General features: G+C 64.5%; 74 protein-coding genes, 4 tRNA genes and 2 pseudogenes (2 of these 80 only partly in view). 55 read left to right on the top strand and 25 right to left on the bottom strand.

Annotated elements, in window-relative coordinates:
* The 3 genes from AC1PLS_RS18675 to ribA all read right to left on the bottom strand — a co-directional run.
* Positions 1-1,206: the 5' portion of a PH domain-containing protein gene (locus tag AC1PLS_RS18675; RefSeq protein ID WP_184433173.1), read on the bottom strand. Its footprint begins 300 nt before the window's first position; only the first 1,206 of its 1,506 coding nucleotides appear in the window; the start codon lies at positions 1,204-1,206; its stop codon lies off the left edge, out of view.
* Positions 1,203-1,679, bottom strand: a complete 477-nt coding sequence (locus AC1PLS_RS18670) for a PH domain-containing protein (protein WP_184434329.1) — start codon at positions 1,677-1,679, stop codon at positions 1,203-1,205. Before AC1PLS_RS18670 ends, AC1PLS_RS18675 begins: the two co-directional genes overlap by 4 nt.
* A gap of 138 nt (positions 1,680-1,817) precedes the next feature.
* A complete protein-coding gene (gene ribA, locus AC1PLS_RS18665; protein WP_054591098.1) occupies positions 1,818-2,951 on the bottom strand; it encodes a GTP cyclohydrolase II RibA in 1,134 nt (377 codons plus the stop codon).
* A 244-nt stretch (positions 2,952-3,195) separates the two neighbouring features.
* On the opposite strand from ribA, the gene AC1PLS_RS18660 reads away from it, so the two are divergent.
* Complete coding sequence (locus AC1PLS_RS18660; RefSeq protein ID WP_016902496.1) at positions 3,196-3,717, top strand: GNAT family N-acetyltransferase; 522 nt, start codon at positions 3,196-3,198, stop codon at positions 3,715-3,717.
* A 54-nt stretch (positions 3,718-3,771) separates the two neighbouring features.
* Here the strand turns inward: AC1PLS_RS18660 and AC1PLS_RS18655 are convergent, their stop codons facing one another.
* Positions 3,772-4,788 carry a lauroyl acyltransferase gene (locus AC1PLS_RS18655; RefSeq protein ID WP_184433176.1) on the bottom strand — a complete coding sequence of 339 codons (1,017 nt, stop codon included), beginning with the start codon at positions 4,786-4,788 and terminating at the stop codon, positions 3,772-3,774.
* On the opposite strand from AC1PLS_RS18655, the gene dtd reads away from it, so the two are divergent.
* The 4 genes and pseudogenes from dtd (at position 4,787) to AC1PLS_RS18635 (ending at position 8,074) form a co-directional block, all read left to right on the top strand.
* Positions 4,787-5,227: a D-aminoacyl-tRNA deacylase gene (dtd, locus tag AC1PLS_RS18650; RefSeq protein ID WP_184433178.1), complete on the top strand. Its 441-nt coding sequence runs from the start codon at positions 4,787-4,789 to the stop codon at positions 5,225-5,227. The genes AC1PLS_RS18655 and dtd overlap by 2 nt on opposite strands.
* A gap of 107 nt (positions 5,228-5,334) precedes the next feature.
* A complete protein-coding gene (gene rpoD, locus AC1PLS_RS18645; protein ID WP_016902493.1) occupies positions 5,335-7,209 on the top strand; it encodes an RNA polymerase sigma factor RpoD in 1,875 nt (624 codons plus the stop codon).
* Positions 7,210-7,395: 186 nt separating this feature from the next.
* Positions 7,396-7,709, top strand: a pseudogene (locus AC1PLS_RS18640) (hypothetical protein).
* Positions 7,710-7,998: 289 nt separating this feature from the next.
* Positions 7,999-8,074 (top strand) — tRNA-Ile (locus AC1PLS_RS18635).
* A gap of 51 nt (positions 8,075-8,125) precedes the next feature.
* On the opposite strand, the gene AC1PLS_RS18630 is transcribed toward AC1PLS_RS18635, so the two are convergent.
* The 12 genes from AC1PLS_RS18630 to AC1PLS_RS18575 all read right to left on the bottom strand — a co-directional run bounded on the left by AC1PLS_RS18630 (position 8,126) and on the right by AC1PLS_RS18575 (position 12,407).
* Positions 8,126-8,374, bottom strand: coding sequence for a helix-turn-helix transcriptional regulator (locus AC1PLS_RS18630; RefSeq protein ID WP_481103977.1), 249 nt, complete (start codon positions 8,372-8,374; stop codon positions 8,126-8,128).
* Positions 8,375-8,520: 146 nt separating this feature from the next.
* Complete coding sequence (locus AC1PLS_RS18625; protein ID WP_481103976.1) at positions 8,521-8,895, bottom strand: hypothetical protein; 375 nt, start codon at positions 8,893-8,895, stop codon at positions 8,521-8,523.
* Positions 8,892-9,254 carry a hypothetical protein gene (locus tag AC1PLS_RS18620; protein WP_481103975.1) on the bottom strand — a complete coding sequence of 121 codons (363 nt, stop codon included), beginning with the start codon at positions 9,252-9,254 and terminating at the stop codon, positions 8,892-8,894. Before AC1PLS_RS18620 ends, AC1PLS_RS18625 begins: the two co-directional genes overlap by 4 nt.
* Positions 9,244-9,435, bottom strand: a complete 192-nt coding sequence (locus tag AC1PLS_RS18615; protein ID WP_481103974.1) for a hypothetical protein — start codon at positions 9,433-9,435, stop codon at positions 9,244-9,246. The genes AC1PLS_RS18620 and AC1PLS_RS18615 overlap by 11 nt, the downstream gene beginning before the upstream one ends.
* A complete protein-coding gene (locus AC1PLS_RS18610) occupies positions 9,432-9,863 on the bottom strand; it encodes a hypothetical protein (protein WP_481103973.1) in 432 nt (143 codons plus the stop codon). Before AC1PLS_RS18610 ends, AC1PLS_RS18615 begins: the two co-directional genes overlap by 4 nt.
* Positions 9,860-10,276, bottom strand: coding sequence for a hypothetical protein (locus AC1PLS_RS18605; RefSeq protein ID WP_481103972.1), 417 nt, complete (start codon positions 10,274-10,276; stop codon positions 9,860-9,862). Before AC1PLS_RS18605 ends, AC1PLS_RS18610 begins: the two co-directional genes overlap by 4 nt.
* Positions 10,273-10,650, bottom strand: coding sequence for a hypothetical protein (locus AC1PLS_RS18600; RefSeq protein ID WP_481103971.1), 378 nt, complete (start codon positions 10,648-10,650; stop codon positions 10,273-10,275). Before AC1PLS_RS18600 ends, AC1PLS_RS18605 begins: the two co-directional genes overlap by 4 nt.
* Entirely contained in the window at positions 10,647-11,048 is a 402-nt protein-coding gene (locus AC1PLS_RS18595) for a hypothetical protein (protein ID WP_481103970.1), read from the bottom strand. The genes AC1PLS_RS18600 and AC1PLS_RS18595 overlap by 4 nt, the downstream gene beginning before the upstream one ends.
* A gap of 10 nt (positions 11,049-11,058) precedes the next feature.
* On the bottom strand, positions 11,059-11,331 hold the full coding sequence (locus AC1PLS_RS18590; RefSeq protein WP_481103969.1) for a hypothetical protein: 273 nt from the start codon (positions 11,329-11,331) through the stop codon (positions 11,059-11,061).
* Positions 11,324-11,506 (bottom strand): hypothetical protein, encoded by a 183-nt coding sequence (locus AC1PLS_RS18585; protein ID WP_481103968.1) that lies wholly within the window; start codon positions 11,504-11,506, stop codon positions 11,324-11,326. The genes AC1PLS_RS18590 and AC1PLS_RS18585 overlap by 8 nt, the downstream gene beginning before the upstream one ends.
* Entirely contained in the window at positions 11,503-12,261 is a 759-nt protein-coding gene (locus AC1PLS_RS18580) for a phage antirepressor KilAC domain-containing protein (protein ID WP_481103967.1), read from the bottom strand. The genes AC1PLS_RS18585 and AC1PLS_RS18580 overlap by 4 nt, the downstream gene beginning before the upstream one ends.
* Positions 12,258-12,407 carry an Arc family DNA-binding protein gene (locus AC1PLS_RS18575; protein ID WP_481104520.1) on the bottom strand — a complete coding sequence of 50 codons (150 nt, stop codon included), beginning with the start codon at positions 12,405-12,407 and terminating at the stop codon, positions 12,258-12,260. The genes AC1PLS_RS18580 and AC1PLS_RS18575 overlap by 4 nt, the downstream gene beginning before the upstream one ends.
* 404 nt (positions 12,408-12,811) lie before the next feature.
* Here AC1PLS_RS18575 and AC1PLS_RS18570 point away from each other — a divergent pair, with 404 nt between their 5' ends.
* Together AC1PLS_RS18570 and AC1PLS_RS18565 are read left to right on the top strand one after the other, a co-directional pair.
* On the top strand, positions 12,812-13,204 hold the full coding sequence (locus AC1PLS_RS18570) for an Arc family DNA-binding protein (protein WP_481103966.1): 393 nt from the start codon (positions 12,812-12,814) through the stop codon (positions 13,202-13,204).
* Positions 13,205-13,302: 98 nt separating this feature from the next.
* Positions 13,303-13,701: a hypothetical protein gene (locus tag AC1PLS_RS18565; protein ID WP_481103965.1), complete on the top strand. Its 399-nt coding sequence runs from the start codon at positions 13,303-13,305 to the stop codon at positions 13,699-13,701.
* Between the two features lie 17 nt (positions 13,702-13,718).
* Here AC1PLS_RS18565 and AC1PLS_RS18560 read toward each other — a convergent pair whose 3' ends face one another.
* From AC1PLS_RS18560 to AC1PLS_RS18550, 3 genes are all read right to left on the bottom strand, one after another.
* On the bottom strand, positions 13,719-13,940 hold the full coding sequence (locus AC1PLS_RS18560; RefSeq protein WP_481103964.1) for a hypothetical protein: 222 nt from the start codon (positions 13,938-13,940) through the stop codon (positions 13,719-13,721).
* Positions 13,937-14,146, bottom strand: a complete 210-nt coding sequence (locus AC1PLS_RS18555; protein WP_481103963.1) for a hypothetical protein — start codon at positions 14,144-14,146, stop codon at positions 13,937-13,939. Before AC1PLS_RS18555 ends, AC1PLS_RS18560 begins: the two co-directional genes overlap by 4 nt.
* 247 nt (positions 14,147-14,393) lie before the next feature.
* Entirely contained in the window at positions 14,394-15,068 is a 675-nt protein-coding gene (locus AC1PLS_RS18550) for a S24 family peptidase (protein WP_481103962.1), read from the bottom strand.
* 659 nt (positions 15,069-15,727) lie between these two features.
* Between AC1PLS_RS18550 and AC1PLS_RS18545 the strand changes: the two genes are divergently transcribed.
* From AC1PLS_RS18545 to AC1PLS_RS18515, 7 genes are read left to right on the top strand one after another with little or no spacing between them, the layout of a single operon-like run.
* A complete protein-coding gene (locus tag AC1PLS_RS18545; RefSeq protein ID WP_481103961.1) occupies positions 15,728-15,988 on the top strand; it encodes a hypothetical protein in 261 nt (86 codons plus the stop codon).
* Complete coding sequence (locus tag AC1PLS_RS18540; protein WP_481103960.1) at positions 15,985-16,818, top strand: helix-turn-helix domain-containing protein; 834 nt, start codon at positions 15,985-15,987, stop codon at positions 16,816-16,818. Before AC1PLS_RS18545 ends, AC1PLS_RS18540 begins: the two co-directional genes overlap by 4 nt.
* Positions 16,815-18,167 carry a replicative DNA helicase gene (locus AC1PLS_RS18535; RefSeq protein WP_481103959.1) on the top strand — a complete coding sequence of 451 codons (1,353 nt, stop codon included), beginning with the start codon at positions 16,815-16,817 and terminating at the stop codon, positions 18,165-18,167. The genes AC1PLS_RS18540 and AC1PLS_RS18535 overlap by 4 nt, the downstream gene beginning before the upstream one ends.
* Positions 18,157-18,588 (top strand): hypothetical protein, encoded by a 432-nt coding sequence (locus tag AC1PLS_RS18530; RefSeq protein WP_481103958.1) that lies wholly within the window; start codon positions 18,157-18,159, stop codon positions 18,586-18,588. Before AC1PLS_RS18535 ends, AC1PLS_RS18530 begins: the two co-directional genes overlap by 11 nt.
* The gene (locus AC1PLS_RS18525; protein WP_481103957.1) at positions 18,585-19,397 is read left to right on the top strand and encodes a hypothetical protein; all 813 of its coding nucleotides are present in this window, start codon (positions 18,585-18,587) and stop codon (positions 19,395-19,397) included. The genes AC1PLS_RS18530 and AC1PLS_RS18525 overlap by 4 nt, the downstream gene beginning before the upstream one ends.
* A gap of 8 nt (positions 19,398-19,405) precedes the next feature.
* Positions 19,406-19,630: a hypothetical protein gene (locus tag AC1PLS_RS18520; RefSeq protein WP_481103956.1), complete on the top strand. Its 225-nt coding sequence runs from the start codon at positions 19,406-19,408 to the stop codon at positions 19,628-19,630.
* Positions 19,627-20,145, top strand: coding sequence for a hypothetical protein (locus tag AC1PLS_RS18515; protein ID WP_481103955.1), 519 nt, complete (start codon positions 19,627-19,629; stop codon positions 20,143-20,145). The genes AC1PLS_RS18520 and AC1PLS_RS18515 overlap by 4 nt, the downstream gene beginning before the upstream one ends.
* A gap of 82 nt (positions 20,146-20,227) precedes the next feature.
* Here the strand turns inward: AC1PLS_RS18515 and AC1PLS_RS18510 are convergent, their stop codons facing one another.
* Both AC1PLS_RS18510 and AC1PLS_RS18505 read right to left on the bottom strand, forming a co-directional pair.
* Entirely contained in the window at positions 20,228-20,530 is a 303-nt protein-coding gene (locus AC1PLS_RS18510; protein ID WP_481103954.1) for an addiction module antidote protein, read from the bottom strand.
* A gap of 53 nt (positions 20,531-20,583) precedes the next feature.
* Entirely contained in the window at positions 20,584-20,874 is a 291-nt protein-coding gene (locus AC1PLS_RS18505; RefSeq protein WP_481103953.1) for a type II toxin-antitoxin system RelE/ParE family toxin, read from the bottom strand.
* 83 nt (positions 20,875-20,957) lie between these two features.
* On the opposite strand from AC1PLS_RS18505, the gene AC1PLS_RS18500 reads away from it, so the two are divergent.
* The 39 genes from AC1PLS_RS18500 (at position 20,958) to AC1PLS_RS18310 (ending at position 46,468) form a co-directional block, all read left to right on the top strand.
* A tRNA-Tyr gene (locus AC1PLS_RS18500) sits at positions 20,958-21,042 on the top strand.
* Between the two features lie 88 nt (positions 21,043-21,130).
* A tRNA-Ser gene (locus tag AC1PLS_RS18495) sits at positions 21,131-21,218 on the top strand.
* Positions 21,219-21,223: 5 nt separating this feature from the next.
* A tRNA-Ser gene (locus AC1PLS_RS18490) sits at positions 21,224-21,310 on the top strand.
* Positions 21,311-21,364: 54 nt separating this feature from the next.
* Positions 21,365-22,021, top strand: a complete 657-nt coding sequence (locus tag AC1PLS_RS18485; RefSeq protein WP_481103952.1) for a glycoside hydrolase family 19 protein — start codon at positions 21,365-21,367, stop codon at positions 22,019-22,021.
* On the top strand, positions 22,018-22,521 hold the full coding sequence (locus AC1PLS_RS18480) for a hypothetical protein (protein WP_481103951.1): 504 nt from the start codon (positions 22,018-22,020) through the stop codon (positions 22,519-22,521). Before AC1PLS_RS18485 ends, AC1PLS_RS18480 begins: the two co-directional genes overlap by 4 nt.
* Entirely contained in the window at positions 22,518-22,736 is a 219-nt protein-coding gene (locus tag AC1PLS_RS18475) for a hypothetical protein (protein WP_078564776.1), read from the top strand. The genes AC1PLS_RS18480 and AC1PLS_RS18475 overlap by 4 nt, the downstream gene beginning before the upstream one ends.
* A complete protein-coding gene (locus AC1PLS_RS18470) occupies positions 22,729-22,860 on the top strand; it encodes a hypothetical protein (RefSeq protein WP_481103950.1) in 132 nt (43 codons plus the stop codon). The genes AC1PLS_RS18475 and AC1PLS_RS18470 overlap by 8 nt, the downstream gene beginning before the upstream one ends.
* A gap of 1 nt (position 22,861) precedes the next feature.
* Positions 22,862-23,368 carry a Gp49 family protein gene (locus AC1PLS_RS18465; RefSeq protein ID WP_481103949.1) on the top strand — a complete coding sequence of 169 codons (507 nt, stop codon included), beginning with the start codon at positions 22,862-22,864 and terminating at the stop codon, positions 23,366-23,368.
* Positions 23,369-23,370: 2 nt separating this feature from the next.
* The gene (locus AC1PLS_RS18460) at positions 23,371-23,586 is read left to right on the top strand and encodes a hypothetical protein (protein WP_481103948.1); all 216 of its coding nucleotides are present in this window, start codon (positions 23,371-23,373) and stop codon (positions 23,584-23,586) included.
* Positions 23,583-24,068 carry a lysis system i-spanin subunit Rz gene (locus AC1PLS_RS18455; protein ID WP_481103947.1) on the top strand — a complete coding sequence of 162 codons (486 nt, stop codon included), beginning with the start codon at positions 23,583-23,585 and terminating at the stop codon, positions 24,066-24,068. Before AC1PLS_RS18460 ends, AC1PLS_RS18455 begins: the two co-directional genes overlap by 4 nt.
* 98 nt (positions 24,069-24,166) lie before the next feature.
* The gene (locus AC1PLS_RS18450) at positions 24,167-25,405 is read left to right on the top strand and encodes an SGNH/GDSL hydrolase family protein (RefSeq protein WP_481103946.1); all 1,239 of its coding nucleotides are present in this window, start codon (positions 24,167-24,169) and stop codon (positions 25,403-25,405) included.
* 17 nt (positions 25,406-25,422) lie between these two features.
* Positions 25,423-25,716, top strand: coding sequence for a hypothetical protein (locus AC1PLS_RS18445; RefSeq protein WP_440585049.1), 294 nt, complete (start codon positions 25,423-25,425; stop codon positions 25,714-25,716).
* Positions 25,713-25,883 (top strand): hypothetical protein, encoded by a 171-nt coding sequence (locus AC1PLS_RS18440; RefSeq protein ID WP_481103945.1) that lies wholly within the window; start codon positions 25,713-25,715, stop codon positions 25,881-25,883. Before AC1PLS_RS18445 ends, AC1PLS_RS18440 begins: the two co-directional genes overlap by 4 nt.
* Positions 25,880-26,086, top strand: coding sequence for a hypothetical protein (locus tag AC1PLS_RS18435; RefSeq protein ID WP_440585051.1), 207 nt, complete (start codon positions 25,880-25,882; stop codon positions 26,084-26,086). The genes AC1PLS_RS18440 and AC1PLS_RS18435 overlap by 4 nt, the downstream gene beginning before the upstream one ends.
* The gene (locus AC1PLS_RS18430) at positions 26,083-26,256 is read left to right on the top strand and encodes a hypothetical protein (protein ID WP_481103944.1); all 174 of its coding nucleotides are present in this window, start codon (positions 26,083-26,085) and stop codon (positions 26,254-26,256) included. Before AC1PLS_RS18435 ends, AC1PLS_RS18430 begins: the two co-directional genes overlap by 4 nt.
* On the top strand, positions 26,256-26,684 hold the full coding sequence (locus AC1PLS_RS18425) for an HNH endonuclease signature motif containing protein (RefSeq protein WP_440585053.1): 429 nt from the start codon (positions 26,256-26,258) through the stop codon (positions 26,682-26,684). The genes AC1PLS_RS18430 and AC1PLS_RS18425 overlap by 1 nt, the downstream gene beginning before the upstream one ends.
* Positions 26,685-26,782: 98 nt before the next feature.
* Positions 26,783-27,163: a hypothetical protein gene (locus AC1PLS_RS18420; RefSeq protein WP_481103943.1), complete on the top strand. Its 381-nt coding sequence runs from the start codon at positions 26,783-26,785 to the stop codon at positions 27,161-27,163.
* A gap of 2 nt (positions 27,164-27,165) precedes the next feature.
* Entirely contained in the window at positions 27,166-28,842 is a 1,677-nt protein-coding gene (locus AC1PLS_RS18415) for a terminase large subunit (protein ID WP_481103942.1), read from the top strand.
* A complete protein-coding gene (locus AC1PLS_RS18410) occupies positions 28,842-30,164 on the top strand; it encodes a phage portal protein (protein ID WP_481103941.1) in 1,323 nt (440 codons plus the stop codon). The genes AC1PLS_RS18415 and AC1PLS_RS18410 overlap by 1 nt, the downstream gene beginning before the upstream one ends.
* Positions 30,130-30,867, top strand: a complete 738-nt coding sequence (locus AC1PLS_RS18405; RefSeq protein ID WP_481103940.1) for a head maturation protease, ClpP-related — start codon at positions 30,130-30,132, stop codon at positions 30,865-30,867. The genes AC1PLS_RS18410 and AC1PLS_RS18405 overlap by 35 nt, the downstream gene beginning before the upstream one ends.
* 67 nt (positions 30,868-30,934) lie before the next feature.
* Positions 30,935-32,179 carry a phage major capsid protein gene (locus AC1PLS_RS18400; RefSeq protein WP_440585058.1) on the top strand — a complete coding sequence of 415 codons (1,245 nt, stop codon included), beginning with the start codon at positions 30,935-30,937 and terminating at the stop codon, positions 32,177-32,179.
* 60 nt (positions 32,180-32,239) lie between these two features.
* A complete protein-coding gene (locus AC1PLS_RS18395) occupies positions 32,240-32,746 on the top strand; it encodes a hypothetical protein (RefSeq protein WP_481103939.1) in 507 nt (168 codons plus the stop codon).
* 3 nt (positions 32,747-32,749) lie between these two features.
* Positions 32,750-33,169, top strand: coding sequence for a head-tail connector protein (locus AC1PLS_RS18390; protein ID WP_481103938.1), 420 nt, complete (start codon positions 32,750-32,752; stop codon positions 33,167-33,169).
* Positions 33,166-33,516 (top strand): head-tail adaptor protein, encoded by a 351-nt coding sequence (locus AC1PLS_RS18385; RefSeq protein WP_481103937.1) that lies wholly within the window; start codon positions 33,166-33,168, stop codon positions 33,514-33,516. The genes AC1PLS_RS18390 and AC1PLS_RS18385 overlap by 4 nt, the downstream gene beginning before the upstream one ends.
* Positions 33,517-33,520: 4 nt before the next feature.
* Entirely contained in the window at positions 33,521-33,970 is a 450-nt protein-coding gene (locus AC1PLS_RS18380; protein ID WP_481103936.1) for an HK97-gp10 family putative phage morphogenesis protein, read from the top strand.
* Complete coding sequence (gene gp17 / locus AC1PLS_RS18375) at positions 33,967-34,323, top strand: tail completion protein gp17 (protein WP_481103935.1); 357 nt, start codon at positions 33,967-33,969, stop codon at positions 34,321-34,323. The genes AC1PLS_RS18380 and gp17 overlap by 4 nt, the downstream gene beginning before the upstream one ends.
* A gap of 72 nt (positions 34,324-34,395) precedes the next feature.
* The gene (locus AC1PLS_RS18370) at positions 34,396-35,040 is read left to right on the top strand and encodes a phage tail protein (protein ID WP_481103934.1); all 645 of its coding nucleotides are present in this window, start codon (positions 34,396-34,398) and stop codon (positions 35,038-35,040) included.
* The gene (locus AC1PLS_RS18365) at positions 35,037-35,339 is read left to right on the top strand and encodes a hypothetical protein (protein ID WP_481103933.1); all 303 of its coding nucleotides are present in this window, start codon (positions 35,037-35,039) and stop codon (positions 35,337-35,339) included. The genes AC1PLS_RS18370 and AC1PLS_RS18365 overlap by 4 nt, the downstream gene beginning before the upstream one ends.
* Positions 35,279-35,647: a DUF1799 domain-containing protein gene (locus tag AC1PLS_RS18360; protein ID WP_481103932.1), complete on the top strand. Its 369-nt coding sequence runs from the start codon at positions 35,279-35,281 to the stop codon at positions 35,645-35,647. Before AC1PLS_RS18365 ends, AC1PLS_RS18360 begins: the two co-directional genes overlap by 61 nt.
* Positions 35,644-38,541, top strand: a complete 2,898-nt coding sequence (locus AC1PLS_RS18355) for a phage tail tape measure protein (protein ID WP_481103931.1) — start codon at positions 35,644-35,646, stop codon at positions 38,539-38,541. The genes AC1PLS_RS18360 and AC1PLS_RS18355 overlap by 4 nt, the downstream gene beginning before the upstream one ends.
* Positions 38,541-38,897, top strand: a complete 357-nt coding sequence (locus AC1PLS_RS18350) for a hypothetical protein (protein ID WP_481103930.1) — start codon at positions 38,541-38,543, stop codon at positions 38,895-38,897. Before AC1PLS_RS18355 ends, AC1PLS_RS18350 begins: the two co-directional genes overlap by 1 nt.
* The gene (locus AC1PLS_RS18345; RefSeq protein ID WP_440585068.1) at positions 38,894-39,361 is read left to right on the top strand and encodes a DUF1833 family protein; all 468 of its coding nucleotides are present in this window, start codon (positions 38,894-38,896) and stop codon (positions 39,359-39,361) included. The genes AC1PLS_RS18350 and AC1PLS_RS18345 overlap by 4 nt, the downstream gene beginning before the upstream one ends.
* Positions 39,361-39,753 carry an NlpC/P60 family protein gene (locus AC1PLS_RS18340; protein WP_440585069.1) on the top strand — a complete coding sequence of 131 codons (393 nt, stop codon included), beginning with the start codon at positions 39,361-39,363 and terminating at the stop codon, positions 39,751-39,753. Before AC1PLS_RS18345 ends, AC1PLS_RS18340 begins: the two co-directional genes overlap by 1 nt.
* Positions 39,744-44,108 carry a TipJ family phage tail tip protein gene (gpJ, locus tag AC1PLS_RS18335; RefSeq protein ID WP_481103929.1) on the top strand — a complete coding sequence of 1,455 codons (4,365 nt, stop codon included), beginning with the start codon at positions 39,744-39,746 and terminating at the stop codon, positions 44,106-44,108. Before AC1PLS_RS18340 ends, gpJ begins: the two co-directional genes overlap by 10 nt.
* Entirely contained in the window at positions 44,105-44,416 is a 312-nt protein-coding gene (locus tag AC1PLS_RS18330; protein WP_440585071.1) for a hypothetical protein, read from the top strand. Before gpJ ends, AC1PLS_RS18330 begins: the two co-directional genes overlap by 4 nt.
* The gene (locus AC1PLS_RS18325; RefSeq protein ID WP_481103928.1) at positions 44,416-45,093 is read left to right on the top strand and encodes a hypothetical protein; all 678 of its coding nucleotides are present in this window, start codon (positions 44,416-44,418) and stop codon (positions 45,091-45,093) included. Before AC1PLS_RS18330 ends, AC1PLS_RS18325 begins: the two co-directional genes overlap by 1 nt.
* Positions 45,094-45,122: 29 nt before the next feature.
* Complete coding sequence (locus AC1PLS_RS18320; RefSeq protein ID WP_481103927.1) at positions 45,123-45,389, top strand: hypothetical protein; 267 nt, start codon at positions 45,123-45,125, stop codon at positions 45,387-45,389.
* Positions 45,386-46,036 (top strand): hypothetical protein, encoded by a 651-nt coding sequence (locus tag AC1PLS_RS18315; protein WP_481103926.1) that lies wholly within the window; start codon positions 45,386-45,388, stop codon positions 46,034-46,036. Before AC1PLS_RS18320 ends, AC1PLS_RS18315 begins: the two co-directional genes overlap by 4 nt.
* A 75-nt stretch (positions 46,037-46,111) precedes the next feature.
* Positions 46,112-46,468 (top strand): hypothetical protein, encoded by a 357-nt coding sequence (locus AC1PLS_RS18310; RefSeq protein ID WP_481103925.1) that lies wholly within the window; start codon positions 46,112-46,114, stop codon positions 46,466-46,468.
* A 74-nt stretch (positions 46,469-46,542) separates the two neighbouring features.
* Here the strand turns inward: AC1PLS_RS18310 and AC1PLS_RS18305 are convergent, their stop codons facing one another.
* The 4 genes from AC1PLS_RS18305 to AC1PLS_RS18290 form a co-directional block, all read right to left on the bottom strand.
* Positions 46,543-46,929: a hypothetical protein gene (locus AC1PLS_RS18305; RefSeq protein WP_481103924.1), complete on the bottom strand. Its 387-nt coding sequence runs from the start codon at positions 46,927-46,929 to the stop codon at positions 46,543-46,545.
* Positions 46,930-46,993: 64 nt separating this feature from the next.
* Positions 46,994-48,322, bottom strand: coding sequence for a site-specific integrase (locus AC1PLS_RS18300; RefSeq protein WP_481103923.1), 1,329 nt, complete (start codon positions 48,320-48,322; stop codon positions 46,994-46,996).
* 315 nt (positions 48,323-48,637) lie between these two features.
* Positions 48,638-48,862: a hypothetical protein gene (locus AC1PLS_RS18295; protein WP_104644521.1), complete on the bottom strand. Its 225-nt coding sequence runs from the start codon at positions 48,860-48,862 to the stop codon at positions 48,638-48,640.
* A gap of 50 nt (positions 48,863-48,912) precedes the next feature.
* Entirely contained in the window at positions 48,913-49,131 is a 219-nt protein-coding gene (locus AC1PLS_RS18290; protein WP_154832725.1) for a hypothetical protein, read from the bottom strand.
* A gap of 236 nt (positions 49,132-49,367) precedes the next feature.
* Between AC1PLS_RS18290 and AC1PLS_RS18285 the strand changes: the two genes are divergently transcribed.
* Both AC1PLS_RS18285 and AC1PLS_RS18280 read left to right on the top strand, forming a co-directional pair.
* A complete protein-coding gene (locus tag AC1PLS_RS18285; protein ID WP_481104519.1) occupies positions 49,368-49,793 on the top strand; it encodes a Com family DNA-binding transcriptional regulator in 426 nt (141 codons plus the stop codon).
* A gap of 115 nt (positions 49,794-49,908) precedes the next feature.
* A pseudogene (locus AC1PLS_RS18280) lies at positions 49,909-50,068 on the top strand (beta-barrel domain-containing protein); its annotated part runs 293 nt beyond the window's last position; the annotation flags it as partial.

Below are 50,068 nucleotides of genomic sequence, written 5' to 3'. Positions count from 1 at the left end.
TGCGCTCCACGGCAACCACAGCAGCAACCACGCCGCCTGGTTGCCGAACTGCCAGGCCAGGCCGATCACCAGCGGCAGCAGCAACAGCAGCGTGGGCAGACTCAATCGCCACCAGCAATGCGTGGCGATCGCCTGCCACTGTGCCGGCGGCCAGGCGATCCCCGGCAGCAGGCGTTGCAACAAGGCATCGCAGCGCTGCGGGTCGGCAATCGGCGCAAGCTCCTTCAATGCGCTGCCTTCGCGGTCGGCGCTGCCGGCCACTGCAGTCTCCACCCGCAACTGGCGACGGCCGAACAGGCGATGCAGGCGGCTTTCGTACAGCGTCCACGACTGGATGCGCCGCAGCGCCACGCTGCTGCGGATGCGCGTCAGCAGGCCGCGCTCCACGGTGAGGCGGCGCTCGGATTGGCTAAGATGAAAGCCGTGGTACTGCGCCACCGCCAGCGCCACCGATAGCGCGCGCATTGCGACCAATACGGCCAGGGCGCCGAGCACCACCAACGCGGCGGTCACTGCCGCCCCCGGATGGATCTGGCTGACGTAGCGGTAGGCCAGCTCGCCGTTGTGTTCGACGAAGTTGGACACGGTGCGGCGCGGAATCATCTGGTAGATCACGCCGAAGCTGGCAGCCACCACCACCATGCCGCGATTGGAGATCAGCCCCAGCCGGATCACTTCGCCCAGCGGCAGACGCAGTAGCGTGTTGCTGTCGGTCTCGATCTGCGGCGTGCTGGCATCGGCGTCATGCGTGCGGCGACGGATCAGGTCTTCCAGCGCCAGTGCCTGGTCCAGCCGCAGCACGCGCATTTCCGCTTCGGGCTTGTGGCCGCCGGCCGATTCCAGGCGCACCTCGGCCACGCCGGCCAGCCGGTGCAGCAGCGATTGATGCACCACCACGTTATGGATGCGCGCGAACGGGATATCGCGCCGGCTGCGTTCCAGCAGCCCGCTGCGGATCGCCACCCCATCGGTGCCGATGCGGTAGCGATAGGTGAAATAGCGCAGCACCGAGATTGCCACCAGCACTGCCATCACCACGCCGGTGGCGATGTGGTCGGCCGAGTCGCGGCTGCCATCGCGGCTGCCGAACAGCACCAAGGCCGCCAGCGGAATCAGGAACTGGCGGATCTGCTGCAACAACACGAACACCCACGACAGCGGATGCAGGCGCTGCTCGTCTTGGCCGGGGTGTTCGATGGCGCTCACAGCGCGTCGTCGTCGTGATCGAGCTGGCGGGCGAGGCGGTCGCGCAGGCGTTCGGCATCGCCCTGATCCAGGCCGGACAAGGCCACCGCGTTGAGCCGGCTGCCGGCGGTATGCACCACCAGCGTGGTCAGCCGGGTGGCGCGTTCGATCGGGCCGCGGCGCAGGTCCACGTGCTGCACGCGCGAAATCGGGATGCGCGTGTCGCTCTGCCAGAGATGGCCGCGTTGCAGCGCCAGGCCGTGCTGGTCGAGTTTCCAGTGGGTGAGCCGATGCCGTTTGACCGCGAACCACGCACCCAGCAGCGCGGCCACCACGGTCACGCCCAGCACCACCGGCCAGTCATGCCAGGCGTGCAGCACGGTGACGGTCACGCCGGCGGCGATCAGCCCGACACATCCGCCGCCCAGCGCGCCGTTGACGCCGGCCACATACGCACCGCGTTGCGGTAGCGGTTGCCACTGGGTGTGGTCCACCGCCGGAGCCTGTTCCGGCGCGGCAGCGACGATGACCTCGGGGTGCGGCGGTGGAGCGTCGTGCACAAGGTTGGCCTGCAGGAGCGGTGCGCAAGCATAGCCGGGCGCCGCGGGCGGGCGCATCCGGCGCAGCGGCGCTTACTGCGCGGCCAGAATCAGCGCATCCACATCCAGCGCATGCCCGGCACGCGCGGCCTTGGTGCGCAGGTACTGCTCGTTCTCCGGAGTGATGTCGCCGGTCACCGGGATGCGGTCTTCCACCGCGATGCCGGCCGCACGCAGGCGCTCGGCCTTGGCGGGATTGTTGGTCAGCAGCCGGATCCGGCCGATGCCCAGACCGCGCAGCATCGCCACCGCACTGCCGTAGCGGCGCTCGTCCGGGCCGAAGCCCAGTTGCGCGTCGGCATCGATGGTATCCAGGCCGGCATGCTGGTAGCCGTACGCGCGCATCTTGGCGGCGATGCCGGTGCCGCGGCCTTCCTGATCCAGATACAGCAGCACGCCGCCGCCGAGTTCCTTCAGCTTGGCCAGGCCATGCCGCAGCTGGTCGCCGCAATCGCATTTGAGCGAACCGAACAGATCGCCGGTCAGGCAGGAGGAATGCACGCGTACCGGCACTGCCGCCGACAGGTCGGGCTGGCCGACCACGATCGCCACCTGGTCGCGCTGCGCCACCCCGCCGCGAAACACCACGAACTCGCTCATCCCCAGCCCGCGCAACGGCACCGGCGTGCGGGTGACCAACTCGTAGCCGGCCGCGGCGGATTTGGCGCAGCCGCTGCCCAGATCGTCCAGTGCCAGCGACTGGCAACCGGCAAAGGCGGCGTGGTCATCCGCGCCGTGCAGTTCCACGGCCAGCATCGCCGGCAGCAGCAGGCCCAGCCGCGCGATTTCCACCGCGCCGGCATCCAGCGCATCGCCCGGGGTCCATTGCGTCGGTACCGGGGTGTCGCGCAGGTAGGCCAGGGCAGCGAGCTGGTCGTAGTCGTGTTCGACCAGCGCCACGCGTGCGCCCTGCGGCGCGCTCAGGCCCAGCACCTGGGCGCGGGTCGGGGTGACGAACAGATAGTGCCGCCCCTGCGCCGCACGCGCGAAGGCCGCGTACGACTGCGCGGTGCTGCTGTCCAGCGCCAGCACCGCGCGCGCCTGCCCGTTGGCCGCCGTCAGCAGCACCGGGCGGCCGGCGCGCAGCTCGGAGGCGGCGCGCTCGCAACGGATCGCCGCCGGATCACCGAAGGCCTGTGCGCTGGGGGAGGGGACGGGGCTGCTCATGCACGACTCCAGATGGGGATTGCCACGGCCGCTTCAAGGCGGACGCCGCCGCGGCTGTTGCCTGCCGCGTGCGGCCATTGTCGCGTGGTTCGCAAGCGCCAGTCGCCACGGCCGGGTGGAACGCTGCATCCAGCGCCCGCCGTTTGAGTTGCGCGGCAGGCGTGGATTGGTTGCATGCCAGCTGCGTTGTTCATCGCCCGGCAATGGCTTTTAATCCCAAGACCCTCTGCCCGCACCGGACCCCATGTCTCTCATCGACTGCAGCGAAGACCGCCACGCCAGCGCCATCCTGGAGATCTTCAACGACGCCATCGCCAACTCGACCGCGTTGTACGACTACAAGCCGCGGCCACCGGAGAGCATGGTCGGCTGGTTTGCGACCAAGCGCGCGGGCGGCTTTCCGGTGATCGGGGTGGAAGCTGCCGACGGCAGCCTGATGGGGTTCGCCAGTTACGGCACCTTCCGCGCCTGGCCGGCGTTCAAGTACAGCGTGGAGCATTCGATCTACGTGCACCGCGACCATCGCGGCAAGGGGCTTGGACGCCTGCTGTTGCAGGGCGTGATCGCGGCGGCGGAACAGCGCGGCGTGCATGTGCTGGTCGGCGGCATCGATGCCAGCAATCAGGCCAGCATCGCCCTGCACGAACAGTTCGGCTTCACCCATGCCGGCACCGTGCGCGAGGCCGGTTTCAAGTTCGGCCGTTGGCTGGACCTGGCGTTCTATCAGCGCATCCTCGCCACGCCGGCCGATCCGCACGACGATTGAGCCGCTGCCGCCGCCGCGCTGTGTGCGAGCGGCTCCGTCTTCAGCCAGCCGGCGTCAGTGCGGATGCCGCTCGGTCGCATACGGATTGGGCTCGCCGCTGCCCGGCGGGCGCAGCGTGTAGCGCTTGTAGGTCCACTGGTATTGCGCCGGGTCGCGCCGGGCGATTTGTTCGATGCCCGCGTTGAGCGCGCTGGCCGCGCGCACCGGGTCGGCGTCGGCCACTGCCGGGTCGGCCGGCTGCACATGCAACGCGAATTGCAGGTCGCCGCCGGCCCGTTCGCACCAGCCATACAGCACGATCGCGCCGGTGCGCTCGGCCAGTCGGTTGACCAAGGTCATGGTCAGGGCGGGGATGCCGAAGAACGGCGCAAACACGCCGTCGCCCATTTTCGGCTGCTGGTCGGGCAGGATGCCGACCGCGCCACCGTCCTTGAGCACCTTGAACAACTGCCGCACCGCCGGGCCTTCGGCACGCACCTGGCGCACGTTGTCGCCGCCGCGTGCCAGTTGCAGGAAACCGTCCACCGCGTCCGATTCCGGCGGGCGATACACGATGGCGATCGGCCCGCGTTCGGACAGCCACTGGTTGAGCAGCTCCCAGTTGCCGAAGTGCGGCGCGGCCACGATGACACCACGCCCGGAAGCCAGCGCGGCGTCGTAGAGCGCCTGGCCATTGCGTTGCAGCCGCGCCAGGTTCTCGGCTGGCGGGCGGGTCCAGGTGCGCAAGACCTCCAGCGTCTGCCGCGCGGTCGACTGCAGCACCTGCGCATGCAGCTGCGCGCGCTGGCCGGCATCCAGTTCCGGGTACGCCAGTTCCAGGTTGCGGCGTGCCACGCGCGCCTCGCGCGCATTGAGCTTGCGCCAGCTCCAGGCCAGCGCGTCGGCCACACGTTTGAGCAACGGCCACGGCAGGCGGCCCACGGTGGCGGCGGTGGCGTAGAGCAGGCGAGCGCGAACATCGGGTTTCATCCGCGCAATTCTAAACAGCGCGGCCGGCGATGACCCGCGCGTGACAGTGCCAACCGTGCTGGGCATGCTGCGCGGCACAGTTTGCTGCCGGAGAGTGCTCATGCTTGCGCTGATCCAACGTGTCACCCGCGCCGCCGTCACGGTCAATGCGCAGACCATCGGGCAGATCGGTCCCGGGCTGCTGGCTCTGGTCGGGGTCGAACCCGGCGACAGCGACGCGCAGATCCGGCGCCTGGCCGAGCGCCTGCTCGGCTACCGCGTGTTTGCCGACGACGCCGGCAAGATGAACCGCTCACTCACCGACACCGGCGGCGGCCTGCTGCTGGTCAGCCAGTTCACCCTGGCCGCAGACACCAGTTCCGGCAATCGCCCCGGCTTCAGCACGGCCGCGCCGCCGTTGGAGGCTGAACGGGCGTTCAATCAATTGGTGGCGATCTGCCGGCAAAAACATCGCGGCGGGGTGGAAACCGGGCGCTTTGGTGCCCATATGGTTGTCGACCTGGTCAACGATGGCCCGGTGACCTTCCTTCTCAGACCCTAGAAACCCACGTCCACCAGCGGTCCTGTCTTGAATCCGGCAGACCGGGCTTCACGCTGGTATAATGCTAGGTCCTCTTTCCAATCTCAAAGCCGGTGGCGCGAGCACTCATGGCCAACGAACGTCCTGCCCAGCAATCCGACATCAAGCTACTGATCAGCAAGGGCCTGGAACAGGGCTATCTGACCTACGCCGAAGTCAATGACCACCTGCCCGACGACCTGGTCGACCCGGAGCAGATCGAAGACATCATCAGCATGATCAACGGCATGGGCATCGATGTCCATGAAGTTGCCCCCGATGCTGAAACCCTGTTGCTCAACGATGGCAACACCGGCAACCGCGAGGTTGACGACACCGCAGCCGAAGAAGCTGCCGCCGCGCTGACCGCGCTCGACACCGAAGGTGGCCGCACCACCGACCCGGTGCGCATGTACATGCGCGAAATGGGTACGGTCGAGCTGCTGACCCGCGAAGGCGAAATCGCCATCGCCAAGCGTATCGAAGAAGGCCTGAGCCAGGTCCAGGCAGCGCTGGGCGTGTTCCCGCTGTCGACCGAAATGCTGTTGGCCGATTACGAAGCGCACAAGGAAGGCAAGAAGCGTCTGGCCGAGATCGTGGTCGGTTTCAACGACCTGATCGAAGAAGCCGACGCCGCCGCTGCTGCGCTGGCCGCCGCCGGCCCGGTCGCCGTGGACGAAGACGCGGTCGATGAAGACGACGACGAAGACGGCGATGACGACGCTGCCGAGGAAGAGGCCGGCCCGACCGGTCCGGACCCGGTGGAAGTGGCCACGCGCATGGAGAACCTGGCCAACGAATACGCCAAGTTCAAGAAGATCTATGCCAAGAACGGCGCCGAGCACAAGCTGGTGGTCAAGGCGCGCGAAGACATGGCCGCCATCTTCACCACGCTCAAGCTGCCGCTGCCGCTGACCGATGCGCTGGTCACCCAGCTGCGTGGCGTGGTCAACGGCATCAAGGATCACGAGCGCAAGGTGCTGCACCTGGCCACCACCGTGGCACGCATGCCGCGCAAGGATTTCATCCGCTCCTGGGAAGGCAACCAGACCAACCTGGAATGGGTGGAAGACGCACTCAAGCGCAAGCAGAAGTGGTCGTCGGCGCTGCGCGACGTCAAGGACCAGATCGTCTCCGAGCAGCAGGGCTCGATCGAGATGGAGAAGGCCAACTACCTGACCCTGGGCGAGATCAAGGAGATCAGCCGCGCGATGGCCTATGGCGAAGCCAAGGCACGCAAGGCCAAGAAGGAAATGGTCGAGGCCAACCTGCGCCTGGTCATCTCCATCGCCAAGAAGTACACCAACCGCGGCCTGCAGTTCCTCGACCTGATCCAGGAAGGCAACATCGGCCTGATGAAGGCCGTGGACAAGTTCGAATACCGCCGCGGTTACAAGTTCTCGACGTATGCGACGTGGTGGATCCGTCAGGCCATCACCCGTTCGATCGCCGATCAGGCGCGCACCATCCGTATTCCGGTGCACATGATCGAAACGATCAACAAGTTGAACCGCATTTCCCGCCAGATGCTCCAGCAGTTCGGCCGCGAGGCTACGCCGGAGGAGCTGGCCAAGGAAATGGACATGCCCGAGGACAAGATCCGCAAGGTAATGAAGATCGCCAAGGAGCCGATCTCGATGGAAACCCCGATCGGCGACGACGAGGATTCGCATCTGGGCGACTTCATCGAGGACACCAACGTGGAGTCCCCGATCGACAACACCACCAACATCAATCTCTCCGAGACGGTGCGGGACGTGTTGGCAGGGCTGACCCCGCGCGAGGCCAAGGTGCTGCGGATGCGCTTCGGTATCGACATGAATACCGATCACACGCTGGAAGAAGTGGGCAAGCAGTTCGACGTCACCCGCGAGCGGATTCGTCAGATAGAGGCCAAGGCGTTGCGCAAACTGCGTCACCCGAGCCGTTCGGAACAGCTGCGCTCGTTCCTGGACATCGACTGATCCGGTAGCCGTATCGGTGCAGTGATCACACAACAGCCCCGCACATGCGGGGCTGTTGCGTTGTGGGGCATGCCGCGAGCTATGCTTGCCCGGGTGGACGTCGCCGAAGCACCAACGCGCCGGGGATGGCGCAGGCGACATTCACGCCCCGGCGACGAAGCCAGACAGCGGCGCAACATAAAGCCCGTGTTTCTGCCTGACTCACGTGACGTTCTAGCCGTGGCTTCTAAGTTGATGGACGAATGGAACGAGGCCGTCGTATGAGCAGGCAAAGCCGCTTTGAAACCACCACATACCGCGAGCACGAGATTCGCGTACGCACCGAGCAGGCGTCCCCGGGCGCCAGGTGGACGCTGTGGGTCGACGTGTATGCACTGGGCGGCAAACGCCAGCCACGCATCGGTGGCCGGGAACAGGGATGGGAGACCTACCAGGAAGCCATCGCGCAGGGATTCCGTGCAGGCCGGCAATTGGTCGATGCGCAGCTTGAGGTGGCTTAGTAGCCGGGATTGGGGAGTGGGGATTCGGGATTGCTGAGGTGATGATTGCTGAGGTGCTTGTAGCACCGGATCACCTACCGCAAATGGTGCGCAAGGCGCGGTCATCGCCTACAAATTTAGAAGCCCGGCTTGCGCCGGGCTTTTTTGTGGGCATGCACGGGCACGGGTGGGTGCGGGCGCTTCTCCTCATCGATGCCTGATGTCAGCAGACAGCGACGCGCGCGGACAGGTAAACTTTCGCCTCAGCTGGACGGTCCGACATGCCCCGCATCTCGCCACCCACCCTGCCGGGCCTATAGCTCAACGGTTAGAGCAGAGGACTCATAATCCTTTGGTTCCAGGTTCGAATCCTGGTGGGCCCACCATAAAAACAGGGGGTTGCGGCTCCGCATTCCCCCTCCAACACACTCCGGTGCCTACTCCGTGCCTACTTCCGGCGCGCTGGATGCGGCATCGCTCCGTTCGATCGTTCGCCTGACCCAGGCGTGCAGGCGCGACACCGGCCACAGGCTCTTGCGGCCGACTTTCACCGGCGCCGGGAACCACTTTTCGCGCACGCCGCGGTAAATGGTGCTCTTGCCCAGGCCGGAGATTTTTATCGCCCGCGCGAGCGGCGCGAACTCGTCGCGGTCGGCTGCATCAACGTCCATCGGAACCACCCACATTTGAACTCCCCAGATAAGGCAGTCGGCCATCGACCCACTTGCCGGTTTCGTTGTAGCGAACGTGCTGATACTTGCCGGTCAGCCGGTGCTGCCGCTCAGTCGGGCAGCCCGTCCAGTTGCGCGAGGTAACGCGCCAGATCATCCAATCAGTGCACACGCTTCCCCTCCCTGAGTCCGATAGGTGGGGCGAACTCCTTGGGCGGGAGGTGCAAGTCGCTGATCGCATCGCTCAGCCTGGTGGCCGGCCAGGCTGACACGTCAACTGGCCACTTGGTGAACAGCGCTACGTGGCCGGGCAGAGCGTCACCATCGGCGGCCACGCTCTCCAGCGTGGAAGCCAGCTGCTTCGCCGTCGTTTCGCATAGCGTCCAGCCACAGAGGTGCCACAAACCATCGCCTACCACCTCCCAAGCTCCGCCACGGAACTGCGGGTTTGCAAGGAGAATGCGCGCGCGCTGGAGGCGCAGTTGACGCTTCGATCCGACGACCAGCAGCTTTGCAACGTAGTAGGTGTTGCTCATGAAGACCCCCCGAAAATGCGACCCAAAAACGAGCGTGTGCGCTGGTGGAGCCCACCTACACTCGTCGGAATAAGGACTGGCAGCGCCGGCTGCTGTGGTCGACCCATAGTCATCTGATGGGATTGGAAACCGTCGCCCAACGCTTGGTGCACCAGAGCGGGAATCTGCTGGCGTAGCGCTTCGGGCATCTCGTTCCAGTGAACGCAGTGCAATGCGCGCAGCTGATTGTAAGCGTGCCGCTCGGGATGGATTTCCAGCATCCTCGCGACGTGGTCGATTTCGCAGATGCTGAAGAACGGGGAGCGGAACATGCGGTTGAGCGCGGTCTGCGCCACCAGTGCCTGAGTATCAGTTGCCATGCCCGGCTCCTTCGCTCATCCGCTGGCAGGTATATGCCTGCTTACCCAACATCGTCCGCCCCAGGGCATCGCACTCACGCGCGCGCCCGGCTTCCAGCGCTTCGGCAATTGCGCCCACGGCTAGAACAGCTGCACCCGCACCGAATAGAGCGCCCAGCGTCCAAGGCAGCAAACCCTTCATCGCACCTCCTCCCAGTGCACCTGCGTGAGCTTTCGGTGCATCGCGGTTACCGTCTCCGTTCCCACGCCGGCAGCACTGGCGACCAGCACGCCCGCCTCATTGCGGCGGACGTGCACAACCAGCGAGCGGTAGCCAGTCTCAGCACAGGACAGGCGGTACGTGCCTGGCTCGGACGGTACTGCGTTGCGGCTCAAGTTCGGCTCGCTATTGGCGTGGTCGGCAAGCACGCGCGCCGCGCGCTCCAGCAGCTCGGCTGTGATCTCTTGCTCGTGCGCGGAGGCCGGGTGCGGCGTACGCAGCGTTGCTGCAGCAGACCGTAGCTCGGCGATCAATTCATTGGACACAAGGCACCTCAAGTTGTTCTGTAGCATCGCCGATGCGATGCGCATTCGCGGCTGAGCGCAGTTCGGTGTCGTTTGGGTGGTCATGCGGGATTTCCCCGGATGTTGCTTGTCGCAGCGTTGGCCTTCCTGATGCGCCGGCGCACCTCGCGGTCGACCTGCTGCACGGTGAAGTCAATCATCTGGTCTTCCACCTGCTCGCTCGGCGGCCTCTCAATGGCCCGCGCTGCCAGCTGTTCCAGGTTCTTGCCCCGACTCAGGGCGCGGTCCACGATCAGCACTGCCAGGCGCATCGAATGGCGACGCCACTCCCCGCTGCCTGTAGCCGTCTCATTGCCTGAGGCCGCTCTAAGCTCTTGCCTGCGTTGCTCCAGCCGCTGCAGAAGGTCCGGGCGTTGCTCCAGTGCCGCCACCAACTGCAATACGCGCGGGGACTGCTCGCGCTCTTCTGGCGAGCGCACGATGCGTGAGCTTGGGAATGCGATCACCTGAGCCATCATGCTTCCTCCTCCGGAGCCGACGACAGCACGCGGCCTGTCACAACGCCGAACCACTCGTATTCGCAGAGCCGAAAACCATGAAGAGTTTCCTGATCAGCATCCAGTACCGCGATCGTCCATCGGCCACGGGGGAGTGCAGATGCAGCCCCGACATGGCACAACCTGCCGAATGGTTTGCGACCCGCTCGGCACATGATGACGACCTGGCCAGGCTGCGGACAGGCTGTGAGATCGACGATTAGCAGCTCACCTGCAGCGAACGTCGTTTCGGGAGTGCCGTAGCTATATGCCCAATCGTTCGGCACCACCATGCAGTTGTCACTAGTGAGCAAGCTCTTGGGGACGCGGTGGGCTACTGCTTGGGTCGAGTTCATGCGACCCTCCTGGCTTGCGCGTGCGCTTCGATCGACGCCAGCACGACCAACTGCTCCCGGCTCACAAAAAACCCCGAGTCCGGCATGCTCATGCAGAAGATGCGGAAAGAGCCTCTTCTGCAATCGGCGGTATCAGGCACCCACTGGACCCAGCGGACCAGCTGCTGATCGCCGATCTGCACCACGTACGTGCCATCCCACCTACACGAAGTGTTGCTGAGGTTGGCGAGCAGCACATCGCCTACCATGAAGTTCGGCGCGTTAAGGTTGTCGCGAACCAGCACGTGCGCGTAGTTGCCCTCCGGCAACGGGAACAGCACAGACGCATGGGTAGCTAGGCCGGCCGGCGGCGCGGCCTCGCTACGTCTATCAATCGGGGCTACACTGCTGCTCGCCATTGTTGTTCTCCTAAATCTTCGCGGATGCTGGGGACTGATTGGCGGACGGCTCGGGCGTTGGCGCGCTCGGGTCGTCGTTGTTTTCGGTCTTCGGAAGATGCTCCGGCTTGAAATTCACGACGCGATCGATATCCACGCCTTCCGGCGCGTAGATGTGCAGCTTCGTGCGACCGCGGTAGGCCGCTCGAACTTGGACCTGCACCCCGTCACCAATGAAGATCGTGGTGCCGGCGGGCGCGTACATTTCCACCGGTCTGAACGCCGGGGTCTGGGGGTTACTCATGCTTGATGTCTCCTTGCGCCAGACGGAAGGTCGGCTCGGGTGGGATGGGGCGGTCGGGCCCGGCTTGCGCCTCACGTGCGACCCGCGCGGTGTGGATCTCGATGCAGCGCATCGGGAGCACCCAGGCGCTAATCACGGCCAGCGCCAACCAGGCGATGCGAAGGCGGGTGCTCATGCCAGCACCGGCCCGGTGAACATGTCCGGCGTAGCCGCAGATAGCAGCCGCTGCAGCTTGGCCAGGCCCTTTCCGGTGACCATCGTGGTCACTGAGCGCATTTGCCCTTTCTCCGGATGCGTCCAGGGCCTGCTGTATTTGAGGTCGAGCAAACCGGCTTCGATCTTGTCCTGATAGGGCTCACCGTGACGGTTGATCCATCGGTGTTCGCGCATCCAGCGCGCCAGTCGCGTGCGGCCGGTGCCGATCAGCTTTGCCGCCTCGCCCAACTCGTGGTTGTGATCGCTCTGCACGACCTGATCGTGAAAAGCAGCCTTCGGCGCCTGCTCCTCGACGGTGTGTTGCAGCTCTATCACCTTCTCGGTGTATGTCAGCAGCAGGCCGCGCATCGCCGCTGGGTCTGAGAGGACGGCCATGGCATCCGTGGGCCAGCCATAGCCGCCGGTCTTACGGATCGTCGGCAGCACGTCCTCGAACACCCAGCGTTCGAACTTCTCGGCTTCCGGCAATCTGCTGCCGGCAACCAGTCTGTACATGTCCGGCTCACTGATGATGCGGACCTGCTGCGTTCGGCCGAGGGCATCGAGGATGGGGTGGTGTTTCGCCACCCCCTTGGCATGCTGCTTAAGTGCGTTGACGGTATCGGCATAGCCCAACGCCTCGGCAATGTCCTTGCCTACGAACCACGGGGCGCCGTCAATCTGCACAGCGCGAATGGTGATGCTCTGGAACTGAAACGGGATGATTTGTGTCACGGGGTGGGTTCCTGTCGTTGGGCAGCAGCCAGCCGCTCCTGTCGCTCACGAAGCGCTCGGACGACCTCGCTGTTCTGACTGCTGGCGTTGCGCTGCGCTTCCGCGGCGACCCAATCTTTAAGGTCCTTCGGGAGGCGGAGTGCCATCTGTGGGTCGAGGCGTGCCATGACGGTTTGTCCTATCAAGTACGGTGCTTAACGCACGGGAGGATGAAAGCCCAACGGCTCGAACGAGGCGTGGTGGTGACGGCTCTGTCGACGTCGATGGTCACCAGGTCTGTTACGGGCCGAGTTCCTTTCGGGTGAGTGCCTGCTTCAATAGGTGGTTGATAGTCCAGTTAAGACTGCGCTCCAGCTCATCTGCTTTCGCCTGGACCCCCGCGCGGACAGCGGGCTCCATACGAAGGCCAAATGGGTTGGTGTCCTTGGTCCTGACCGGGGTGCTGGCGTTGCTGTGCATTTCGTCTCCAAGTCGGTTGGCGACTACATGATGTAATTAGTTACATCATGTGCCTATGGTGTCAAGTGTTTTTTAGCTTCATCATGTAGCTATGGCAAAGAAGACAGAAACCAGGCCGTCGACAGCTGCGATCAACCCGTTCGGCCTGCGCATGCAGCCCGAGCTTCGGGAGCGACTGGAATCTGCCGCGAGCGGGTCGGGTCGATCGATGAATGCAGAAATCGTCGCGCGCCTCGAACGCAGCTTCGGCATCAATGACTTGGGCATCTCCGGTGACGCGCTCGACCTTGCGGGGTTCTTGGCGCTATCGCTGTCGCGCGTCTTGAACGAAGACACGACCGCGGAGCAGAAACAGGAGATCAAGGCGCTGACCAGCGAAGTGATGAAGCTGATGGGCAGCCGACTGCTGATAGCGAAGCAGGGCGAGCATGCCTTCGTCACAGAGCCGCCTAACGACCAGCCTTCACCCAAGGGCGAGCGCTGATCGGGCGATGGGCCACTTCGCGTATGCTCACAGCTCGCTGATTCGCAATTGCCGAGTTGTGCCAAAATCCGGGCGATAGAAACCACAGGGGACGTGCGATGGCGCTGATGCCATGTAGCGAGTGCGGTAAGCAGATCAGCAGCCTGGCGGTTGCCTGTCCGCAATGTGGTGCACCGGTTAGCGAACGGGATGAAGCTCCGAGCACGCAGCAAAGCGAGAGCGGCGCATCGCAAGACGGCAATCGTGGATGCTTGCAGGTAGCTCTCGTCATTGCGGCGCTGATTGCTGCATCTTCTATCGTGCTTGTCGTTGTAACGGCCAACGATGCCAAAAGCGATCCGCGAAGCGCTGAGCAACGCCGCGACGAGAAAGCAATTGAGCTTTGCTGGGAATCGCATGACCGTAGGTCGCTTGAACCCAGCTCGAAGCGGTTTATCGCCTCGGCATGCGAGAAAATGGAAAGCGATTTTAGGACGCAGTACGGGCGAGAACCTTAGTTCAATCATCGGAAGGCTCACGCGTTGGGCTCCTGCCGCGAATAGCAGAGCACTTCCCAGCCACCATCCGCGCGCCGGATAAAGCAGTCGTAGCCGGATTCGTCCTGCTGCTGGGCGTAGGTGTGGGCGTCGTCGACCGAGCGAAATTGGGCTGAGTGATCAGCGACGTTTTTGCTGCGAAACGCCAAGACGATCGCCGCCGCCAGCGCGCCGATTAGGATGCATTCGCCGGCGATCATGCGGGCAGCCTCGATCGGCGGCGAAGATGGGTCATCCGCACCTCGTGCAAATTGAGGATACCGAGAGACACGCAGAATTCGAGCAGGTCGGGGGAAAGCCTTGTCGGGCAGTACCCTGGACAGGCGTTTGCAGCGTCGAGGAAGAAGCGCGGCATCATGTCGACTGCCGCGAGCCGCGCGCGGTAGCTGTTGTACAGCCGGTACATTGCGCGCGCTGCACGATAACGGCTGCGCCACTCGTTGCGCGGGGACTTAGCCTCTAGCCGCCCCTGGCCCCCGCAGGGGCCGGTCTGTCTTCTGTGGTGCTGCTTGCTCACTTCTTCTCCCATCGAGCGGCGGGACATCCGTCGCGATGGGGGAAGTCTAATTAACTAGACAGTGAAGTCAAGAGGGCTAGACTGTAGCGACGGCCCATTTGTCCAGTTTGCTAGACTTTGTTCATTCTTCGTTTAATTAAATGGTCCACCCGGCTATCCAGCAGACCCTTCCGATAATCGCGATTGGACTGCGCGGTGAGTCCTGCCGCTTAGGCTTCCTCCAGTCATGGTCCCCGGCGGGGTTGTCACTCTGGAAGTAGGTTGCGCCATCCAACAGAAGCGCGCGTTTCACGTAGTACTCGGGGTTGGCTGCCCCGTGTACCTGGACCATGTAGAGCGCGCCGTCGACCACTCGAGTGTCTGAGGTGTCGAACATGATGGCATCACCGTCTTCGATAATCGGCTCCATGGAATCGCCCTTGCCGTAGTAGATGGCGAGGTTTCGAGCGTTTAGCCCCTTGCGGCGCAGGCTGTTGGCCTTGAACTTTAGGCTATGGGTCTCGGCATACTCGACAGCTTCCATTCCATTGCCAAGCCCGGCAGCCTGGCTGTATCCGACGACATCTGCCCAGTCAGCAGAGTCTGGAGCGTCCGCAGTTCCTTCGATCGGGCCTCGCCCGTACTGGAGCCATTCGGCGTTGACCTGTAGAGCCTTTGCGAGCTTCGTGAGCGTACCGGCCCTGATTAAATCAGGCTTGGTTGTGCCGTCCAGTATGAAATAGATGCCGGCTTTGCTTAGAACCCGCTGATCAGTTAGATCGCGGGGCGTCATGTTGCGCAAATTGAGCGCGCGGCGCAGGCGCTCAGCCATGGTATCCATAGAGCAAGACAGGTGTAATTTTTAAAGTACAGAGAGCTTGACAGCCAACTGGTCTAGAGCGCTAGACTTGCACCCATGGAGATCACTAAGCAAGTTCTCAGAGACCGGTTGAACCTATCCACGGATGCCGCTATCGCGCGGTGGTTCGGGATAGGGCGCTGGGCGGTGGGTCAGTGGCCCGAGGGACAACCTATCCCGCGCAGTCGGCAGATTGAGCTGGTGGCGCGAGCGCCTGACAAGTTCGCACTTGGTGCGGATAACCGCGTGGTCGCACAGCCAATAGCGGGGACGATTTCTGTGTATCGAGAAGACTCTTCGGCCTAACAGTCGAACGGTTTGATAGTGGGACAAACGCGAGCGCGCAATGCGCTGACGGCGTTAGGGAGGCCCAGGACAGGCAACCCGAATTGGTGCAGGGACGGCGACCACGCGGTGCACGGTTATTCCGGGGGTGCATTGGCGTCTGGCGCGAAACGGGATCGCTCCGGCGATCGAAACCATTCGTCCAGATACGACGAAGCCCCCGCTGTCGGCCAGACAGTTGCGGAGGCTTCGTTGAGACCGAGGCCACTATGCCATTGCACCATGAAGACACGCAAGTCCCCGTCCCCGGCGGGCTACGTCCCATAGCCCATGTGCTCGATGAGGTCATGCAGCGCATCGAGCGCGACAGAGCCCGCCCACTCGCCAAGCTACAGGAGCGGCTGCCCGACGGTCGAATCGCTGTGGAGATCTTTGACCGCGAGCGCGGCGACCAGCCGCAATACGACTTCTACTGCCGCGACCCGCGCCAGGCCCTGGAGTTCGTGCGCCAGCTGGCGAGCAAACAGTGGGTTACGAAGCGGCACCTGGAGGTTTTCGCCTCGCTGATGCTCCATGCGTTCCCGGAAGGGCAGGAGGCCCGTTCGTGAGCGTACAGACGATGACATGGGCGCTCAAACAGCAGCACGTCACCGATGCGACTGCACGCTATGTGCTGCTGTGTTTGGCGAACTATGCCGGCCCCGATGGACGGGGCGCCTTTCCATCCGCCGGCACGCTTGCGAACGACACGGGTCTATCGGAGCGAACGATTCGCGCCAAGCTGGATCTGCTGGAGCAACAGGGAGTGATCGTGCGAGGCAATCAGGCTATCGCAGCCGCCTACATTGACCGCGCCGACCGCCGGCCAGTTTGCTACGACATCGTGATCCCACGGGGTGAAGCAGATGCACCCCGGCCCGAACGGGGTGCAAATGGCGCACCGAACGGGGTGCAGCTGACGCAGGAACGGGGTGCAGGAGCTGCACCCAATCCGTCAATAAACCATCAAGAAGAAAACCGATCCCCTGTAGTCCCCGCTGGGGACGCTGGTGCTGGCGAGCTCGAACTAACCAACGGCCTGCAGGGCGAGCAGCTGCGCCCGAACCCGATCGAGGTGATCCGCGCAACGTACAACCGCATGCTTGGTTCCCGGCCTGGATGCGTCGCCAGCATGGCTACCACGCCGACGCTCGATCGCAAGCTGCGGAAAGCCGACGCCAACGCGCGCAAGACCTGCAAGGCAGCAGGGGTGATCTTCGAGCCGGCGGAGTTCTGGGAAATCTACTTCGGGGTGTGCCTGGACGATCCGTGGCTGCGCGGCGACCGCCCCAACCCCAACAACCTGCGGTGGAAGCAGTCGCTGCCCACGCTGATCGACGATGAGCGCTTTGAGCAGGTCGTGAACACCGCGCTGGCGGCCATGGAGGTGTCGGCATGATGCGCGACGACTTCGACGCCGAGTCGGCGGTGCTGGCCTGCCTGTTCCGTGATTCGAGCTGCTACTGGCTTGCGGCGGACGTGCTGGAGCCTGAGGACTTCAAGGGCCATAGCAATCGCGCGCTGTTCGAGCTGATCGTGAGCGAGGTCAAGGCTGGGCGCCCCTCTGACGCTGTAACGATCGGGGAGTGCGACCCGGCTCTGGCCGAGCTGGCGTTGCACATCAACATCACCTCGATGGGCAACCCCAAGAACATCCGGCGCTACGCGCAGCTGATGAGTCAGCGCCAGATCCAGCGGCGCGTCCGCCAGGCTGGGCAGCACATTGCCAACCTGACGGGGGAGGATGACTTCTTCGGCGCGGCTCAGCGGATTCTCGCCGCGTGTGCGCCGCGCCTCACCGATGGCGGGCCCAAGCACATTAGCGAGTTCGTCAGATCCACGATGGCCGGTCTGGTCGATCGCTTCAACTCGAACGACGTGCTGACAGGCGTGCCGACCGGCTACGAGCCGCTGGACGACCTGACCGGCGGCTGGCAGCCCACCGACCTGGTGATCGTTGCCGCGCGCCCCAGCGTGGGTAAGTCGGCGTTCTCCCTGCAGTCGATCCTGCACGCCGCTGGCCCGAAGGCGAACGTCACCACCTTCATGGCATCGCTGGAGATGTCAGGCGAGCAGCTGGCCGACCGCGCGATCGCGAACATCGGCCGCATCAACTCCGTGCACTTGCGCCGCCCCAAGCTCATGGAGGACCACGAGTGGACGCATGCGCCACTGGCCGCCAAGGAGTTGGCGGCGTATCGGCTGTACGTGGATGAGGCGTCTTCGGTGACCGTGGAGACCATCTCGGCACGCGCCCGCCAGATTGCGTCAGAGGCAGCCGAAACCGGGCATCCACTCGGGCTTGTCGTCGTCGATTACCTGACCTACATCGATCTACCGCGCAAGGAGACCCAGGAGCAGGGCATCCAGCACATCACGCGAAGCCTCAAGGGCCTCGCCAAGGAGTTGCGTGTGCCAGTGATCCTGCTGTCGCAGCTCAACCGTGATGGCGACGATGAGCCATCGCTGAAACACCTTCGCGGCTCGGGCGCGATCGAGCAGGACGCCGACATGGTGATTTTCCTGCACCGGCCGGACAAGGCGAACCGTAACGTCGTCAAGGTCAGCATCGCCAAGCAGCGAAACGGCGCGCTGGGCGAATTCTTCCTGGCTGCAGACATGAGCCAGCAGCGATTTACCCCAACAGAGTGGGCGCCACCGGAGTCTCCAGTCGAGGCCAAGCCTAAGCCCAGGTTCCGTAGCTCAGCGCCGCGCACCGGCAACGCAGGAGCACGGTATGGCGATTGATCGCGATGCAACTGTGGCCGCCTCTGCGCTGTACGCGTTCGCCCAGCAGCTGGAAGCGGAGGGCGCGGTGTACCAGCGCGTTCTGCGGCGCGGTCCGGAGCGTTCAACCACCGCCGAAGCGATGCGGCAGGCGGCATCCATGGCGCGGCAGATCGCCTACCAGGTAGAGCGCAAAGGGCTGGAGTACGCCATGCGCAGCGTGCCGCAGCTGCAGGAGGGAGATGGACTCGCTCGCGCGGTGGAGGCAGCGCGCGTCTCTTGGTTCCGATCGATCACCGGCCGCGACCCGCAGCCCCACGAGTTCCAGCACCAGCAGGCCCTGGCGATGCGCAAAGCGGTCATGGCCGCCTGGCCGCACTTGCGTGGCGCAGTCCTGACAGCGTCCAACACCGCAGCAACAACATTGGAGAGCGACAAGTGAACGAACATGATTGCCAGGCCGCGCAGCAGCCCAGCGAGCAGCAGATTGCGCAATTTATTGCGCCTGCGCGCGAGATGCTGGCCGCAGAGTTGGATGCGGATGGTCAGTGGGAAGCAGCGCATGCGGTCAGGTTCGGGCAGAAACACCTGCACCGCTCCGCGTCGCGCGCTATCGCAAGAGCGCTGCACGAAGTCGCAGAGTTGAGGCGACGTCTACACGAACAATCCGGCAATTCCAGACAGTTGCCGCGGCCTGATGCAACCACCGGCCTGAACGAAACATTCGGAGATTCCGAACGGTTGCAGACTGGCGCTACGGAGGGATTGACCAAGAGGTTGAGGAAGTCGTCGGCCGTGCTGCTGGACACCAGCATGATGGCAACGCAGTTCCCAGCCTGGCTGTGCGATGAGCTGGAAAAGGCGGCATCCCTGCACGATGAGTGCGCAACTGCTCTCGCTGCGCGCCTGCCTGTGGTCGAAAATCCGGGGATAGCCATCATCGTCTCTGGGCAATGGCCGAACTCCAATGAGAAGGGCAGCAACTGGTACATGGTGGCCGACCTGATTCCGGATTGTAGGGGGCCAGGCGGCCAACCGTTGTTCAAGACTCGCGACCGGGTAGTGCCGGAATTCGCTGCGCCTGCGCGGCAGGTGCCGGAGGGCTGGGTGCTGGTGCCAGTTGAGCTCACAGACGACATGGCAATTGCGTTTGCCGAGGTGTGGTTTACGAAGCGCAGGCCAATCGATGACCCGGAAATGGAGGATTGCTACGCAGCAATGCTCGCCGCCAAGCCGGAGCCGCAGGCATGAGGACACACATGCACATCGTCGTCGACTGGCTCGGGATCACCACTGCGATGGTGGCGAAGGACCGTCTGCGGCACATCATCAAGCAGGATAGGCAGTCAGCACCGGCCCACCGCTGGATACGGCAGCCGAAGGTAAAAGTATGCGAATTCGGTTTGTCGAGGATCGGTTCTGCGGAAGTTCGAGGGGGGTGGTTTGCCCGTAAGCCGGTGTACCGCTGGGAGCCGCGCCGATGACTCGGGAGGAATTCGACAACCTGCTGCGGCTGTGGGGCTGGGCATTCGGGCCTCGCCGGCAGGAGAAAGAGGCAGGGGCAGGGCTATACGGCACGTCAGCACTTGCGAGCATGGGCCGTCCCACGACAATCCGACAGTCAGTCACCATGGACCGCGGCGGAAAGGAGCGGCGCCGGCTGCTCGGCGCCAGCGCTGGGCTGATCGATGACGACGGCTGCGCGCGCGCTGTTCCGCCATGGGCGGTAGAGCCGGTGCGCGCGTCTCCTACGCGTAGCGCCGGCGCGCGTGCCCTGGACTCAGATGCGGATATTCCGCCGGACGCGGGGCGGGTGGAGGTCTCGGTCTTGAAGCTGCACCGAATCGACTTCGATCTTGCAACGGCGCTACGCACGCAGTTCTGCACCCTGCTGGGCGGCCAACGGGACAAGGCGGACTATCTGGGCCTACGCGTGGGCGTCTACCGGGAACGCCTGGCCGAGGCTCGCGGATGGGTCAGGCGCGACCTGACCACTTGACGCGTTCCGAACGCTAGTGTAATTTTTTCAGTATGTGTCATACGTGCGACAGAAGCCCGGCCAAGTGCCGGGCTTTTGCGTTTCAGGCCGCTTTGACGGTATCGGCAGGGCCGATGCTCAGACGGACGCCGAGCGCAGTCAGCACGCGCTGGATGGTGTCGAAGCGTGGATTCGCACCAGGCTTGAGCGCCTTGTAAAGGCTCTCCCGGCCAAGCCCCGCCGCCTCTGCAATCTGCGTCATGCCGCGCGCGCGCGCCACGACCTGCAAGGCGTCTTGGAAGTGGTCGGAATCGCCCGATGCAAGCGCTTCGGAGAGGTAGGTCGCCATTGCCTCGCCATCGTCGAGGTATTCGGCCGGATCAAACGGTGTGGTGTGGGTGGGCATGTCGGCTTCTCAGATTCTCGGCTTTCGATTTGTCGGATTTGGCCCCGGCCGCCTTATAGGTCAGCGGCAAGGGCGTGGGCTTTTCTAATGTCCTTGGCTTGGCTGGTTTTATCGCCACCGCAGAGGAGGATGACGACCTCCTCACCACGGCGGGTGAAGTAGACCCTGTAGCCGGGTCCGTAGTGGATGCGCAGCTCACTAACTGGCCCGCCCACCGGCTCGACATCGCCGAGCAAGCCGCGAGCTACGCGCTGCACACGTTCAACGATCACCGCCTTGGCCTTGGTGTCGCGCAGTCCGCGCAGCCAGGTGGAGAACGCTTCGGTTTGGGTGATCGTTGCCATGCGTCTAGTGTATCCAAAAGGATACAAAATGCAAGGGGTATATCGAACGCCGGTTGTGCGCCGGGAGTCCGCGCATCAATTTCGGGGCGAGTTGCCAGATGGGCGCTGGGCCGGACTGTAAATCCGGCGTCTGAGACTCGCGTGGTTCGACTCCACGTCGCCCCACCAAAACTTGAGGGGCGTCGCCAAGCGGCCCAAGGCACCGGGCTTTGATCCCGGCACCCGCAGGTTCGAATCCTGCCGCCCCCACCAAACAGGAAGCGTGGCCGAGAGGTCGAAGGCAGCGGCTTGCTAAGCCGTAGACCCGCGAGGGTCCGCTGGTTCGAATCCAGCCGCTTCCGCCAGTCTTGGGTTGTTCCGCTGCGTTGGGCGGCGAGCGGTCTTGAAAACCGTGGTGGCCGAAAGGCCAGGGGTTCGACTCCTCAACAACCCGCCAGATCCACTATCCATGCCTGCCGGCGACGGCGGGCTATCTGTTTTCGGAGATCGCATGCAGCTGACCGCCCAACAATTGAAGCAGGCGGTGGGTTGCAACGACCGAACTGCAGAGCGCTGGATCGAGCCGATCGGCGAAGCCTGCCGCCTGTACGCAATCAGCACGCCGCGCCGGATGGCGGCATACCTGGCGCAGGTCGGCCACGAATCGACCGGCCTGACCGCGGTGGTGGAAGGGTTGAACTACAGCCTCGACAACCTGATTGACGTGTGCAAGCGCGCCAAGCCGAACAGCCGGTGGCGATCGCTGCTGCCACGAGCGAAGGAGCTGGCACGCAACTCGGTCGCCCTGGGCAATGCGGCATACGCCAACCGCTTGGGCAATGGCGACGAGGCGAGCGGGGACGGCTATCGCTACCGCGGCCGCGGTCCGATCCAGAACACCGGCCGCGCCAATTACGCCGGCATGCGCGACACGCTGCGCGCCAAGGGCGTGCGGGACGTGCCGGACTTCGAGAAGCAGCCGGAGGCGCTGGAGCAGCCCAAGTGGGGCGCACTGGCTGCCGCGGCCTTCTGGGACACGCGCAACCTCAACCCGCTGGCCGACGCTGGCCGGTTCGACGACATCACCGAGCGCGTTAACGGTGGGCAGAACGGCGCCGCCGATCGGCGTGCGCGCTACGCGAAAGCGCTGAAGGCGCTCGGAGCATGATGGTGCCGGATCTCGACGACGCCACCCTGCTGGCTGCGGAGCGTCAATCGCTCGACGAGGCAGTGTTGCTGCTGCAGGAGTGCTGGGGTCGCACGTCTCGCCCGCGCCGCGATGCGCGCAATGTGCTGCGCCTGGGCTATGGGCGCGCCATCGAAACGCGCGAACAGAGTGAGCGGGTAGCCACCATGGAGCTGACCGAGGACGTGATGGAGGCGCAGGAGACACTGCGCGGCCGCTTCTTCGAACTGCTCGCCGTGCATCCGGAGATGCGCCCGTCGCTGCCGTACATCATCGCAATCGCCGACATCATCGGCGCCGAGCTGGTGCGCGACGCCACGGACCTGTGGGCGGCTGCGCGCCGCGGCGACTGGCTGGAGTTCGGCTCAGTAATCCAGGAGTTCCGGTGGGAGCTTTTCAGCGACGCGACGGAGCGCGACAAGCGCGCGGTATCGCGGCTCGTAATGCGGTTGGCCATGGGCGCCGCGAGCCTGCCGGCATGACCTTCGCGCGCTACACGCTGGCGCAGGCGCGCGGTGGTCTGGCGGTGCTGGTGATCGCCACCAATCTGATCATCCTCGCCGCGATGCTGGGCATCTCAATCCCGCCCGGCAACAAGGACATCGTGCTGCTGTTGGTCGGCGGATTGGTCAACCTGACCGGCATCGTCGGCGGGTACTACTTCGGTTCCAACAGCGCGAGGAAAGCAGGTGGCTGACCGCTGGGACCGCGGCCTGCCGCCGCCACGCGATCCGCCCGGCTGGCTCATCACCGCGCTGTGCGGCCTGCTGCAGGCCGCGCTGGGCTGGATCTGGATTGCCTACGCCAACACGAGAGTTTGAGATGGACGACAAGAGCATCGAGCAGGAAATCCAGGACAAGGGCCTGACCGCGCCGCGTGTGCTGCTGGCGGACATCGAGGCATCAATCGCCAGCGAGCACTTTTTCACCGCGCAGGAAGGCGTGTGGGGTGCGCATCCTGGCTTCGATCCGCAGCCGGCCCCGTGCGAGGAGCTTGGGCTGGTGACGATCTGCGTCCTGGTGCTGACCAACGGTCACCGCATCGTGGGCGTGAATGGAGGCCCGGTGGTTGCCGCCAACTTCGACGCCGATATCGGCCGCAAGCTGGCGCGGCAGAACGCGTTCGATCAGGTGTGGCCGCTGCTTGGCTTCCGCCTGCGCGACACGCTGGCGGTGCAGGACGTGCAGAAACGAAATCGTGCGAGCCATGACCTGCAGCGGATCGGTCAGGGCGGAATCATGTGCGTGCGCTGCGGAGAAAGCGAGCAGATGGCCCACAAGCGATCCTGCGAGCAGCGCACTGCTGTGCTCGATCAGTTGGCCCGCTGACCATGAACTGCGCCCTGCTGCTGACGATCGCTGTGCTGGTGCTCTCTGGCTGCGTCGACCGCGGCGACTGCCTGGCTGCGCACGAGGAGACCTACAGCGTGCCGCAATACATGTACATCCCGCAGAGCAATGGGACCATCACCATGATCTACACCGGACAGATCGACCAGCAATCGATGGTGTGCGACCAATGGCAGTATCCGGAGGGTAAGCCGTGAACCGCGTAGCGATCGCCATCATCGCCGCGCTGCTGTGGTCGGCCGCCATGGTCGGTGCCGGCTGGGCCTGGCGCGGTGATCGTGCCGAAACAGCGGTCGCCACCGGCGAGGCCGCAACTGGTAAGCAAGCCTTACAAGTTGAGCAGGCAGCGCGCGCTGCCGAACACCAGCAGGCAGCAGCGACCCAAGGTGCTGCCGATAGCGCCACCACCCGAGAGGACAAGATCGATGCGGACTACGACGCGCGCATTGCGGCTGCTGTTGCTGGCCGTGATTCTGAGCTTGGCCGCCTGCGCAACGAATGGGCAGCTTGCGAAACCTCCCGCCTGTCCGATCCCGCCGCGGCTGCCGCAGAAGCTTCTCGACAAGACGGATTACGCCGGGCAAGTGCAGCGCGAGTTGTACGAGCCTGCGAACTCGCCCAGTCCGAACGCGACGAAGCCATCGACCGTTACCAAGCCGTCTCCACGGTGAGTCCTTGAACGCAGCACTTCTGCGGCCACTGCAGCCGACGATTCGCCGTGCAACTCGGTCGGCGCTTCAGCGCGATGGGCTGCAATGGGGCCGCCCCCCGATCCCGGTGCCGCTGCGTTTCGCGTCCTCGGGCAACGTGGTGCACAACGGTGGCGAGACGCAGAACCGGCGCGGCGTGCAGATCCGCTGGCCGTATGTGCTGGGTTCGGGCGACCTCAACGAACTGCGGCTGCTGCTGGACAACTGGCGCCTGGCCTACACGACGAACCAACTAATCAACGCCGGCAATACCATGCCGATCCAGGGCGCGTCTCTGGAAGTCGGCGGGGTGGTGCGGCCCTTTACGTTCGGCGGTCAGCAGGCGGTGACACTCGCCGACGGCGCCAATGATGTGCTCAGCGATGCGGTGGTGCCCGGCGATTTTGGCCTCACCGCGTTTGTACGAGGCACGATCGTCTATGTGAAGTTGCTGGTGATGTTCGACTCGGCGTCGGCGTCGTTCCTCTGCAACAGCGCCGCGCGCGCTGTCTCTCAGTCGGGCGCACGTGTGGCATGGTTCGACCCAACCGTGACGACCAGCAGCGATGTCTACGCCGCTGGGCAATGGACCGCCACCGGCACCGCAGTGACGAGCCGAAGCAATGGCTACGTGCCCAAGCTGGTCGGAGGGCATGCCGCCGCGGACGCCAAGGTTTGGGTCAGCATCGGCGATTCCATTTCGCAGGGCACGGGCGACACCGGCAGCACCAGCCGCGTCGCCGGCTTGGGCTGGATGTCGCGCGCCACCCGCGCGGCCAACGACGCGGACGCCAGCCAGGTTGCCTACATGAGCATGGCGGTGCACGGGAGCGCGAGCACGCTGCCGGTCGCCGACGCGCGTTACGCGACGCTGCTCAAGTACGCGACGCATGCGGTGGTCATGTACGGCACCAACGACCTGGGCAACAACGGCACGGGCACGGCTCTGGCCACGTTGCAGTCGCGTCTGACCGCGGTGTATTCGCTGCTGCGTGCAAACGGTATTTCCAAGATCCTCGCCGGCCACCTGCTGCCGCGCACCACCTCAACGGACAGCTGGGCGACCGAGGCCAACCAGACCTACAGCGGCGGTGCCGGCGGCTGGGACTCCGCCGGGATCCCGGCGCAGGCCAGTGCGTGGCTGACGGGACAGGTGGGCGCGCTGATCGATGGGGTGCAGCACTGGCCATCGATCCGCGGTGCCGATGACCTCAAGTTCCTGGTGAGCGGCGCGAACAACTACGCCACCGCCGACGGCACCCATCCCACCACCGTGGCCTATCAGCTGATGGCCGGCGATGTGCGTGCGCAGATGGCCGCCCTCTAACCCATTCGGAGACAGCAATGCCGCAGACCTCAATCCTCGCGCCAACGGCCGCAACGCCCAGCACCAGCACGGCGGTTACGCCGGCCTCTGGCTCCACGTCCAAGGTGGGTCTGTACGTTGCGGCGGGCGCCCTGCCGGCGGGCGTCCTTGCCGAGGTGGTGATGGGCACGCCGGGTGCGGATATCGTCATCGGGCAGCTGACTGCTCAGGCTCCCACCGTGCTGGTGCCTGGCCCGGTGTCCGGGACCGGTGTGCGGGTGCGGCTCGCCAGCACGGGCGGCGTCGCAGTCGGCGTGTTCAAAGACGAATGACGATGGGTGCTGCTCAGTTGATCTACCTCGCGCTCACTATGCTGGGGCTCGGCATGGGGATTGCCCAGCACGGTGAGCCCAAAACGGGCCGGCACAACGCCGTATCCACCATCGTGGCAACCGTTCTGATCCTGGCGCTGCTGTGGTGGGGAGGCTTCTTCAGATGAGCGGCCCGCATATCCACACTCCCGACGATGGCCGCGGCAGGCGCCAGGTGCTGGTTGATGGCCGCCCGGTGAAGCGGGTGGTGTATGCCGACACGCGCCGCGGGTTGGTGCGTTACCACAACGATCCGCCTAAGCCGGACAAGCATGGCAAGCGGTTCATCGTGAGGACGCGCCGCGGAACGGTCGAGGTGCTGCCGCTATGAGCCTGCACGTGCGCATCCGTGTGCGCTGGTGGCTGCGGTACTACCTGTCCGCCGTGTGCCTGGCCTGCATCCTCACTGGCATGGAGCCGAACCAGGAGCGCGTAGGCTGGTGGGTCAGGCGTGGTGTGCGGACCGAGATGGTGCGCGTGCGCGCCGTTGTGGAGGCCTGATGCCTACTCGCCCGCCACAGCACCGGCCCACCTGGTGGAAGCCCTACAAGGAGGACGCCAAGCAGGTGAAGCGCAGGCACGCTCGGCGCGCGCTGGCGACCAACTCGACGGCCTGGCGCAAGTTGCGGGCGGTGCACCTGGCAGGCGAGCCGCTATGCAGGTCGTGCGCCCAAGATGGCAGGGTGACGGCTGCGACTGACGTGGACCACATCGACGGCGACGACAGCAACAACGCGTCATCGAACCTGCAGTCGCTGTGCCATGCATGCCATAGCAGCAAGACGGCGAAGGAGAACGGCGGCTTCGGCAGGGCGGCGGCGCAGGATGACCCGTTCGGCGGGCTGCTCCTCGACCCTGGCCCCGAACCTGAACGGGACGGCGCGAAACTGAACGGCAATCCCAACCTGAACGGACGGGGCCGAAACTGAACGGGGGGGGAGGGTCAAAGTCGGGGGTCGTCCGGACCCGGCCCGTTCGTCCCCCTTTCTTCGCGTTTCCACAGAATTTGAATTTCAGTTGGTGACCAATGGCGAGGCACAAACAGCCCGATGAGCTGGCCCGCCTCAAGGGGGCCGACAAGCAAAACCCGCAGCGGTACAAGCGCCAGGCGCCCAAGTCCAAGGTCGCCCTGGGCCGGCCTCCTGACAATTTGCCCGAGGATGCAGCCGCCGCTTGGCGGGAGCTGGAGAAGTTCGCGCTACCGGGCGTCCTGACCGGCGCCGATCGGTTCGTGATGGAGGTAACGGCCTCGCTGGTGGCCGAGTTTCGCGCCAACCGCGCTGACTTCAAGGCGGCCAAGTACTCGCATCTGATCGGCTGCCTTGCGCGGCTCGGCCTGACGCCGGCTGATCGGCAGAAGCTGGGGACCGAAAAGACCCCGGAGGAAAACCACTTCAACGAGTTCTAGGCATGGCCGTCAAATCACCTAGCGATATGGGCAAGGACTACGCCCGCAGGGTGGTGGCCGGCAAGATCCCCGCCGGCGAGTTCGTGCGGCTGGCCTGCCAGCGGTTTTTGGGCGACCTCAAGCGGACCGGCAAGGACTGGCCGTACAAGTTCGACGCAGCCAAAGCCGACCGCGCGCTCAAATTCATGCAACTGATGCCCCACACCAAGGGCAAATGGGCCGCCAGGAAACAACGGCTGGTGTTCGAGCCCTGGCAGTGCTTCATCGAATGCAACCTGTTCGGATGGGTGCATAAGACCAGCGGCCTGCGGCGGTTCCGCGAGGCATACGAGGAGGAGCCGCGAAAGAACGGCAAGTCGCTGCGGTTGGCCGCGCGGGGCCTGTATCTGTTCGCCGCCGATGGCGAGGCCGGCGCGGAGGTCTACTCCGGCGCCACCAGTGAAAAACAGGCCTACGAGATTTACCGGCCGGCTTGGCAGATGGTCAGCAGGCTGCCGCAGCTGCGTGAGCGCTTCGGCATCGAGCAGGCAGGCAACCCCAAGAATCCGGGGGCGATGTTCACCATGGAGGACATGTCCAAGTTCGAGCCGATGATCGGCAAGCCCGGCGACGGCTCCAGCCCGCACGCGGCGCTGATCGACGAATACCACGAGCACGACACCGACCACATGGTGGACGCGATGCAGACGGGTATGGGCGCGCGCGAGCAGCCGCTGCTGTCGATCATCACCACCGCCGGCACCAACCTGGGCGGGCCGTGCTACGAGAAGCGGCGCGATGTGATTCGCATCCTGCGCGGTGAGGTGGTGGACGAGACGGTGTTCGGGATCATCTACGCGCTGGACGAGGGCGATCGCTGGGATGACCCGGCCAACCTGGTCAAGGCGAATCCGAACTATGGCGTGTCGGTGAAAGAGTCGTTCCTGCTAAACCAGCTGGCGCAGGCCAAGCGTTCCGCCTCCAAACAGAACGCTTTCCGCACCAAGCATTTGAACGACTGGGTGGGTGCGAAAACGGCATGGATGAACATGCTGGCGTGGCAGCGCCAGAAGCGCGCGTTCACGATTGAGGACTTCGCCGGCTGCAAGTGCTACGTGGGCGTCGACCTGGCATCGAAGCTGGACGTGGCCGCCGCGGTTTTGCTGTTCGAGAAGGGCGACAGCTACTACGCCATTCCGCGCTTCTATGTGCCGGAGGCCGCGCTTGAGGACAACGAGAAATACGGCAACTTCATTCTGGACGAGGCCATGGTGGCCACGCCCGGCAACATGACCGACTACGCGTTCATCGAGGAGGACTTGAAGGAGTTTGCCGCGCAGACGGAGATGATCAACATGGCGTTCGACCCGGCGCAGGCCGCCTACCTGATGACGCGCCTCGGCCAAGCTGGCTTGCCGGTGATCGAAATGGCGCAGACGGTGCGCAACCTGTCTGAGCCGATGAAGGAGGTGGAGGCGCTGACCCTGGCCCGCCGCCTATGGCACGACGGCAACCCGGCGATGACGTGGATGGTCGGGAACGTGGTGGCGCGCCTGGACGCGAAAGAGCACGTCTACCCGCGCAAGGAGACGCCCGGCAACAAAATCGACGGCGCTGTCGCGCTGATCCTGGCCATGGCCCTCGCCCTGCAGGCGAAGGAGTCCGGCGTTATCGAACAAGGCTTCGTGGTGATGAACTGATGGGAATTTTCAACAAGCAGGAACGCCACTACCGCGACCGCATCGAGCCGACATTCTCGGCACTGGCGCCAGGCGACAGCGTGTCATCGTCGGACGTGCGCATCTTCGAGGTGTTCGGCGAGCAGCGAACCGCCGCCGGCGCGGTCGTGAACCCGACCACGTCGATGCGCAACTCGGCCGTGTTCGCCTGCGTGAACCTGATCGCCGGTGCGATCGCGCAGCTGCCGCTGCACGTCTACGAGCGGGTCGACGAGTCGCGCCGCCGTGCCGATCACGATTACTGGTGGCTGCTCAACGAGCAATTCAACCAGGCGTGGGCCGCATCGGCAGCCTGGGAGTTCCTGGTGTCGCAGGTACTGCTGCGCGGCGACGGAATCGCTTACATCACGCGCAACCGCGCCGGCCAGGCCACCGGTCTGATCCCGTGGCCGCGCGACTTCGTGCAGATCCTCGAGCAGACGCGCACCGACCCGAAGCAGGCGCCGCGACTGCAGTACACCTTCTACGCGGACGTGGGCTATTTCACGGTCGACCAGGCCGACGTTCTGCACCTGCCGGGATTCGGCTTCAACGGCGTGTGCTCCATGTCGGTGATCCAGTGGGGCGCGCGCAACGGCATCGGCATCGCGCTGCAGGGCGACGAGCATGCCGGCAAGTTCTTCAGCGAGGGAGGTAAGCCCGAGGTCGCCATCACCGCGACCAACAAGATGACGCAGGCGATGCAAGACGACTTCCGCGACGCGTGGGTCAAGAAGTACGGCGGCATGCAGGGCAATCGCCGCATTCCGTTGATCCTGACCGAGGGCCTGGATGTCAAAGAGCTGACGATGTCGGCGGTCGACCAGCAACTGCTGGAGTCGCGGCAGTGGCAGGTCATCGACATTGCGCGCGCATTTGGCTGTCCGCCGCACATGATCGGCGAGACCAGCAAGGCGAGCAGCTGGGGCACCGGCATCGAGCAGATGGGCATCGGCTTCGTGAAACACACGCTGGGGCCTCACCTCAAGCGCTTTCGGGACGAATTGAACCGGAAGCTCTTCTATACCGCGCGCTATTTCGTGGAGCACAACGTCGAGAGCTTGATGGCCGGCGACTCCAAGGCGCAGGCCGAGTATTTCGGCAAAGCGCTTGGCGGTCCTGGTGCGCAGGGGTGGATGACCGTCAACGAAGTGCGCCGCACCAAGAACCTGCCGCCAATCCCGGGCGGCGATGTGCTTTATCGCCCGTCCGAAGCCGCAAAGCCGGCAGAGAGCGCGGCGCCCAACGATACCGAGAGGAACCAAGAAGATGACGATTCCGAAGCTGCTGCAGCTGGCGCGTAACAACGCAGCCGTCTCCAAGCCGCTGCGCGCCGAGACGGCGGGCAGCGAGGCGACCATGTACCTGCATGGGGTGATCGGCGGATGGTGGGGTGATATCGACGAAACAGAGTTTGTGAAGGCCCTGGCCGCCATTGAGGCCGACACCATCCACCTGCGCATCGACTCGCCGGGCGGCGATGTGTTCGCTGCCCGCGCCATGATGACGGCCATCGCGCAGCACAAGGCAACAGTCATCGCGCACGTGGATGGTCTGGCAGCATCGGCCGCCACCGGAATTTGCATGGCGTGTGATGAGGTCGAGATCACCCAGGGCGCCGGCTTCATGATCCACAACGCATGGACCATCGCCATCGGCAACAAGGCCGATATGGCCAAGACCGGCGAGCTGCTGGGCAAGATCGATGACGGCCTGGCCGGCGACTACACCCGCCGCACTGGTAACGAGGTCGCGCAGGTCGTGCAGTGGATGAACGACGAAACGTGGTTCACCGCCGACGAGGCGAAGGAGCACGGCTTCGCCGACCGCGTGATTGAGGTCGTCGGCAAGAAGAAGGCGTCCAACCAATGGGATCTGTCGGCCTACGAGAACGCCCCCAAAGCTCTGACCGAGCCCGGCCCCACCGCGGACGATGGCACCGCCATCGCCGCCCACCGAAACGCACTCGAGCGGCGCCTGGCGCTGCTGGAGCGCGCACCAGCGTAAGCGGCTCCCGCTTGCAAACCACCGCCGCCGAAAGGCGGTTTTTTTGTGCCTAAAACAAGGAACCGAAATGCCCTTCAATCTGAACGCTGAGCGGGAGCGCCGTAACACCCTGGCGAAGGAAACCCGCAACCTGCTGGACGCCAGCACCGGCAACGGCAACGCCTGGACCAACGAGGACCAGACCAAGTACGACAACAACATGTCGGAAATCGAGCGCATCGATGCTGCGATCGATCGCCACCAGAAGGTCATGGACCTGACTGCCGAAAACGCGATGCGCGATGCAGGCGTCAAGGAGCACGACAACGGCGGCGCCGGCGGCAAGAACGCGTCGGCCGAAATGAAGCTGTTCAATTCCTGGTGCCGCGGCGGCGAGGCTGCCCTCAGCGCCGAGGAGCGCCGCCAGATCAGCAACGCAATGAGCGGCAATCCGGCGCTCAATCCCGAGCAGGGCGGCTACACCGTGCCGACCCGTGTGGCCACCACCATTCTGGATCGGATGAAGGAATACGGCGCGATGCGGCGTGTCGCCGAAATCATCACGACCGCCGGCGGCGAGCCGATCAACTTCCCGACCAGCGACGGCACGGGCGAGGAGGGCGAGCTGGTGCCGGAGAACCAGGCCGCCACCGATCTGGATGTGTCGTTCGGCACCAAGAACCTGGGCGTGTTCAAGTACAGCTCCAAGGTCGTCACCGTGCCGTGGGAGCTGCTGCAGGACAGCTCGGTGGACATCGAAGCGTTCATCGCCGGGCGTCTGGAGCACCGCCTAAACCGCGTCACCAACCGCCACTACACCGTCGGCACGGGCGTGGGCCAGCCGCAGGGCTTGGTCACCGGTGCGACCGTGGGCAAGATCGGCGCGGTGCTGGCCTCTGCAGCGGTCACCTACGACGACCTGGTGGACCTGGAGCACAGCGTCGATCCGGCCTACCGCGCCAATGCGAAGTGGATGTTCCACGACAACGTGCTGGCCTCGCTGCGCAAGGTCAAGGACGGCGAAGGCCGCCCGATCTTCGTGCCGGGTTACGACCAGGGCAATCCGCAGGGCGCGCCGGACCGCCTGCTGAACCGCGGCCTGGAGATCAACCAGCACATGCCGGCGCCGGCGCCCGGTGCCAAGTCGATCGCCTTCGGCGACTTCAAGTACTACAAGATCCGCGACGTGATGGCTTTCACCATGTTCCGCTTCACGGACTCGGTGTACACGCGCCGCGGTCAGGTCGGCTTCCTGGCCTGGATGCGCACCGGCGGCGCGCTGCTGGATCAGGGCGACGCAGTGAAGCTGTTCCAGCACGGCGCGGCCGCCTAAGCCGGCTTGCACTGGCGGGCAGTTCGCTGCCCGCCTTTCCCCAACATCGGAGTTTTCCTCATGGCCAAGAAGAACCAGACCACCACCGCCACCGCAACGCCGGTTGCAGAAACCGCACCGGTCGCAACGACCGAGACCACCGTGGCGACCGCGCCGGCGGCCGTTGTGTTTCCCGGCCAGGTGCCGCCGACGGACGACATCGGCGTTCAGATCACCCCAGAAGAGCGCGCCGCGCTCGGCGATGCCGGCGTCGTGTCCGAAGCAACCACGGCGCTGGGCGCGCAGCAGGCGGTGATTGCTGCCACCCCGGAAGGCACGCCGGGCGCCGAGCGCGCAGAAGTTGCCATTGTGACGTTGCCGAGCACCGGCGACAGCGCCACCACCGAGGGCGCGCTGCTCGGTGGCCCCCGCGCGGGCGGCGAGTCCAAGCAGGCGCTGGTCCTGCGCGATAGTCCGTATGGCAAGTGCGGCCAGGTGCGGCCATTCGATGCGGCGCTTGTCGAAGGCCTGGAGCAGGCCGGCTTTATCGACAGCCATCCGGCTGCGGTCGAATCGGCCGAGGGCTGAATCATGCTGCGTCTCGTCGCCGCCGCGTCCTCTGAGCCGGTGTCGTTGGCTCAGGCAAAACAGCACCTGCGGGAAATCAGCGCCGCGCGTGATGAGCTGATCGCCCTGTGGATCACCGCGGCGCGCGAAGAGGTGGAATTGCAAACTGGCTATGCGCTGGCCGATGCCACATGGGAATGGACGCCTGTGGGCGAGCGCACAGGCCCGCTGCCGGTGTGGCCGGGAACAGTGACCAGCGCAGCCGGCGCGGTTCCGATTGTCTTCAAGGCGACGCCAGGCCCTGTGCCAGCCGCGCTACGGGCCGCGATCCTGCTGCGGCTGGACGACCTTAGCGCACACAGCTCGGCGGGCTCCACAGAGCCGCTGAGCGAAAACCCGGCGATGCAGAGCCTGATGTTCCCGTTTCGGCGAGTCCTGCCATGATCGCGTCTGAACTCACCTCGGTGGTGCTGGTGCAGCGGCCAGCGACCGGGACGGATCCGGAAGGACAGCCGGCGATCGGATGGGAGGATGTCGGCCAGTTGTGGGCCGGCATCGCCAACGAGACCGGAATGGGTGCGATCCGTTCCAGCGTTGCGGCCGGCCTGCCGGCCTCTATTGCGCGCTACAGCTTCCTGGTGCGCTTCGCGGACGCTGCTGCGCTGGGCGTCGATGCAGGCATGCGGATCGCGCACGACGGTTTGGTGTTCGAAATCAAGGGCGTCATACGCGACCTGAAAGACCGTGATCGCGCCTACCTGGTGACCGAGCAAGGGGGCAACAGTGGCTAATCGCGTGGATCTGAGCGAGGTGCTGCAGGGCCTGGAAAACCTCAAGGACATCCAGACCAAGGTAGCGCGCTCGATGGCGGTCGCCGGCGGCAAGATCGTGCGCGATGAGGCCAAGCTACGCGCGCCGGTGGAATCCGGGGCGCTGCGGGGGGCGATCTATCTGGCATACCGCGAGGGCAAATCCACCGAGACGACGGTGGTGTACGCGGTGACGTGGAACAGCCGCAAGGCGCCACACGGCCACCTGCAGGAATTCGGCCACTGGGCCGTGCGAGGCGGCAAGCGCGGCAAAGGCGGCACCGAGACCAGTTGGGTGCCGGCCAAGCCATTCTTGCGGCCAGCGTTTGAGTCGTCACTGGGCCGCATGTCCCAAGTCATGATGGAGCGCGGCCGGGAGCGCCTGGCCGATCTGCTGCGCGACATGTACACGCCGAAAGACGAGGAGTTCGTGTGAGTCTCGAGTCCGATTTCCGCGCGCTTCTCACTGATCTGGTCGGCACGCGCGTCTATCCCGACGTGCCGCCGGATTCACCGGTGTATCCGCTGATCACCTACCAGCAGGTCGGCGGCCGCGCCCAGTGGTTCCAAGATCAAACCCGACCCGACAAATCGCACGCGCGCATCCAAGTCAACGTCTGGGCGGATTCGCGCGCGCAGGCCAATGCATTGGCGCGGCAGGTCGATGCGCGCATCGCCGCCAGCAGCTTCGCTGCCGAGCCTTACGGGGCCTTCGAGGCGGATTACTCGGCCGAAATCAAGAAATACGGCACCCGACAGGACTTCGGGCTGTGGTACGCCGATCCGTAGCAACAACGCAACACCCACCACCAACCCGCCCGCCTACGGCGGGTTTTTTTATGCCCCAAGGAGGGCAAATCTATGGCTGTATCACTCCCCAATGGCGCACTGATCTTCATTGCGAGCGGCTACGCTGCCGCTTCCAACATCACCGCCGCATCCAACGCCAGCCCCAGCGTGGCCACCGCGCCCAATACGCTGGCCGCCGGCGACTTCGTGGAGGTAACCAGCGGGTGGTCCCGCCTGACCTCCAAGATCGTGCGCGTCGCTTCCCCGACTTCCAGCCAATTTGCGATGGAAGGCATCGACGCGACCAACACGGCGATCTATCCCGCCGGCAGCGGCGGCGGCACGTTCCGTAAGGTGTCTGCATGGACCCAGATCGCGCAGATCCTCAGCTCGGCCAGTGACGGCGGCGAGCAGCAATTCCTGACCTATCAGTTCCTCGAGTCGGACTCGGAAAAGCGCATGCCGACCGTGAAGTCTGCCTCGGGCCTGACCTTCGGCATCGCCGACGATCCGTCGCTTGCCGGCTATCAGGTGCTCTCCGCAGCGAACGACGATCGCATCCCGCGCGCTGTGCGCATCCTGCTGCCGTCTGGCTCGGTGCTGCTCTACAACGCCTACGTCTCGCTCAACAAGACGCCCACCCTGACCGTCAACCAGATCATGTCTGTGCAGGCCACGCTGTCGCTGCTGGCCGAGCCGGTGAGGTACGCACTGTGAGCATCAAGCGCGGGCAGGCCCCGAAGAAGATCGCAGCACCACTCAAGTTCGCCGGCGATGCTGAGAAATTCCAGCTCGACGTGGTGTTCATCAACCGCAAGCCGGCGGAAGTCGATGCCCTCATTGCCGAGGGCAAAAGCGTCGCCGAAGTGATCCTGTTCCTGCTCGACAGCTGGGACACCGACTACCCGCTGTCGGTCGAAGGCATCAACGAGCTGGAGGACGACCACATGGGCGTGTGCCAGGGAATCATCCAGGGCTACTACCGCGCCCGACGGGTGGACCTGGAAAAAAACTGAGAGCGGCGGTCGGGGCCTTCTACTGGCGTCCCCCGGCCGCCGAAGAATTGGCTCAGTTCGGGCTCACCGAGGACGACGTGGACCGTCCCTCGGTGGACCTATGGCCAGAGGTCTGGGACGCATGGTGCGTGTTCTGTGACTGCTGCACGCAGTGGCGCGTGGGGGCTGCTGGGCCGATTGGCCTGGATTACCTGGTGGTGTATCGCGAACTTGACCGCCGTGGCACGAACTCCGATGCCGACATGGACGCTGTCCGTGTCCTGGAGTTGGCCGCGCTAGACCATATTTTGAAGAGCAAACCTAAATGACCCAAGCAAACATCGGTACTGCGCGGATCGACATCCTGATCGATACCGCGTCGATGAACGCCGGTATCAGCGAAGCCAAGAGCAGGGTGTCCTCGATGGGCGCCGAGTTCGAAGCGCGCTTCGAGAAAATGAGCCAAAGCGAAAAGCGCGCCACGCTCGAGATTCTCAAGTTCAACGACTCGCTGGGCCGCACGCGCGAGGAAATGAAGCTCCTGAATGCCGGTGCGCGCGGCGCCGCGCCGGAAGCGCTGGAGCAACTGCGCGCCACGCTCCTGAAGCAGCGCAACGAGATGGATGCCGGCAGCATGTCGGCAAAGGCTTACTCGGCCGCGATGCGCGGTGTGCCGGCACAGCTGACGGACATTGCCGTCAGCCTGCAGGGCGGCCAGCAGCCGCTAACCGTGTTCCTGCAGCAGGGCGGCCAGCTGAAGGATATGTTCGGCGGCGTTGTGCCGGCGGCGAAGGCGCTAGGCTCATCGCTGCTGGGGTTGGTCAACCCGTACACGGTCACCGCTGCAGCAGCGGTAGCTCTGGCTGTGGCGTGGTCCAAGGGGCAGGACGAGGCAGAGGAATTCGCACGTGTGCTGGCGGAGACGGGAAGCGTCGCGGGTGTCACGACCGACCAGATGATTGCGATGTCCGAAGCGCTTGCCGGGAGCAATCTGACCCAGGGGAAGGCCGCCGAGGCTTTAACGGAAGTCGCGAAGAGCGGCAAAATCGCCTCCACCAGCTTCGTTGCCGTTGCTTCGGCTGCGGCCAACATGGAAGACGCAACCGGCCGCGCAATCGCCGAGACGGTCGCCGAGTTCACGAAGCTAGGCCAGGATCCAGTCACTGCCATCGCCAAACTTAACGAACAGCACAACTTCCTCACGGAGGCCACATACTCGCAAATCAAAGCCCTGCAAGAGCAAGGGCGTACGCAGGAGGCTGCCTCACTCGCAACTAACACGTACGCCAAGACGTTGAACGACCGGGCCAACGACGTGCGAGCGAGCCTTGGCAGCATCGAGCGCTCGTGGATGGCTGTAAGCAAAGCGGCAAAATTTGCTTGGGATGCGATGCTCGATGTGGGTCGTGAGGAGTCCGGCCAGAAGAAAATCAATGATCTCTCGGCTTCATTGGTCAAGATGCAGGAGCTGCTCGCCAGCATGCCGGCCGGCGACCGGCGGCGCGGTATGGTGGAGAATCGGATTGCAGAAATTCGGGCGCAGATGGGCGCTCTACAGGACGCCTATATCAAGGAACAGAAAGCCGCCAATCAAAAGATGCTCGCCGCGCAGGCGAATCAGGCGGCAATCGATCAGGATCAGGAACTGCTTCAATATCGTTCCAACGAGCAGAAGCGCGTCGCTGCAATCAAGGCCGAGCAGGGCAGGGCACGCGAGGCGATCTACGCTGCCGAAGCAACTGGGGACAAGGATCTGGCAGCCAAGATCGCGAAGAATCGCGATGAACTGATCAAGCAGATCAACGAAAAGTACACGAAGAAAGCCGGCGCCAGCACCGCCGGTGCCAGCCGCTCGGCCTCCCTGCAGGGCTTTACCGACGACCAGACGGAAGAGCGGGCGAGGATCTCGGCCGACACCAAGGTGCTACAAGCTGAGTTCCAGGCTCGCCAGGTGTCGGCAGAGGCCTACTACAGCCGCATGCGCGAGCTGGCCGAGCAGAACACCAGCACGGACGCCCGGACGATTACCAACCAGATCGAGTACCTGCGCGTCCAGGCGGTCAGCGGCAAGGACGCTATCAACGTCAACAAGCAGATCGGCGAGCTGGAAGCCAAGCTGGCCAAGGTGCGCATCGACGGCGCGGCCGCGCAGCAGACGCTGACCACTCAGGAGAAGCTGGCAATCGCATCTCGCAACGCTGGTGTCCAGTCCTACGCGTCAGCGCTCGACGCCAGCACCGACGCGCTGCAGCAGCAGATGGATGCCATGGTCGCCAAGGTCGGCGCCGGCGATCGCGAATATGAGATTCAAGAGCGAATCAATGATGTCTATCGAGAGCAGGCCAAGCGCCTGGCCGAGCTCTCGCTGCAAAAGACCGCAGACCCGGCCAATGCCAAGGCCTACGACGAAGAAATCGCCGCGGTGCGGGCGGCCACGGACACCCGGGTCGCGATCATCCGTAGCGGCTACCAGAGCATGGCCGAGGCGCAGGCCAATTGGGTCAACGGTGCCAAGTCGTCGTGGGCGAACTACGCGGATGATGCGCGAAACATCGCCGGCCAGTCGGCCAGCCTGTTCGACAACCTCTTCGGGGGGATGGAGGACGCGCTGGTGCAGTTTACGACCAAGGGCAAGGTCGATTTCAAATCGCTGGCCAACTCGATCATCGCCGACATGGCGCGTATTGCTGCCAAGCAGGCGATCGTCGGCGCGCTGGGCTCCCTGTTCGGCCAGCTTGGTGGTGGCGCTGGAGCATCGGCGGCCACGTACCTTGGGCAGGCATCCACCGGCGCAGGAAGCAACTACAACTTCGGCAGCAACGTTGGGCAGTTCACCGGCGGCGGCTGGGCGAGTGGTGGCTACACCGGCGACGGCGGCAAGTACGACAAGGCCGGCTATGTCCACCGCGGCGAGTACGTCATCAATGCCGAGTCGACGCGTCGCATCGGCCGCGGCTATCTGGATCAGCTGAACGGATATGCCAACGGCGGCCTGGTCGGCGGATCCGGCGGTGCTGGGCTGATGAGCACTCCCAACGTGAACATCACGGTCAATGGCGCGCCCAGCGAGCCTGAGGTGAATGTCACCCAGGGGAAAAACGGTCTGGATATTGAGGTTGCATTTAATCAATTTGAGCGCCGGTTGGCGCGCGGTGTTGCAGATGGCAGCAGCCCAGTCGGACCCGCCTTCAAACGACGCTACAACTTGCGGGAGGTGGTGTGATGGCGACATGGCCAGCCTATGCACGGCTGACGCTCGCAACTTACTCGGAGAGCTTCGAGCCGTCGATCGTGCGCACTGAGATGGAGCGCGGCATGCCCAAACAGCGGCTGCAGAACACGCAAGTGATGATGAACGTCACCGGGACGGTTCTGTTCATGACCAAGGCCGACGCGCTGGCTTTTGAGCAGTGGTACTTCGGTGAACTGCGGCGCATCGGGTTCTTCAGCTGGACCAGTCCGAAGGATGGCATTACACGGCAGGCGCGCTTCAAAGATTCCGCCATCGGCACTTTGACGCCGCTCGCCGGTGACTTTGCCATCTCGCAACGCAGCGTCACTTTGGAGTATCTGCGATGAGTACGTTTCTGGAGCGCCGCCAGCGCGTTACCGACGACGACACCACTGCGCCCCTGGAGCTGCTGGAGATGACCGCGCCATCGTTCGGCGCGGTCCTGCGCATAGCCAACGACACGCAGGATTGGGTAAGCAACGGCAACACCTACAAGGGATTTCCGTTCCGCTTCAAGCCTCCAACTGATTCAGCCGGACAGACGCCGCGGGCGCAGCTGGAGGTGGACAACGTCGGCCGTGGCATCACCGATGACTTGGAGCATGTGCAGCCCAATGAGCTGGTGATGTGCCGCTACCTGATCACAGATCGGGCACAGCCGGATGTGATCGCCCGGCGATTCTATTTGCCACTGACGCAGGTGACCGCCGCCGGCGCGCTGATTACCGCGCAGATCGGCGTGGACTTCTTCATGCGGCAGCAGGCAGTGAAGTTGCGGGCGAACCCGTTCACGCTGCCGGGGATTTTCTGATGCGGGTCAGTGAGGTTGAACGCTTCCTCAACATCCCGTACGACGCCGACAGCTACGACTGCGCCGACCTGGTGGTGCAGGTGCAGCGGGAGCTGTTCGGCCGAGTGGTGCAGATGCCGGCGCGGCGCCCGCGCGGTGCTGCTGGTCAGGTGGCGCTAGGCGAGATGTCCCGAGCGTATGCCGTGCCAACCGACAAGCCGGTGGACGGCGACCTGGTGCTGATGTTCGACAAGGGCCAGAGCCGACCCGGACACGTTGGCATCTTCTTCTACCTGGCTCATGAGGGCTGGGTGCTTCACACAACCAGCGCGCTCGGCAGCAGCTGGCTGCATCGGGCACGCGAGCTGCCGGATTACGGCGCACGCATTGAGGGGTATTACACATGGGTCTGATGACCACGCCTGCGAGCAACGGCCAGCTGGTGCTGACGCCGCACCCGGTCACCCTGGAAGGGCAGCGCCATATTGCGATGGACCTACATCCGGGCGAGCGCCTGTGCGAATTCCTGCATCGGCACGTGATCGACCTGGACGAGGGGGAATGGACAGTCTCGATCGGCGGGCGCGTCGTGCCGCGTCACCTGTGGGCCCACGTCTATCCGAAGGATGGGCAGGTCATTGAGGTGCGCGGTGCTGTAGGAAGGAATGCGCTGTACATCGTCGCGATGATTGCGCTGACCTACTTCACCTTCGGCATTGCCGGTGCTGGCGGCGCTGTTGCGACCGCGTGGGGTGGCGTCGCCGCGTCTGCGGTTTTTGTGGCCGGTTCGCTGGTGATCAACAAGGTACTGGGGCCGAAGATCGAGAGTCCGACCGGCCCAAGCACCGCCGGCACGGTCTACAGCCTGTCAGCACCGCGCAACCGTCTGCGCTCGTATGAACCACTGGGCCTCCTATTCGGCCGGATGGCGATCGCCCCAGACTTCGCCAGCAAGCCTTACAGCTTCTACGAAGGCGATAACCAGTACATCGGCATGGTGCTCACGCCAGGCATCGGCGTCGGCCGCGTGGGCGTGTTCACCAATGCCGACACGCCGCTGACCAGCTACGAGGGCGTGAGCGTTTACCACTCCGGCTATAGCCAGATGCCGGACGAGACGATCCCGCTCTACAGCAACGTGGATACCACCGACGGCGGCGAGCTACCGGACACGGCCGATTTCGTTACGCGCACCACCAGCACCGACACCGTGCGGATCCAGATCAATCTGGAATACGTGCTGGGCGGCGTGGGCACCTCGGGCAAGAAATACAACGTATCCGAAACCGTGCAGGTGCAATACGCGCCGACCGGCACCGGCATCTGGACCACGCTGGCCACCCAGACGTTCACCGGTGACAAGCTGGATGTCAGCAAGCGCGCAACCCTATCGGCGGATGTGGCTAAGGGCCAGTACGACGTGCGCGTGCGCATCCTCGGCCAAGGCAACTACGAGGGCGACAACACCCAGACCAACGACTTCCAATGGTCGACGATGGGCAGTGTGCAGGCCGACACGGCCACCTACGCCGGCCTCGCGCGCACCGGCATCCTGTTGAAGGCCAGTGGTCAGATCAGTGGCCAGCCCGACGAGCTGCGTGCAGAGCACATCGCCTCACCCATCCCGGTATGGCGCAATGGCACCTGGGTGACGGAGGAGACCAGCAACCCGGGCGCGCACATCCTCAAGTACGTCCGCGGCTATTACGACCAGAACGGCAGGCTCATTGCCGGCATGGGCAAGAGCGACGAGGAGATCGATGTCGCGTCGCTGCAGGGCTTCATGGCCCATTGCGAGGCAAACGGCTACACCTACGACTACTGGTTGACGGAGGAGCGCAACCACGACGATGTGCTGCAGGCGATCGCGCTAGCCGGCATGGGTCAGACCACTTGGGCCGGCGGCCGCCTGGCCGCTGTGTGGGCCGCCGACGAGCAGCCGCTGTCGGGCGTGGTCAACATGGCTGAGATGAAGAAGGGCAGCTTCAGCATGGACTACACGCTGGCCAGCGCTGCCGACGGCATCGAGTACAGCTACTTCGACAGCACGACCAAGAAGGTCGAAACGCTGCGGGTGCCGGCGCCCGGCGTGGAAACGATGCTCAACCCGGCGCGTCTGACCGGTGAGGGCATCGGCCGCGAGGCGCACGCGGCGGAGATGGCGCGCTACCACCTCGCGCAGAGCCTGTTCCAATACAAGGACATCGGCTTTGCCCAGGACTTGCAGTACCTGTCCTATCGCCGCATGTCCATGCTGTCGATCTCGCACGACCTCACGCAATGGGGCTTCGGCGGGCGCATCGTGGCGGCAGAGCGGAGCGCGCTGCTGGGCACGGTCACGCTGACGCTGGACGAGCCGGTGCCGCCGCCAGATGCACGCAGCGCCTTCATCGGCCTGCGCATCCCGGGTGAGGCGGTCTATCGCACGTTCCGCGTACGCAATTTCACCGAGGCAACCGACACCATCCAGCTTGTCGACGAATGGCCGGAGGACGCGCCGCTGCCGGGCGAGAGCTATGCGGATTCGATGGTGCAGGGCGGGTGGCAGGACAACCCGGCCCACGACACAGTGTGGATCTACGATTTCAAGGCCACGCCCGGCCTGCGCGCGCGCGTGGTGGTGATCGAGCCGGAAAGTGATCTGAAGGGAGCGAGCATCAACGTGGTGCCGGAGGGCCCCGAGTTCTGGATTTACGTCAAGACCGGACAGTACATCCGGCCGGAAAATGGCTCATCGCTGGCAACCCGGCCGATCCTCAGCAACTTGGCAATCAACGAGGACCAGATCACCACCGGTGACGTCACGGCCACCGATTTGGTGGCCACCTTCGACATCACCGGCCCGTTCGATCACGCGGTGGTGTACGCCTCGGCGTCGGACGGCAATGGTGAGCTGGTGGAAGTGGCGCAGACGCGCACCCGCACGGCGCGGTGGCGCATCCCGCGCGCTGGCACCTACACCATCAACGTGCGTCCGTTCGGCCCGGAAGGGCAGATGGGCGTGGGCGCCTCGCTGATCTACACGACCATCGGCGCCGACGCGCCGCCGGTGAACTACGACCTGTTCGACGTGGAGGAGATATCCGGCGGCATCCGGCGCTACACCTGGGGCTTCTGGAACGACACCATCCAGTCGGCCAACCTGGCCGGCGCGGAGATCCGCTACGCCCAGGCCCCGGAGCAGGGCGCGCCGATGCCGGCGTGGGACGCCATGACGCCGGTCGGCGACAGCGGTTACCACACCGGTGCATTCGACTCGCCCATCCCGTCCTCGGGCAAGTGGACGTTCGCCATCCGCGCCCGGAACACCAACGGCACGCTGTCGGTGGCGGCCAAGTACGTCACGAAGACGCTGGGCAAGAACCTGGGCGAGCTGCAGGAAGAGATGCAGCAGGCGATAGACAAGACCACCGAGGAGATCCGCCAGGGCTTCATCGAGGCGGCCGCACGCGACCGGGAACTGGCCGACCAGCTTTTCCAGCAGGCCCAAGACCTGGCCAACCTGGAGGCGCTGGTGAATGCGCCGGAGTGGGTGGATCAGGCATGGCCGGATGGCTCAATCGTGAAGCACAGCGGCGCGCTGTACGTCGCAAGGCAAGCTGTGCCAGCTGGCACAGCCATCACCAACACCGCATATTGGACGGTGATCGGGCAGTACGCGAGCCTGGCTGAGGCGGTGGGCGCGATTGGCTTGGCGATGCAGCAGGTCACCACCGACGTGCAGCAGGTGGAGCAAGAGCTGCAGATCGTTGCGCGGGATGTCAGTGGCGTGAGGTCCAGCCTTGCAGGAAAGGCCGATTCGACAGTGGTGCAGGCGATGAACACGCGCCTGACACAGGCCGAGAACAGCGTTTCTTCGCTGTCGCAGTTGATCGGCACGGTGCAGTCGACGCTGGCGGGCAAGGCAGACGCCAGCGCGGTGCAAGCGCTGCAGAGTCAGGTGACTCAGCAGGGCAACCAGATCACGGCGCAGGGCACGGCGATTACCGGCGTCACAGCCAAGACCAATGTAAACGGCAACATGCTGGTCAATCCCACGTTCTCGCAGGGCGCTCTGGGCTGGACGTTGCCCACGGGCATGTCGATCGCCAACGAGGCGCGGTTCGGCTACTACCTGGCGTTCGGCTTCAACCAGGCCACTGCAAACGGACTCGCAGCGGTGCAGGACCGTGCCGCGCCCCCCGGCACCTACACGGTGGCGACGGACGTGTACCGCAACAGCTCTGTTGGCACGGCGCGCATCGAACTGAGCTACCTCAATTCGTCGGGTCAGCCGGTGGGCGGTGCCACCGTCGCCACCGATTCCTCCATCGTCGGTGCCTGGCAGCGCATCGTTGCATCGGCGCCTCCAGCTGCGGGCACTGCCACGATTCGGGTGCGCTTGATCTGTGAGCAGACCAACGCCAACGTCAGCTTCCGTCGCGTGAAGCTTGAGGCGGGCGCGGTCTCGACGTTGTACACGGACGAGAACGCGGTCAACACGATGGCCTCAGCGACGCAGGCGCTGGAAGCGCGGATGACGGTCAACGAAAACGGTGTCGCGAGCTACTTCGCTTCCTACACCTGGGCGCTGGACGTGAACAAGAAAGTGGTCGGCATGCGCTCAGTCAATGATGGGGTTCTGGGCAAGATCACCTTCTCTGCTGACGTGGTCGAAATCATCGGCGCCACACCTGGAGGTGGTCGCAACGAGTTCGTCGGCGGAAAGTTCTACGCCTATGCGCCCAACGGCCGCCGTGTGGTGGCGCTTGGCTATGGGGTGACATGACCAACGTCCTGATCATCAACGACGCAGACACCGGCGTCGTGCTGTTGCAGATCACGGATCAGCCCGACTCGGACCTGTTGACGCAGCACATGGGAGCCATTGCGATCGCCAGCGGTAGCAATGGCTCGGTGCCGGTGCCGGTCACAGGCAGCGCCAACCAGCTGTACTACTGGTTTGTGGCGGACACCGGGGCCGGCAACAGCCTACTTCCTTACTTCAGCGATGACGGCAATACCATCACTTGGGCATCGCCCTCTGCAACGTTGACGGCACGCGCCGGCGGCACTCTGTTCTATGGGAGGTTTTGATGGCCTATGCAATCTTCGAGGCCGGCCCCAATCGCGTTGTCATCTCTGAAACCTGGAAGAACTTGGCGCTGGCGTCGAAGCAGACGATCACGCCTACAGGCAGCGGCGTGCTCAAAACCTGGAGCCTGACGGTCGCCGGCACCAATCCTGCCCTCGCGTTTCTGGGCGAGAGCAACGCCGTGCTCGCCACGCGCACCCAGAGCGGAAACAGTTTCACGTTCACCGGCTTCACCACCAGCGGCAGCTTCACCGCCTACGTCTTCGACGAGCCGAACTTTGGACGCCGGGACTACCTGGTGATCACCAATCCCGATACGGATCAGGTGCATTTCGACGCCACGCTGAAGTACATGAAGGTGCGGGCGCTGCTGCAGGGCAATGCCAATCAAGGCGGATCGATCACGCTGCCCGAAGGTCGCACCTATGCCGCGCTGGCCGGCTCTACCGGCAACATCATGCTTGCCATTGGCGGCCTGATCGGCGGCGGCCCGCAGTGGCAGGTGCAGGTGCTGTGGCGCAAAGGCGTGGTCAACATCAACGGCAACGTCGCATCCATCTCCGCCATCGATACCGCACAGGAGTTGCGTACCGGCACCGACAGAAATCCGCAGCCGCCCCCTGGCAACTACGGCCAGGCCTGGGTGCGCTCTCCCATTCTCGACGTCACTGGATACTGATCATGCTCACGTGTCAAACTGGAAAAAATATGAAGATTCGACCTCACCGTGGTGCCTTGGCGGACTCCATGTCCAGTTGCCGAAACATCGAGCCGACGATCGGTGCGGTCGTAGAATTTCTGCGCAGCGACGGCGGTGGGGCCTTCGTGGTCACGCCAGACGTAGTCAGTGTCAAGAAGTACGGCAGTGGTTTGGATGAGCGAACCGGTTGGGACACTTATGCAGTGTCCGTGCGCGGTATGGGAATCATGGCGTGGATCGACGGCCCGCTGGAAGGCATGGAGATGGCCAAGTGATCATCAGCGAAAACCCCACCTTCGGCACGCAGACTAAGATTGTGGCGCCGCGCATCGAGATCCGGTGGAACCCGGTCACCAATGATGGCCCGGTCGAATTCCACCTCGAGCAGATGACCACCAAGCCACACCCCGATGGCTGGACGCAGACGCTGGAGCGCTTCTTCCTGCGCGTGCTCACAGTGCAGATCAGCGACCTTATCGGCCGCAGCTACGACATCACCGCGCCGACTACGATCAAGGCTGACCCAGCGACCGGCGCGGCCGTAGAGGCGCCGGGCGAGAAAGTCACCGAGCCTGGCGTGCACCTGTTGCTGGGCATCAAGGCGGCAACCCGCGCCGCCTATGATGCGAACGTGGTGACACCCGATCCAGATGCGGACCCGCTCGCGCAGCAAATCACGATCATCTGGAACCCGATCACCGACACCGGCACCGTGACGTTCCAGGTCGAGGATCGCGGCGCCGCCCTCGGCGTGCTGGCGGCGCCCATCGCTGACCTGATCACGCCGACCTACGCCATCCGCTATCCCGGCGCGGAGGCGACCCAGGCGCTGGAGGGCTGGAAGCTGCAGTCCCTGATTAAGGCGGCAACGAATGCAGCGATCGCCGCCAGTCTAAGTACTGTCGGGCAGGTAGCGGCCTGAAAGGTGCGGCATTGCGTCTCAACCTGGGAGATCGCAAAGGTTGAACATGCCGACACACCCATTCAGGACACGGAAATGCCCACAGTCGTCCCCGTCTATTTCGGATCTCCCACCGCCACGCAGCTTGCCGATGACCTGCGCGAGCATGGCGTGGTCGCCGTGGACACCATGCGGACTGCGGCGCGCCAGCTCGCCGCCGAGGTTGAGCGGGAGCTGGGGTTTCCATCGGTTTTAGAGGACGAAGGCGAATTCCTGCTGCACCTCTCGTGCGTGGTGGAGCCGGCGATGGAAATTGGCTCCATTGACTACTACGTCTACCCGCGCGCCTTTGAGCGGGACGCCATGGAGGCCCGTAGGATGGTCGAGGCCGCGGTGCGGCAATGGCACTCTGCAGGCCAGCCCAGCCGCTTCGCGGCCAGGCTCAATGTCTGAAAGGGCAAGTTGCGGCACCGCCGGCGACCAAGTGCGTCTGCAGGCCGGCGCATCGTGCGATTGGAATCTGGCACCTATCCCCACGTGATCGTGGTTGACCCGATCGACTCCATCGCATCCATCTCGGCGTCGGTCGGTCCCCAGTCGACCGTGCTCAGCGATACCGCTGCGGCGCCCGTGCGCGGCACCGACTGCCATGCAACGCACTCGCCCGCGCCGGTTTTCCTGGGCGACTTCCTCGCACCCGGCAGGCCTGTCCGTGCAGCGATCCAACGCTCAGCGAAGCGCATATCCTGTCGCAGGCCACCCCGGTGGGGCGCCTTGATGGTGCAGCCACGCCAGCACAGCCACACCTGCCCTGGAGTTACGTGCGCCACGGATCCGTAGTTGAAATGCATCAGCGCCTCATCGGCCGACACATGGACCCAGCGGCATGCGGGAGGGAGGGGGCGGCGCGACATGCAGCCATCCTGACAGGCTGCCGTCTCAGGCGCGGCGATGAGGGCAGCAGATGCCCTGGGCGGCTCACCCGGACTTGCGCTTGCGCAGTTGCGTCACCTTTGCCGGCTCTCCCGTCAGCAGCCTGTGCAGCGCCTCCAGCGCGGCCAGCTTCTCGCCGGCGTAATCGTGCCGGTCGTAGTGCCGGTTTTGGACCCCGCCCAGGCCGTGTGATTGCAGCTGGCCGCGAATTTCCTGGCTCTGGCCAGCGGCCGCCAGCCGCGTCTCGATCGTTCGCCGCAGATCACCCGGGGTGAACCGGCCGCCCTCAAGCTCCCCGGCGTCATCCATCGCGATCACCACCGCATCGAACGGCGTGCGCAGCATGTCGTAGGTCGCCGGCGCCGCGCCCTCGCTGAGCGTGAACAGGTAAGGCCCGAGCGGTTCATTCCCCCTCATCACCTGCAGCGCCTTCTCTGCGTCAGGTAGAAGCGGGACATAGTGCGCTCGGGGCTTCTTTCGTCGCCCTTTGCCGTCGAGGATCCGCACCGTCCCGGTGTCCAGGTCCAAGCCGTCTACCTCCATCCGCGACAGCTGGGCGATGCGCTGTCCTCCCGTCAGCAGATGGAACTGGAGCAGTGCGCCGGCAGGGCCTGGGAGTCGGGCGATACGCTTCCAGTAGGCGCGCAGCTCGGCCACCGATAGCGCCCGGTCTTTGGCAGCGCTGCTGCCCTCGATCGTGGCCAGGTCGCGGGCCGGGTTCGCGGACACAGCCAGGGCGCGCATCGAGGCCGGCGCGCGCGCATCCTGCCGGGCACGAATCGCTGCAGCATAGGCGGCGCGCAGGTGCGACCGGATCTTGCCGGCCGCCCTCAGCTTTCCGGACGCGGCGATGCGCGCCAGCACCGGCAGCAGGTCGTCCAGAGTCACGTCGCCGGCCGGCATCGCCCAAAGCACCGGCCAGGGGGCTTTCACGTGCAAGGCGATCGAGTTCTCTGCCTCCCTCGCGCTGATCTTGCCGGCGTCCTTCAACGACTGCACGTATGCATCCAGCAGCGCCCCCAGCGTGGCTGCCGATTTGGCCGCCCGCGCCGCCGCCGCCGCCCCACGCTGGCGCTCTGTCTCGCGTTGTTCAGCATCCAGGACCGCCCGAAGATCCCGATCACCAGCCTGGTAGCGTTTCGACAGCTCCGAGGCTCGTGCGCGCGCCTCAGCCAGGGTGAGCTCCGTGCCCAGCGGCAGGCGTTCCTGCACGCGGCCGGGCGCCGTGTACCGGTAGTAGAACGCGATGGCGCCAGACGCTAGCCGGCGTGCCTGCAGCTGGCCTGCGCCATGTGGCCGCGTATCGTTCGCCCATTCGCCTGGTTTAAGTGCTGCCAGGCCGCGCGCTGTGAGCTGTTGCCTTCCCTGTGCCATTGGTGCCTACCTGGTGCCTACTTCCCGCGAGACCGGGGGAGCCGACTATGCACGTCCAAGCACCGGAAGTTCAAGCGCGGCGAGGGTGTCGAGTTCATCGGCGCACTTCAATGCACATTGTTGGAGTGCTGGACAAGGGCTCATAATCCTTTGGTTCCAGGTTCGAATCCTGGTGGGCCCACCAATAGAAAGCAGGCACTTGGACGCGCGGCCAAGTGCCTTTTTTGTGGCTCGGAAACTACCGGGACACGTCGTGTTCTTCTTCGCTGATCGCGTAGTCGGCGTCTTCTGGATAAGCGTTTGCGTGTGCGGTAGTCATCGTGTCGCTCCGTTGCGGTGCGCTTGCTTGCGCAGCCAAGTAAGGACGTCAACTGCCGGGTCTTCATGCATGCAGACATGCAGCCGGCCCAGCACCACGCTCTGCGCATCGCCGCCCGGCAAGACGTCATCAAGGCCGGTGGCTTCGCAGGCGATCAGGAGCGGCGGCAGACCAGGCTGCGCGTGGGAATGCAGCATGGCCAGCACATAGCCCTGCATCATTTCGAAGCTGAGGGTGACGCCGGTGCAGACGCGGAACTGTTTGCTAGTGCTCATCGCCGCACCTGCGCATCTAAGGCATCGACGGTAGTGGTCGCTGCAGCAGCGTCGGCAATCGTGATGGCCCGGGTTGTCTTGCCTGTACTTCCGAGGCGTGCCATCAGGCTCAGCCACGCGGTATGGGTGCATTCGAGGGTGTTGGCGATTAGACCCACACGCTGGGGCATCTGGCGCGCCGCAGACGCGGGCGCTACTTGGGTGTTGTAAGACATGCTGGACTCCTTTTGTGGTTTGGAATCCGCCACGCCGAGACCAATCGGGGTGGCGGACAGTGCGCGGTTGGTCTGCCGGCCAAAAGGAACCGGTGGGCCTTGCGGCCCCCGCGCACCGCCCGCCATAAAGCTGGCCGGCATGCGCCCGCGACGATGCGGGCGATAAAAAAGCGCCATGCATCGATCGATGGGCGCTGGTGCGCCTTTTGATTCGGGAGACCAATCCCGGTCGCCGAATGTGCGGCGACGTTGGAATACTCGCTCCGCTGCTAGGAGCGTGTCAACGGAAAAATCCGCAACGCTATAGCAATAGTCTCGAGGCAGCACACTTCATAGCGGTGGCGGTGCCGAAACGATTGGTCAGCGCCGCGATCCTTAAGGCGGTGTTGGCCGACATAGGCGTATGCCGGCGCGAATTGCGCCATCACTCCATGCAGCAAATTTTCAGCTCCAGTAGTTCCAGCCTGACCGAATTACGCCACGAGCAGCGGCGTAATCTCGTACCACCGCAAGACCACGCAATGCTCAAGAACCTCCGTTGTGGCGAATGCGCCCGCCTGCTGTGCAAGGCCGGCGCCTTCGATGAAATCCAGATCAAGTGCCCGCGTTGCGTCATAATGCTGCGCAGGCCTTTGGTGCGCGCTTGCCACAGATGTCGGTAGATGCGTTCGAGCAGGTGATCAAATACGCGCTGCCACTGTTTATCGGGTTGTAGCGGCTCAGCAATAGGGTCGATGTCGCGGCACAAGTGATCGCGCTTTCGGAATTGAAGGGGCTGCGCTGCGGACACCGGTAGCTGGCACCGTCCAAAGGCTGGCTGTGCATACTGTCGGTGGCAGTGTCACACCAGCCCAGGCACTTCTGGTCGTCGTACCCAGCGAAGACGCTCTGGAGATCGAGGCCACTGTGCTCAACAAGGACATCGGCTTCGTGCGGC

It is taken from the genome of Xanthomonas sp. NCPPB 3218, assembly GCF_056725185.1.
Note: the sequence above shows the minus strand (reverse complement) of the source record. Positions and strands in the feature narration are given on the sequence as shown.

Excerpts from the sequence above, each read along its gene's own strand:
- AC1PLS_RS18655 (WP_184433176.1), bottom strand. The coding sequence starts at position 4,788 with ATGAGCACTCTCCGGCAGCAAACTGTGCCGCGCAGCATGCCCAGCACG.
- AC1PLS_RS18660 (WP_016902496.1), top strand. The coding sequence starts at position 3,196 with ATGTCTCTCATCGACTGCAGCGAAGACCGCCACGCCAGCGCCATCCTG.
- gpJ (WP_481103929.1), top strand. The coding sequence starts at position 39,744 with ATGGGTCTGATGACCACGCCTGCGAGCAACGGCCAGCTGGTGCTGACG.
- AC1PLS_RS18445 (WP_440585049.1), top strand. The coding sequence starts at position 25,423 with ATGCCGCAGACCTCAATCCTCGCGCCAACGGCCGCAACGCCCAGCACC.
- AC1PLS_RS18440 (WP_481103945.1), top strand. The coding sequence starts at position 25,713 with ATGACGATGGGTGCTGCTCAGTTGATCTACCTCGCGCTCACTATGCTG.
- AC1PLS_RS18520 (WP_481103956.1), top strand. The coding sequence starts at position 19,406 with ATGCACATCGTCGTCGACTGGCTCGGGATCACCACTGCGATGGTGGCG.
- AC1PLS_RS18285 (WP_481104519.1), top strand. The coding sequence starts at position 49,368 with ATGTGCGGCGACGTTGGAATACTCGCTCCGCTGCTAGGAGCGTGTCAA.
- AC1PLS_RS18560 (WP_481103964.1), bottom strand. The coding sequence starts at position 13,940 with ATGATCGCCGGCGAATGCATCCTAATCGGCGCGCTGGCGGCGGCGATC.
- AC1PLS_RS18300 (WP_481103923.1), bottom strand. The coding sequence starts at position 48,322 with ATGGCACAGGGAAGGCAACAGCTCACAGCGCGCGGCCTGGCAGCACTT.
- AC1PLS_RS18545 (WP_481103961.1), top strand. The coding sequence starts at position 15,728 with ATGCAGCGCATCGAGCGCGACAGAGCCCGCCCACTCGCCAAGCTACAG.
- AC1PLS_RS18410 (WP_481103941.1), top strand. The coding sequence starts at position 28,842 with ATGGGAATTTTCAACAAGCAGGAACGCCACTACCGCGACCGCATCGAG.
- AC1PLS_RS18295 (WP_104644521.1), bottom strand. The coding sequence starts at position 48,862 with ATGATGCAGGGCTATGTGCTGGCCATGCTGCATTCCCACGCGCAGCCT.
- AC1PLS_RS18555 (WP_481103963.1), bottom strand. The coding sequence starts at position 14,146 with ATGTACCGGCTGTACAACAGCTACCGCGCGCGGCTCGCGGCAGTCGAC.
- AC1PLS_RS18460 (WP_481103948.1), top strand. The coding sequence starts at position 23,371 with ATGAACTGCGCCCTGCTGCTGACGATCGCTGTGCTGGTGCTCTCTGGC.
- AC1PLS_RS18630 (WP_481103977.1), bottom strand. The coding sequence starts at position 8,374 with ATGTGGGTGGTTCCGATGGACGTTGATGCAGCCGACCGCGACGAGTTC.
- AC1PLS_RS18420 (WP_481103943.1), top strand. The coding sequence starts at position 26,783 with ATGGCGAGGCACAAACAGCCCGATGAGCTGGCCCGCCTCAAGGGGGCC.
- AC1PLS_RS18435 (WP_440585051.1), top strand. The coding sequence starts at position 25,880 with ATGAGCGGCCCGCATATCCACACTCCCGACGATGGCCGCGGCAGGCGC.
- AC1PLS_RS18325 (WP_481103928.1), top strand. The coding sequence starts at position 44,416 with ATGGCCTATGCAATCTTCGAGGCCGGCCCCAATCGCGTTGTCATCTCT.
- AC1PLS_RS18465 (WP_481103949.1), top strand. The coding sequence starts at position 22,862 with ATGGACGACAAGAGCATCGAGCAGGAAATCCAGGACAAGGGCCTGACC.
- AC1PLS_RS18290 (WP_154832725.1), bottom strand. The coding sequence starts at position 49,131 with ATGTCTTACAACACCCAAGTAGCGCCCGCGTCTGCGGCGCGCCAGATG.
- AC1PLS_RS18305 (WP_481103924.1), bottom strand. The coding sequence starts at position 46,929 with ATGTCGCGCCGCCCCCTCCCTCCCGCATGCCGCTGGGTCCATGTGTCG.
- AC1PLS_RS18330 (WP_440585071.1), top strand. The coding sequence starts at position 44,105 with ATGACCAACGTCCTGATCATCAACGACGCAGACACCGGCGTCGTGCTG.
- AC1PLS_RS18385 (WP_481103937.1), top strand. The coding sequence starts at position 33,166 with ATGATCGCGTCTGAACTCACCTCGGTGGTGCTGGTGCAGCGGCCAGCG.
- AC1PLS_RS18370 (WP_481103934.1), top strand. The coding sequence starts at position 34,396 with ATGGCTGTATCACTCCCCAATGGCGCACTGATCTTCATTGCGAGCGGC.
- AC1PLS_RS18565 (WP_481103965.1), top strand. The coding sequence starts at position 13,303 with ATGGCGCTGATGCCATGTAGCGAGTGCGGTAAGCAGATCAGCAGCCTG.
- AC1PLS_RS18620 (WP_481103975.1), bottom strand. The coding sequence starts at position 9,254 with ATGGCAACTGATACTCAGGCACTGGTGGCGCAGACCGCGCTCAACCGC.
- AC1PLS_RS18425 (WP_440585053.1), top strand. The coding sequence starts at position 26,256 with ATGCCTACTCGCCCGCCACAGCACCGGCCCACCTGGTGGAAGCCCTAC.
- AC1PLS_RS18515 (WP_481103955.1), top strand. The coding sequence starts at position 19,627 with ATGACTCGGGAGGAATTCGACAACCTGCTGCGGCTGTGGGGCTGGGCA.
- AC1PLS_RS18340 (WP_440585069.1), top strand. The coding sequence starts at position 39,361 with ATGCGGGTCAGTGAGGTTGAACGCTTCCTCAACATCCCGTACGACGCC.
- AC1PLS_RS18625 (WP_481103976.1), bottom strand. The coding sequence starts at position 8,895 with ATGAGCAACACCTACTACGTTGCAAAGCTGCTGGTCGTCGGATCGAAG.
- AC1PLS_RS18415 (WP_481103942.1), top strand. The coding sequence starts at position 27,166 with ATGGCCGTCAAATCACCTAGCGATATGGGCAAGGACTACGCCCGCAGG.
- AC1PLS_RS18530 (WP_481103958.1), top strand. The coding sequence starts at position 18,157 with ATGGCGATTGATCGCGATGCAACTGTGGCCGCCTCTGCGCTGTACGCG.
- AC1PLS_RS18485 (WP_481103952.1), top strand. The coding sequence starts at position 21,365 with ATGCAGCTGACCGCCCAACAATTGAAGCAGGCGGTGGGTTGCAACGAC.
- AC1PLS_RS18320 (WP_481103927.1), top strand. The coding sequence starts at position 45,123 with ATGAAGATTCGACCTCACCGTGGTGCCTTGGCGGACTCCATGTCCAGT.
- AC1PLS_RS18570 (WP_481103966.1), top strand. The coding sequence starts at position 12,812 with ATGGCAAAGAAGACAGAAACCAGGCCGTCGACAGCTGCGATCAACCCG.
- AC1PLS_RS18590 (WP_481103969.1), bottom strand. The coding sequence starts at position 11,331 with ATGAGTAACCCCCAGACCCCGGCGTTCAGACCGGTGGAAATGTACGCG.
- AC1PLS_RS18480 (WP_481103951.1), top strand. The coding sequence starts at position 22,018 with ATGATGGTGCCGGATCTCGACGACGCCACCCTGCTGGCTGCGGAGCGT.
- AC1PLS_RS18575 (WP_481104520.1), bottom strand. The coding sequence starts at position 12,407 with ATGGCACTCCGCCTCCCGAAGGACCTTAAAGATTGGGTCGCCGCGGAA.
- AC1PLS_RS18345 (WP_440585068.1), top strand. The coding sequence starts at position 38,894 with ATGAGTACGTTTCTGGAGCGCCGCCAGCGCGTTACCGACGACGACACC.
- AC1PLS_RS18405 (WP_481103940.1), top strand. The coding sequence starts at position 30,130 with ATGACGATTCCGAAGCTGCTGCAGCTGGCGCGTAACAACGCAGCCGTC.
- rpoD (WP_016902493.1), top strand. The coding sequence starts at position 5,335 with ATGGCCAACGAACGTCCTGCCCAGCAATCCGACATCAAGCTACTGATC.
- AC1PLS_RS18535 (WP_481103959.1), top strand. The coding sequence starts at position 16,815 with ATGATGCGCGACGACTTCGACGCCGAGTCGGCGGTGCTGGCCTGCCTG.
- AC1PLS_RS18605 (WP_481103972.1), bottom strand. The coding sequence starts at position 10,276 with ATGATGGCTCAGGTGATCGCATTCCCAAGCTCACGCATCGTGCGCTCG.
- AC1PLS_RS18615 (WP_481103974.1), bottom strand. The coding sequence starts at position 9,435 with ATGAAGGGTTTGCTGCCTTGGACGCTGGGCGCTCTATTCGGTGCGGGT.
- AC1PLS_RS18510 (WP_481103954.1), bottom strand. The coding sequence starts at position 20,530 with ATGCCCACCCACACCACACCGTTTGATCCGGCCGAATACCTCGACGAT.
- AC1PLS_RS18595 (WP_481103970.1), bottom strand. The coding sequence starts at position 11,048 with ATGGCGAGCAGCAGTGTAGCCCCGATTGATAGACGTAGCGAGGCCGCG.
- AC1PLS_RS18395 (WP_481103939.1), top strand. The coding sequence starts at position 32,240 with ATGGCCAAGAAGAACCAGACCACCACCGCCACCGCAACGCCGGTTGCA.
- ribA (WP_054591098.1), bottom strand. The coding sequence starts at position 2,951 with ATGAGCAGCCCCGTCCCCTCCCCCAGCGCACAGGCCTTCGGTGATCCG.
- AC1PLS_RS18430 (WP_481103944.1), top strand. The coding sequence starts at position 26,083 with ATGAGCCTGCACGTGCGCATCCGTGTGCGCTGGTGGCTGCGGTACTAC.
- AC1PLS_RS18610 (WP_481103973.1), bottom strand. The coding sequence starts at position 9,863 with ATGACCACCCAAACGACACCGAACTGCGCTCAGCCGCGAATGCGCATC.
- AC1PLS_RS18310 (WP_481103925.1), top strand. The coding sequence starts at position 46,112 with ATGCCCACAGTCGTCCCCGTCTATTTCGGATCTCCCACCGCCACGCAG.
- AC1PLS_RS18585 (WP_481103968.1), bottom strand. The coding sequence starts at position 11,506 with ATGAGCACCCGCCTTCGCATCGCCTGGTTGGCGCTGGCCGTGATTAGC.
- AC1PLS_RS18350 (WP_481103930.1), top strand. The coding sequence starts at position 38,541 with ATGGCGACATGGCCAGCCTATGCACGGCTGACGCTCGCAACTTACTCG.
- AC1PLS_RS18505 (WP_481103953.1), bottom strand. The coding sequence starts at position 20,874 with ATGGCAACGATCACCCAAACCGAAGCGTTCTCCACCTGGCTGCGCGGA.
- AC1PLS_RS18390 (WP_481103938.1), top strand. The coding sequence starts at position 32,750 with ATGCTGCGTCTCGTCGCCGCCGCGTCCTCTGAGCCGGTGTCGTTGGCT.
- AC1PLS_RS18355 (WP_481103931.1), top strand. The coding sequence starts at position 35,644 with ATGACCCAAGCAAACATCGGTACTGCGCGGATCGACATCCTGATCGAT.
- AC1PLS_RS18400 (WP_440585058.1), top strand. The coding sequence starts at position 30,935 with ATGCCCTTCAATCTGAACGCTGAGCGGGAGCGCCGTAACACCCTGGCG.
- AC1PLS_RS18475 (WP_078564776.1), top strand. The coding sequence starts at position 22,518 with ATGACCTTCGCGCGCTACACGCTGGCGCAGGCGCGCGGTGGTCTGGCG.
- dtd (WP_184433178.1), top strand. The coding sequence starts at position 4,787 with ATGCTTGCGCTGATCCAACGTGTCACCCGCGCCGCCGTCACGGTCAAT.
- AC1PLS_RS18550 (WP_481103962.1), bottom strand. The coding sequence starts at position 15,068 with ATGGCTGAGCGCCTGCGCCGCGCGCTCAATTTGCGCAACATGACGCCC.
- AC1PLS_RS18600 (WP_481103971.1), bottom strand. The coding sequence starts at position 10,650 with ATGAACTCGACCCAAGCAGTAGCCCACCGCGTCCCCAAGAGCTTGCTC.